The 56,174-nt window shown below is 73.5% G+C and carries 52 protein-coding genes (2 of these 52 only partly in view); 22 read left to right on the top strand and 30 right to left on the bottom strand.

The window, feature by feature from the left end:
- Positions 1-53, top strand: partial view of a VOC family protein gene (locus JQN72_RS13785; protein WP_204135697.1) — the end only. It extends 370 nt beyond the left edge of the window; only the last 53 of its 423 coding nucleotides appear in the window; the start codon falls outside the window, past its left edge; the stop codon is at positions 51-53.
- A gap of 74 nt (positions 54-127) precedes the next feature.
- Here the strand turns inward: JQN72_RS13785 and JQN72_RS13790 are convergent, their stop codons facing one another.
- The 4 genes from JQN72_RS13790 to JQN72_RS13805 form a co-directional block, all read right to left on the bottom strand.
- Positions 128-1,528, bottom strand: a complete 1,401-nt coding sequence (locus JQN72_RS13790; RefSeq protein WP_204135698.1) for a wax ester/triacylglycerol synthase family O-acyltransferase — start codon at positions 1,526-1,528, stop codon at positions 128-130.
- Positions 1,529-1,532: 4 nt separating this feature from the next.
- Complete coding sequence (locus JQN72_RS13795; RefSeq protein ID WP_204135699.1) at positions 1,533-2,333, bottom strand: triacylglycerol lipase; 801 nt, start codon at positions 2,331-2,333, stop codon at positions 1,533-1,535.
- 123 nt (positions 2,334-2,456) lie between these two features.
- Positions 2,457-2,861, bottom strand: coding sequence for a universal stress protein (locus JQN72_RS13800; RefSeq protein ID WP_204135700.1), 405 nt, complete (start codon positions 2,859-2,861; stop codon positions 2,457-2,459).
- 45 nt (positions 2,862-2,906) lie between these two features.
- Complete coding sequence (locus JQN72_RS13805; protein WP_204135701.1) at positions 2,907-4,562, bottom strand: BCCT family transporter; 1,656 nt, start codon at positions 4,560-4,562, stop codon at positions 2,907-2,909.
- A 270-nt stretch (positions 4,563-4,832) separates the two neighbouring features.
- Here JQN72_RS13805 and fumC point away from each other — a divergent pair, with 270 nt between their 5' ends.
- Together fumC and JQN72_RS13815 are read left to right on the top strand one after the other, a co-directional pair.
- On the top strand, positions 4,833-6,251 hold the full coding sequence (gene fumC / locus JQN72_RS13810) for a class II fumarate hydratase (protein WP_204135702.1): 1,419 nt from the start codon (positions 4,833-4,835) through the stop codon (positions 6,249-6,251).
- Positions 6,252-6,303: 52 nt separating this feature from the next.
- Complete coding sequence (locus JQN72_RS13815) at positions 6,304-7,047, top strand: MBL fold metallo-hydrolase (protein WP_239100663.1); 744 nt, start codon at positions 6,304-6,306, stop codon at positions 7,045-7,047.
- 50 nt (positions 7,048-7,097) lie between these two features.
- Here the strand turns inward: JQN72_RS13815 and JQN72_RS13820 are convergent, their stop codons facing one another.
- The 5 genes from JQN72_RS13820 to JQN72_RS13840 all read right to left on the bottom strand — a co-directional run bounded on the left by JQN72_RS13820 (position 7,098) and on the right by JQN72_RS13840 (position 13,368).
- Complete coding sequence (locus JQN72_RS13820) at positions 7,098-7,415, bottom strand: type II toxin-antitoxin system PemK/MazF family toxin (protein ID WP_204135704.1); 318 nt, start codon at positions 7,413-7,415, stop codon at positions 7,098-7,100.
- A gap of 1 nt (position 7,416) precedes the next feature.
- Positions 7,417-7,650 (bottom strand): ribbon-helix-helix domain-containing protein, encoded by a 234-nt coding sequence (locus tag JQN72_RS13825; protein ID WP_204135705.1) that lies wholly within the window; start codon positions 7,648-7,650, stop codon positions 7,417-7,419.
- Between the two features lie 48 nt (positions 7,651-7,698).
- Positions 7,699-10,992, bottom strand: coding sequence for a DEAD/DEAH box helicase (locus tag JQN72_RS13830; protein ID WP_204135706.1), 3,294 nt, complete (start codon positions 10,990-10,992; stop codon positions 7,699-7,701).
- A 313-nt stretch (positions 10,993-11,305) separates the two neighbouring features.
- Positions 11,306-12,670 (bottom strand): cell wall metabolism sensor histidine kinase WalK, encoded by a 1,365-nt coding sequence (locus tag JQN72_RS13835; protein WP_204135707.1) that lies wholly within the window; start codon positions 12,668-12,670, stop codon positions 11,306-11,308.
- Positions 12,670-13,368 carry a response regulator transcription factor gene (locus JQN72_RS13840; protein ID WP_307812688.1) on the bottom strand — a complete coding sequence of 233 codons (699 nt, stop codon included), beginning with the start codon at positions 13,366-13,368 and terminating at the stop codon, positions 12,670-12,672. The genes JQN72_RS13835 and JQN72_RS13840 overlap by 1 nt, the downstream gene beginning before the upstream one ends.
- A 194-nt stretch (positions 13,369-13,562) precedes the next feature.
- Between JQN72_RS13840 and JQN72_RS13845 the strand changes: the two genes are divergently transcribed.
- Positions 13,563-14,276 carry a hypothetical protein gene (locus JQN72_RS13845; protein WP_204135709.1) on the top strand — a complete coding sequence of 238 codons (714 nt, stop codon included), beginning with the start codon at positions 13,563-13,565 and terminating at the stop codon, positions 14,274-14,276.
- Positions 14,277-14,340: 64 nt separating this feature from the next.
- Here JQN72_RS13845 and JQN72_RS13850 read toward each other — a convergent pair whose 3' ends face one another.
- From JQN72_RS13850 to JQN72_RS13885, 8 genes are all read right to left on the bottom strand, one after another.
- Positions 14,341-15,549, bottom strand: a complete 1,209-nt coding sequence (locus JQN72_RS13850; protein ID WP_204135710.1) for an MFS transporter — start codon at positions 15,547-15,549, stop codon at positions 14,341-14,343.
- Positions 15,546-16,814, bottom strand: coding sequence for a CDP-glycerol glycerophosphotransferase family protein (locus JQN72_RS13855; RefSeq protein ID WP_204135711.1), 1,269 nt, complete (start codon positions 16,812-16,814; stop codon positions 15,546-15,548). Before JQN72_RS13855 ends, JQN72_RS13850 begins: the two co-directional genes overlap by 4 nt.
- Positions 16,811-18,187 (bottom strand): aspartate aminotransferase family protein, encoded by a 1,377-nt coding sequence (locus tag JQN72_RS13860; protein ID WP_204135712.1) that lies wholly within the window; start codon positions 18,185-18,187, stop codon positions 16,811-16,813. Before JQN72_RS13860 ends, JQN72_RS13855 begins: the two co-directional genes overlap by 4 nt.
- Before the next feature lie 80 nt (positions 18,188-18,267).
- Positions 18,268-19,746, bottom strand: coding sequence for a gamma-aminobutyraldehyde dehydrogenase (locus tag JQN72_RS13865; protein WP_204135713.1), 1,479 nt, complete (start codon positions 19,744-19,746; stop codon positions 18,268-18,270).
- 41 nt (positions 19,747-19,787) lie between these two features.
- Positions 19,788-20,309: a YbhB/YbcL family Raf kinase inhibitor-like protein gene (locus JQN72_RS13870; protein ID WP_204135714.1), complete on the bottom strand. Its 522-nt coding sequence runs from the start codon at positions 20,307-20,309 to the stop codon at positions 19,788-19,790.
- A 151-nt stretch (positions 20,310-20,460) separates the two neighbouring features.
- Positions 20,461-20,736 (bottom strand): HU family DNA-binding protein, encoded by a 276-nt coding sequence (locus tag JQN72_RS13875; RefSeq protein WP_204135715.1) that lies wholly within the window; start codon positions 20,734-20,736, stop codon positions 20,461-20,463.
- 330 nt (positions 20,737-21,066) lie between these two features.
- Positions 21,067-22,065 carry a small ribosomal subunit Rsm22 family protein gene (locus tag JQN72_RS13880; protein ID WP_307812689.1) on the bottom strand — a complete coding sequence of 333 codons (999 nt, stop codon included), beginning with the start codon at positions 22,063-22,065 and terminating at the stop codon, positions 21,067-21,069.
- Positions 22,066-22,125: 60 nt separating this feature from the next.
- On the bottom strand, positions 22,126-23,469 hold the full coding sequence (locus tag JQN72_RS13885) for an MBL fold metallo-hydrolase (RefSeq protein ID WP_204135716.1): 1,344 nt from the start codon (positions 23,467-23,469) through the stop codon (positions 22,126-22,128).
- A 93-nt stretch (positions 23,470-23,562) separates the two neighbouring features.
- Between JQN72_RS13885 and trxA the strand changes: the two genes are divergently transcribed.
- From trxA to JQN72_RS18960, 5 genes are all read left to right on the top strand, one after another.
- Positions 23,563-23,928 carry a thioredoxin gene (gene trxA, locus JQN72_RS13890; protein WP_204135717.1) on the top strand — a complete coding sequence of 122 codons (366 nt, stop codon included), beginning with the start codon at positions 23,563-23,565 and terminating at the stop codon, positions 23,926-23,928.
- Positions 23,929-24,119: 191 nt separating this feature from the next.
- Positions 24,120-24,380 (top strand): metal-sensitive transcriptional regulator, encoded by a 261-nt coding sequence (locus JQN72_RS13895; RefSeq protein WP_204135718.1) that lies wholly within the window; start codon positions 24,120-24,122, stop codon positions 24,378-24,380.
- A complete protein-coding gene (locus JQN72_RS13900; RefSeq protein ID WP_204135719.1) occupies positions 24,380-24,997 on the top strand; it encodes a bifunctional 2-polyprenyl-6-hydroxyphenol methylase/3-demethylubiquinol 3-O-methyltransferase UbiG in 618 nt (205 codons plus the stop codon). Before JQN72_RS13895 ends, JQN72_RS13900 begins: the two co-directional genes overlap by 1 nt.
- A gap of 71 nt (positions 24,998-25,068) precedes the next feature.
- Positions 25,069-25,230 carry a hypothetical protein gene (locus JQN72_RS13905; protein WP_204135720.1) on the top strand — a complete coding sequence of 54 codons (162 nt, stop codon included), beginning with the start codon at positions 25,069-25,071 and terminating at the stop codon, positions 25,228-25,230.
- A gap of 34 nt (positions 25,231-25,264) precedes the next feature.
- Positions 25,265-26,575 carry a TrkA family potassium uptake protein gene (locus tag JQN72_RS18960; protein ID WP_204135721.1) on the top strand — a complete coding sequence of 437 codons (1,311 nt, stop codon included), beginning with the start codon at positions 25,265-25,267 and terminating at the stop codon, positions 26,573-26,575.
- A 61-nt stretch (positions 26,576-26,636) separates the two neighbouring features.
- On the opposite strand, the gene JQN72_RS13915 is transcribed toward JQN72_RS18960, so the two are convergent.
- Positions 26,637-27,692 carry an alcohol dehydrogenase catalytic domain-containing protein gene (locus JQN72_RS13915; protein ID WP_204135722.1) on the bottom strand — a complete coding sequence of 352 codons (1,056 nt, stop codon included), beginning with the start codon at positions 27,690-27,692 and terminating at the stop codon, positions 26,637-26,639.
- A gap of 216 nt (positions 27,693-27,908) precedes the next feature.
- Between JQN72_RS13915 and JQN72_RS13920 the strand changes: the two genes are divergently transcribed.
- Together JQN72_RS13920 and JQN72_RS13925 are read left to right on the top strand one after the other, a co-directional pair.
- Positions 27,909-28,355: a rhodanese-like domain-containing protein gene (locus tag JQN72_RS13920; protein WP_204135723.1), complete on the top strand. Its 447-nt coding sequence runs from the start codon at positions 27,909-27,911 to the stop codon at positions 28,353-28,355.
- Positions 28,356-28,436: 81 nt separating this feature from the next.
- Entirely contained in the window at positions 28,437-29,462 is a 1,026-nt protein-coding gene (locus tag JQN72_RS13925; protein WP_204135724.1) for a LacI family DNA-binding transcriptional regulator, read from the top strand.
- Here the strand turns inward: JQN72_RS13925 and JQN72_RS13930 are convergent.
- Complete coding sequence (locus tag JQN72_RS13930; protein ID WP_307812691.1) at positions 29,459-30,682, bottom strand: JmjC domain-containing protein; 1,224 nt, start codon at positions 30,680-30,682, stop codon at positions 29,459-29,461. The two genes, JQN72_RS13925 and JQN72_RS13930, sit on opposite strands and share 4 nt — an antisense overlap.
- On the bottom strand, positions 30,679-30,942 hold the full coding sequence (locus tag JQN72_RS13935) for a BatC protein (protein WP_204135725.1): 264 nt from the start codon (positions 30,940-30,942) through the stop codon (positions 30,679-30,681). Before JQN72_RS13935 ends, JQN72_RS13930 begins: the two co-directional genes overlap by 4 nt.
- 105 nt (positions 30,943-31,047) lie before the next feature.
- Between JQN72_RS13935 and JQN72_RS13940 the strand changes: the two genes are divergently transcribed.
- Positions 31,048-32,919, top strand: a complete 1,872-nt coding sequence (locus JQN72_RS13940) for a putative nucleotidyltransferase substrate binding domain-containing protein (protein ID WP_204135726.1) — start codon at positions 31,048-31,050, stop codon at positions 32,917-32,919.
- Positions 32,916-33,593 (top strand): exonuclease domain-containing protein, encoded by a 678-nt coding sequence (locus JQN72_RS13945; protein WP_307812693.1) that lies wholly within the window; start codon positions 32,916-32,918, stop codon positions 33,591-33,593. The genes JQN72_RS13940 and JQN72_RS13945 overlap by 4 nt, the downstream gene beginning before the upstream one ends.
- Before the next feature lie 21 nt (positions 33,594-33,614).
- On the opposite strand, the gene JQN72_RS13950 is transcribed toward JQN72_RS13945, so the two are convergent.
- Complete coding sequence (locus JQN72_RS13950; RefSeq protein WP_204135727.1) at positions 33,615-33,773, bottom strand: hypothetical protein; 159 nt, start codon at positions 33,771-33,773, stop codon at positions 33,615-33,617.
- An 81-nt stretch (positions 33,774-33,854) separates the two neighbouring features.
- On the opposite strand from JQN72_RS13950, the gene JQN72_RS13955 reads away from it, so the two are divergent.
- Positions 33,855-34,784 (top strand): LysR family transcriptional regulator, encoded by a 930-nt coding sequence (locus JQN72_RS13955; protein WP_204135728.1) that lies wholly within the window; start codon positions 33,855-33,857, stop codon positions 34,782-34,784.
- A 39-nt stretch (positions 34,785-34,823) separates the two neighbouring features.
- On the opposite strand, the gene JQN72_RS13960 is transcribed toward JQN72_RS13955, so the two are convergent.
- Positions 34,824-35,729 carry an endonuclease/exonuclease/phosphatase family protein gene (locus tag JQN72_RS13960; protein ID WP_204135729.1) on the bottom strand — a complete coding sequence of 302 codons (906 nt, stop codon included), beginning with the start codon at positions 35,727-35,729 and terminating at the stop codon, positions 34,824-34,826.
- A 166-nt stretch (positions 35,730-35,895) separates the two neighbouring features.
- On the opposite strand from JQN72_RS13960, the gene JQN72_RS13965 reads away from it, so the two are divergent.
- Together JQN72_RS13965 and JQN72_RS18795 are read left to right on the top strand one after the other, a co-directional pair.
- The gene (locus tag JQN72_RS13965; RefSeq protein ID WP_204135730.1) at positions 35,896-36,906 is read left to right on the top strand and encodes a peptidoglycan DD-metalloendopeptidase family protein; all 1,011 of its coding nucleotides are present in this window, start codon (positions 35,896-35,898) and stop codon (positions 36,904-36,906) included.
- 10 nt (positions 36,907-36,916) lie between these two features.
- A complete protein-coding gene (locus tag JQN72_RS18795; RefSeq protein ID WP_204135731.1) occupies positions 36,917-37,879 on the top strand; it encodes a glycoside hydrolase family 19 protein in 963 nt (320 codons plus the stop codon).
- Here the strand turns inward: JQN72_RS18795 and JQN72_RS13975 are convergent.
- Both JQN72_RS13975 and JQN72_RS13980 read right to left on the bottom strand, forming a co-directional pair.
- A complete protein-coding gene (locus JQN72_RS13975; protein WP_204135732.1) occupies positions 37,860-40,469 on the bottom strand; it encodes an MMPL family transporter in 2,610 nt (869 codons plus the stop codon). The two genes, JQN72_RS18795 and JQN72_RS13975, sit on opposite strands and share 20 nt — an antisense overlap.
- Before the next feature lie 69 nt (positions 40,470-40,538).
- The gene (locus JQN72_RS13980) at positions 40,539-41,186 is read right to left on the bottom strand and encodes a TetR/AcrR family transcriptional regulator (RefSeq protein ID WP_204135733.1); all 648 of its coding nucleotides are present in this window, start codon (positions 41,184-41,186) and stop codon (positions 40,539-40,541) included.
- Between the two features lie 169 nt (positions 41,187-41,355).
- On the opposite strand from JQN72_RS13980, the gene JQN72_RS13985 reads away from it, so the two are divergent.
- Complete coding sequence (locus tag JQN72_RS13985; protein WP_204135734.1) at positions 41,356-43,074, top strand: aminotransferase class V-fold PLP-dependent enzyme; 1,719 nt, start codon at positions 41,356-41,358, stop codon at positions 43,072-43,074.
- Between the two features lie 9 nt (positions 43,075-43,083).
- Here JQN72_RS13985 and JQN72_RS13990 read toward each other — a convergent pair whose 3' ends face one another.
- Entirely contained in the window at positions 43,084-43,470 is a 387-nt protein-coding gene (locus JQN72_RS13990; protein WP_204135735.1) for a DUF952 domain-containing protein, read from the bottom strand.
- A gap of 36 nt (positions 43,471-43,506) precedes the next feature.
- On the opposite strand from JQN72_RS13990, the gene JQN72_RS13995 reads away from it, so the two are divergent.
- Together JQN72_RS13995 and JQN72_RS14000 are read left to right on the top strand one after the other, a co-directional pair.
- Positions 43,507-44,010, top strand: a complete 504-nt coding sequence (locus JQN72_RS13995; RefSeq protein WP_204135736.1) for a GNAT family N-acetyltransferase — start codon at positions 43,507-43,509, stop codon at positions 44,008-44,010.
- A 92-nt stretch (positions 44,011-44,102) separates the two neighbouring features.
- Positions 44,103-44,615, top strand: coding sequence for a hypothetical protein (locus JQN72_RS14000; protein ID WP_204135737.1), 513 nt, complete (start codon positions 44,103-44,105; stop codon positions 44,613-44,615).
- 38 nt (positions 44,616-44,653) lie between these two features.
- Here the strand turns inward: JQN72_RS14000 and JQN72_RS14005 are convergent, their stop codons facing one another.
- From JQN72_RS14005 to JQN72_RS14015, 3 genes are read right to left on the bottom strand one after another with little or no spacing between them, the layout of a single operon-like run.
- Positions 44,654-46,165 carry a fused MFS/spermidine synthase gene (locus JQN72_RS14005; protein ID WP_204135738.1) on the bottom strand — a complete coding sequence of 504 codons (1,512 nt, stop codon included), beginning with the start codon at positions 46,163-46,165 and terminating at the stop codon, positions 44,654-44,656.
- A complete protein-coding gene (locus JQN72_RS14010) occupies positions 46,162-48,246 on the bottom strand; it encodes an NAD(+) synthase (RefSeq protein WP_204135739.1) in 2,085 nt (694 codons plus the stop codon). Before JQN72_RS14010 ends, JQN72_RS14005 begins: the two co-directional genes overlap by 4 nt.
- Before the next feature lie 34 nt (positions 48,247-48,280).
- A complete protein-coding gene (locus JQN72_RS14015) occupies positions 48,281-48,751 on the bottom strand; it encodes a DUF2231 domain-containing protein (protein ID WP_204135740.1) in 471 nt (156 codons plus the stop codon).
- A gap of 166 nt (positions 48,752-48,917) precedes the next feature.
- Here JQN72_RS14015 and JQN72_RS14020 point away from each other — a divergent pair, with 166 nt between their 5' ends.
- Positions 48,918-50,120 (top strand): MFS transporter, encoded by a 1,203-nt coding sequence (locus tag JQN72_RS14020; RefSeq protein ID WP_204135741.1) that lies wholly within the window; start codon positions 48,918-48,920, stop codon positions 50,118-50,120.
- A 58-nt stretch (positions 50,121-50,178) separates the two neighbouring features.
- On the opposite strand, the gene JQN72_RS14025 is transcribed toward JQN72_RS14020, so the two are convergent.
- Positions 50,179-51,261: an alkene reductase gene (locus JQN72_RS14025; RefSeq protein ID WP_204135742.1), complete on the bottom strand. Its 1,083-nt coding sequence runs from the start codon at positions 51,259-51,261 to the stop codon at positions 50,179-50,181.
- Between the two features lie 174 nt (positions 51,262-51,435).
- The gene (locus tag JQN72_RS14030; protein ID WP_204135743.1) at positions 51,436-53,301 is read right to left on the bottom strand and encodes an HNH endonuclease signature motif containing protein; all 1,866 of its coding nucleotides are present in this window, start codon (positions 53,299-53,301) and stop codon (positions 51,436-51,438) included.
- 220 nt (positions 53,302-53,521) lie between these two features.
- On the opposite strand from JQN72_RS14030, the gene JQN72_RS14035 reads away from it, so the two are divergent.
- Positions 53,522-54,298 (top strand): crotonase/enoyl-CoA hydratase family protein, encoded by a 777-nt coding sequence (locus JQN72_RS14035; protein ID WP_307812695.1) that lies wholly within the window; start codon positions 53,522-53,524, stop codon positions 54,296-54,298.
- Positions 54,295-56,174 carry the 5' portion of a molybdopterin-dependent oxidoreductase gene (locus JQN72_RS14040; RefSeq protein WP_204135745.1) on the top strand. Its footprint extends 265 nt past the window's final position, so only the first 1,880 of its 2,145 coding nucleotides appear in the window; the start codon lies at positions 54,295-54,297; the stop codon falls past the right edge of the window. Before JQN72_RS14035 ends, JQN72_RS14040 begins: the two co-directional genes overlap by 4 nt.

Raw genomic sequence — 56,174 nt, forward strand, 5'->3', positions numbered from 1 at the left:
TCGGCGTCTCGTGGATGGTCAACATCGGCAAGGCGGAGCCGGCGCTCAGCTGACCTCGGATGCCGGGACCGCTCACCCGGCGACCCGGGTCGTCCGGCCGGACAGACCCGCTCGGCACCGGGGCCGCTCATCCGGTGCCCACCGCCGCCTCGAGCTCGGTGAGGGCCTCGCCGGAGTACACCGCGAGCCGCTGCAGGTGCGGCAACGCGTCCCGGTCCCCGATGAAGCCGATGTTCAGCGTTCCGGCGTACGACTGCGCCGTGATGTTGAGGACCATCGAGTGCGTGGGGATGGACACCGGGTACGTGGCCTCGAGGCGGGCACCCCGCCAGTACAGCGGCTTCGTCGGCCCGGGCACGTTCGAGATGCACACGTTGAGGGTCAGCGGGAGCGGCAGCGGCAGCCCGACGAGCGCCCGTGCCGCCTGGACGGCAGCCGGGGCGAGCAGGCCTGCGCTGTAGGCGATGACCGCGTCACCCGTCATCCCCCGCATCCGGGCCTTGGCGGCCCGCGAGGACGCCGTGACAGCCGTGAGCCGCGCGACCGGGTCCTCGATGTCCGTCGCGAGCGACACCAGCGTCGCCCCCACGTAGTTGCCGCCACCGTCACTGTCCCTGGCCCGGACGTTCACCGGGACGAACGCGACGAGCGGCCGGTCCGGAAGCTCGTCCAGCCCGGAGAGGAAGCGGCGCAGCCCACCGGAACACACCGCCATGAGCACGTCGTTGAGCGTCGCGTGCCGAGCCCGCGCGACGGCGCGCAGCCGCTCGATGTCGTACTGCTGGGTCGCGAAGCGCCGGGCCCGGCCGGTGCGGCCGTTGAGGACCGACATCGGTGCCTGGTACGAGGTGACGGCCCGGCCGGATGACTGCCCGCGCCTCAGCTCGGTGTCGACGAGCGTGCTGACGACGCTCGGCACCGAGGACACCGCGGACGAGAGGCTGCGCAGCACCGACACGGCGTCACCCACCGGCTCACGCGGTGGCGAGTCCTCCCGGTGTGGACGCGTCAGGGCCAGGAAGTGGGCGTGGGTGCGGTCATCGGGGTCCTCGGTCAGACCGCGCTGGAGGATGCGGTTGCCGGTGAAACCGTCGACGAGGCTGTGGTGGATCTTCATGTAGACGGCGAACCTGCGTGGCGCGACGCCCTCGATGACGTGCAGCTCCCACGGCGGGCGGCGGAAGTCGACCTGGTTCGAGTGCAGCCGGCTCACCAGGACACCGAGCTCTCGCTCGCCCCCTGACGCCGGCAGCGCCGAGTGCCGCACGTGGTAGTCGATGTCGAAGCCGTCGTCCTCGACCCACCGGTGCACCGGCTGGCGCAGCAGCCGCCGGGTCTGGAGGCGCAGGTTCCAGGGCGCCTCGACCGGTGAGGCGCGCAGGTCGGCGACGAAATGCCGCAGCCAGGTGTCGTCCTCGCCCTCGGGGTACCGGAGGTGGAGGAGCGAGCCGACGTGCATCAGCGTCTCCGGGGTCTCCCCCATGAGGAAGATCGCGTCGAGAGGGGTGGCCCAGCGGGACGGCGCCACCGCCTCACCCGGCCTCGACGGCGACGGCGGTCGCCACGTCGGGCGTTCCGGCGGCCGCCGGGTCGTACGGAGCCCAGGTGCCCTCGGGCTGCGCCAGCCGGTCGGCGACGACCCGCAGTGTCTCGAGGTGGTGCCCGTAGCCGAGGTGCGTCGCCCCGACCTCGACGTTCTCGGTACGCGGCGCCGGGTCCGCGACGCAGCACCGCCACGAGACGATGCCGTCCCCCCGCGAGTAGATGCTCGTCGTCGGCACCTCGAGCGGTGCGGCCCGGGCGGCCAGGGCCTCCGGGTGGAAGAGGTCGTCGGTGAACGTGCCGCGGTTGAGGAGCCGGTACATCGTCCAGGCCCGGGTGGCGGCGGGATGGCCGGTGAACGGGCTGCCGAGCGTGATGACCTGACGGGTGTAGTGCGGCAGGGCCCGGGCCATCTCGCGGGCGTAGATACCGCCGGCGCTCCAGCCGACGAGGCTCACCGGACGGCCGTAGCGGTCGTAGAGCTCGAGCAGCAGCTCCTCGAGCTCGTCGGCCAGCGTCGAGGACATCCCGAGGTTGCGGCCGTGCCGCCAGTCGTGGGTCCGGTGGCCGAGCCGGCGCAGGTGCCCGCGGAGGAACACCGTGGACTCCGGCCCGGCGAGGAAGCCGGGGATGACGAGGACCGGATGCCCGTCGCCCCGCGGCCACGCGTCGAGGTCGCGGGTGGCGAGGGCGGATGCCGCGAGGTCGAGCGCGGTGCGCCACTCACGCCGGGTGGCCCAGAGGGTCGGCGCGCTGCCGTGCGCGTCCGGAAGGCCTGCGTCCGGGCTCATCGTCGCTCCTCTCCGTGCTCGCGGCGCGACGTCCTCCCGGTCGCAGCGCTGCGAGGGCAGGGTCGATTGTCGCAGAGCGCGGCTCGCTAGGGGAGTCCCCGGGGCCGGCGTGCCGGGCCCGGCTCAGTCGACCTGCCGCACGACCAGGAGGTCGCACTGGGCGTGCATGACGATGTGGCTGGCGACGGAGCCCATGAGGTACTCGTGGATGCGGGGGTTCCTGGAGTTGAGCGCGATGAGGTCGCAACCGAGCTCGCGCGCGGCCTCCGGGATGGCCCGGTGCGGCGCACCGGCCCGGACGAGGCACCGCGACGTGGCCGGGTCGAACCCGAGGCCCGCGACGAAGCTCTCGAGCTTCGGCAGGCTGTCCTCGGGCACCTCGTTCAGGTTGTCGGAGATCTTCGGGACGATCGTCACGAACAGCAGCTCGGCGTCGCTCGTCGTGCTCACCGCCTGCGCCTTGTGCACGAGCTCGGCCGAGGCGCCGGCGTGGTCGAGCTTGACCGCGACGAGGACGCGTGTGTACATCCGTCTTCCTCCTGCTGGGTGGGCGTGGTCGGGGCGGGCCGCCGGTCAGTCGCCGGCGCGGTCCGACACGGTGACCCGCTCGGGCTCCTCGGCACGGGCACCGTCCGGCTCCCCCGAGGGGTGTCCGGGGTCGTCGCGTGGCGTGGCGCCCGGTTCGCCCGTGGCCTCGTGGGTCGGCGCCACGGACGGTCCGGCGGGGCCCGGCGGTGCTGCCACGGCCCGTTCGGCGGCCAGCGCCTTCATCAACCCCCACATCATGATGAACATGATGATCGAGAACGGGAGTCCGGCTGCCAGAGAGGCGGTCTGCAAGGCCGCGAGGCCTCCCGAGGCCAGCAGCACCGCCGCCACGGCGCCCTCACCCAGCCCCCAGAAGACCCGGTAGCCCGCCGGTGGCTCCTCCTTGCCCATCGAGATGAGCGTCGTGACGACCAGCGTCCCGCTGTCCGAGGACGTCACGAAGTACGTGATGATCAGGACGAGGGCGATGAAGGCCAGCACGCTGCCCAGCACGCCGAGGCCGAAGTTGTCGATGACGAGGAAGAGCGGCCGCGCGATGTCCTCGTTGACCGCGTCGATGATCCCGCCGTTCTCCTCGAACTCCTGCCAGAGCGCGGTGCCCCCGAAGATCGCCATCCAGAAGAACGTGATGAGCGTCGGCACGACGAGCACGCCGACGGCGAACTCGCGGATGGTGCGGCCCCGGCTGACCCGCGCGATGAACATCCCGACGAACGGGGCCCAGGCGATCCACCAGCCCCAGTAGAAGATCGTCCAGGTGCCCTGCCAGCCGCTCTCCGGGTTGGGGTCGACCCACAGGCCCATCGGGATGACGTTGGTGACGTAGTCGCCGACGTTCGTGATGAAGAACCCGAGCAGGAACACCGTGGGCCCGACGACGACGAACACCGTGATGAGGAGGATCGAGAGCCACATGTTGAGCTCGGACAGCATCTTGATGCCACGCCCGACCCCGGAGACCGCCGACAGGGTCGCGACGCACGAGATCACCATGATGAGCACGTACTTGACCCACGCGTCCATCGGGACGCCGAACAGGTGGTTCAGCCCCGCCTGGATCTGGCCCGCGCCGAGCCCGAGGGTCGTCGCGACGCCGAAGACCGTGCCGAACACGGCGAGCAGGTCGGCGACGTGGCCCCACGTGCCGTAGATGCGCTTCCCCAGGATCGGGTAGAGCGCCGCCCGGATGGTCAGCGGCAGGCCCTTGCGGTAGCTGAAGTAGGCGAGCGCCATCCCGACGATCACGTAGACCGCCCAGCCGTGCAGGCCCCAGTGCAGGAAGGTCACCTGCATCGCGGTGCCGGCGCCCTCCATCGAGTTCGCCGTACCCTCCTCGAGGAACGGGGCGTTCTGCACGTGGTACAGCGGTTCGGAGACCGACCAGAACAGCAGCCCGATGCCCATGCCCGCACCGAAGAGCATCGAGAACCAGGAGAAGTTGGAGAACTCCGGGCGGTCGGTGTCCTTGCCCAGCCGGATGGAGCCGTAGGGCGAGAAGATGAGGAAGACCACGAAGAAGATGAAGATCGCGATCGACAGGATGTAGTACCAGGCGAGGTTGTCGTTGATCCACGTCTGGACCCAGCCGAAGATCTCGCCCACCGTCTCGGGTGCCACGACGCCGGCCAGCACGAACGCCAGGATGATCACCTTCGAGGCGGTGGCCATCACCGGGTTCACGTCGCGGAAGATCCCGCGCGTTCCGACATTGAGACGAGACTGGTCGATTCCGGTCATCACGCTTGCCTTTCGCTGCTGACCATCCGGTCGTCGAAAGCCACCCGCAGGCACTGGTCGGTCTCCGCCCGCGACTCACCCGTAGTTGTCCGTGGTCGGGGATGCTACTGCTCCTGCACGTCCCGCGTAAGGGCGGCGACCTGCGGCGCGACCTCGGCCGGCCGTCCGGGAGCCGGTCTCGTCCAGGCCGACGACGCGGCCTACGGTGGGGTGATGGCGGCGCACGACGAGGCGGGAACGGCGACGAGGACCGAGCGCGACACGATGGGGGAGGTGCAGGTCCCGGCCGACCGCTACTGGGGCGCGCAGACGCAGCGCAGCCTCGAGCACTTCGACATCGGTCGCGACACCTTCGTGTGGGGAAGGCCGGTCATCCGCGGGCTCGGCCTGCTCAAGAAGGCTGCGGCACAGGCGAACCTCGAGCTCGGGCTGCTGGACGCCTCCGTCGCCGACGCCGTCGTGCAGGCGGCCGACGAGGTGGCGCGCGGTGAGCTCGACGACCACTTCCCGCTCGTCGTCTTCCAGACCGGCTCCGGGACGCAGAGCAACATGAACACCAACGAGGTCGTCGCGAACCGCGCCGTCGAGATGCTCGGGGGCGCGCTCGGCTCGAAGGACCCGGTGCATCCGAACGACCACGTCAACCGCAGCCAGTCGAGCAACGACACCTTCCCCACGGCGGTGCACGTGGCGGTGGCGCTCGAGCTGACCGAACGGCTGCAGCCGGCGGTCGACGGGCTCGTCGCGGCGCTCGACGCCAAGGCGGAGGAGCTCGGCGGCGTGGTCAAGGTCGGCCGGACCCATCTCCAGGACGCGACGCCGGTGACCCTCGGCCAGGAGATCGGGGCGTGGAGCGGGCAGCTGTGGGAGGCGTGGGCGGACGTCCGGCACGCGGGGGACCGGGTGCTGCAGCTGTCCATCGGCGGGACGGCCGTCGGGACCGGGCTCAACGCGCCGGAGGCGTTCGGGCCCGCGGTCGCGCGGCACCTCGAGACCGAGACCGGGCTGGGGTTCCGGCAGGCCGATAACCTCTTCGTCCAGCTCGCCGCGCACGACGCGCTGGTGGCGGTCTCGTCCTCGTTGCGCACGTTGGCCGGAGGGCTGATGAAGCTCGCGAACGACGTGCGGTGGCTCGCGTCCGGGCCGCGCACCGGGATCGGCGAGCTGCGCATCCCGGAGAACGAGCCCGGCTCCTCGATCATGCCGGGCAAGGTGAACCCGACCCAGTCGGAGGCCATGACGATGGTCGTCACGCGGGTGTTCGGCAACGACGCCACGGTCGGGTTCGCCGGGACCCAGGGCAACTTCCAGCTCAACGTGTTCACGCCGGTCATGGCGCACGGGGTGCTCGAGTCGGTGCGGCTGCTCGCGGACGCCTGCCGGTCGTTCACCGAGCACTGCGTCGTCGGGCTCGAGGCCGACCGGGAGCGCATCGCCGAGCACCTCGAGGACGACCTCATGCTGGTCACCGCTCTGGCACCGCACATCGGCTACGACGCGGCGGCCGCCATCGCGAAGCAGGCCCACCGCGACGGCTCGACGCTGCGCGAGGCCGCTCTCGCGTCCGGCGAGGTCACCGGCGACGACTACGACCGATGGGTGGACCCGGAGGCGATGACCCGCCCCGACTGACGTGCCGTCCCGGGTGCACGCTCGGCGTGAACGCCCTACTGTGCCAACCGTGATGGTCGATGTCCGTGAAGTGGCGCCCGGTGTCTGGCACGCCCGGGCGAAGCACGTGGCCTGGGTGCTCCTCGTCGAGGGCGGGGAGGTGACCTTGGTCGACACGGGCTACCCGGGCGACCGGGACCGGGTGGTCGCGTCGCTGGAGCAGGTGGGGCGCGCTCCCGCCGATGTCGCGGCGGTCGTGCTGACCCACGCCCACCCGGACCACCTGGGCAGCGCGGAGTACTTCCGCACGCAGGTGGGTGCTCCCGTCCTGGTCCACGAACGGGAGGTCCCGAACGCCACGGGCGAACGGGTCGAGCAGGTCTCGGTCGCCACGCTCTTGGCGAGGGTCTGGCGACCGGATGTGGCGGTGTGGATGCGAGACATCGTGGGTCTGAAGGCGGCCCGGGCAGAGCGGCTGGGCGCGGTCGACACCTTCACCTCGGACCCTCTGGACGTCCCGGGGCGTCCCGTCCCGGCGCCGACCCCCGGTCACACGTCCGGGCACAGCGCGTTCCACCTGCCCGAACAGGGTGCGTTGCTGGCGGGGGACGCCCTGATGACCGGCCATGCGCTGGTGCGCACGCCCGGCCCCCAGCTGCTTCCGTCGTTCTTCAACCACGACGACGACCGGGCGCTGGACTCGCTGGGGATGCTGGCCCCGCTGGCGGCGGACGTCGTCGTGCCCGGGCACGGCCCGGCATTCACCGGCGCCCCCGCCGACGCGGTCGCCGCCGCCGTCGCAGCTCGCGTCGGGTAGCCAGGGCCGAGCTCACCCCGACCGGTGGCGGTGCGCGCCGGACGCGCGGATCAGGGGCCGAGCAGCGGGACGTCGAGGTCGTAGGCGAGAACGACGGCCCGCGCCAACCTCGCCTCCTGTTCCGGGAGGAGGTACCCGATGGTGCGGCCAACCTGGTCCTTCGAGACGGTGGTGACGTTGTCGATCGAGACGGCGGCGTCGTGGTCGAGGCCGTTCATCGGTCCGACCGGTACCTCGCTGCTCAGGCCCTTGACCGTCGAGGTGATCGGCGCGACGGTCACCTTGGCCATGGTGTCGCGGGCCGCCGGACGGGTCAGCACCACGGCGGGCCGGGTCTTGTCCAGGCGAACCAAGCAGATCTCGCGCACGTCAGTCCACGGGCGGGACGTTCCGAGAGGTCCACTCGACCACGGCGTCGAGGTCGTCGGCGGGTCCGACGCGACGCAGGATCTCGGCGTCGTGCTCGGCAGCGAGACGGCGCATCTCGCGCTCCAGTGCGCTGCTCACGAGAGCTGCGCGACTCGAGGCCCGACCACTGCGCACCGCCTCGTCGAGGAACTCGACCATGTCGTCCGGGAGGCGGACCGCGATCTGCGTGCTCATCGCTCCAGACTACAGTGTGAATCCCAGAACGGGATGCGGTGGGTTGGCTCAGGTGGCGAGGAGGTCGCGGAGGTCGTCGGCGGTCAGGGCCTTGCTCATCGCGGCGCCGTCGTCGACGACCTTGGCGAAGAGGTCGCGCTTGCGCTCCTGCAGCGCCACCACCTTCTCCTCCACCGTGTCCCGCGCCACGAGCCGGTAGACGTTGACCGGTTTGGTCTGGCCGATCCGGTGTGCGCGGTCGATGGCCTGCGCCTCGGCGGCCGGGTTCCACCACGGGTCGAGGACGAAGACGTAGTCGGCCTCGGTGAGGGTGAGTCCGAAGCCGCCCGCCTTGAGCGAGATGAGGAAGACCGGCGCGTCGCCCTCGCGGAAGGAGGCGATCCGGTCGGCACGGTCACGGGTGCGGCCGTCGAGGTACTCGTAGGCGATGCCCTCGGCCGTCAGCCGCTCACGGACGATTGCGAGGAAGCCGGTGAACTGGGAGAACACCAGCGCCCGGTGGCCCTCCTCGGCGAGCTCGGTCACGTACTCGACGAGGGTGTCGACCTTCGCCGAGGAGGCCAGGCCGGCGTACTCGGGGTCGACGAGCGAGGGGTCGAGCGCCATCTGTCGCAGCGCGGTGAGGGCCCGCAGCACCGCGAGCCGGTTGCCGTCGAGGTCGTCGATGAGCCCGAGCAGCCGCTGCCGTTCGCGCTGCAGGTGCCGGTCGTAGACGGCCCGGTGCCGCGGATGGAGGTCGACCGTCAGCACCTGCTCCTGCTTCGGCGGGAGCTCGGTGGCGACAGACTCCTTCGTGCGGCGCAGCATCAGCGGGCGGACGCGCCGCCGCAGCATCGCGAGGCGGTCGGTGTCGCCGTCCCGCTCGATCGGGTTGGCCCACTGGTCCTTGAACGCCGCCGGCCGCGGATGCAGCCCCGGCGCGACGATGGACAGCAGCGACCAGAGGTCCATCAGCGAGTTCTCGAGCGGCGTCCCGGTGATCGCGAACTTCGCCCGTGCCGAGAGCCGCCGCACGGCCTGGTACGTCTTCGCCTGGTGGTTCTTGACGAACTGGGCCTCGTCGAGGACGACCGCCGACCACGGCCGCGACCGCCACGCGACCTCGTCGATGCGCGCCACCGTGTAGGAGGTGATGACGAGGTCGGCGTCCCCGACCGCGTCATCGAGCGACCGTCGCTCCTTGCCCCGCGTCCGCTCGACCACGGCCGTCCGCAGCGACGGCGCGAACCGTGCGGCCTCCCCGGCCCAGGTGGAGAGCACGGAGGTGGGCGCGACGACGAGCACCGGGTGCTCGAGCTCGCCGCGCTCGCGGGCCCGGAGCACCATCGCGAGCGTCTGCACGGTCTTGCCGAGGCCCATGTCGTCGGCGAGCACGCCACCGAGCCCGCAGTCCCAGAGCAGCGAGAGCCACCGGAAGCCCTCGACCTGGTACGGGCGCAGCGTGGCGTCGAGGGTCGCCGGGACCTCGGCGGGCTCGACCCCCGTGCCGTCGACGAGCCGTCCGACGGTGGCCTGCCAGCGCTCGCTCTGCTCGTCGACCACGCCGAGGTTCGTCAGCTCCTCCCACAGCCCGACGTGGACGGCCGAGATGCGCAGCGGGTCGGACGGCTTGTCCTGCAGCGAACGCGCCTCCTCCACGAGCCGACGGAGCGTCTCGAGCTCGGGCCGGTCGAGCGAGAACCACGTGCCGGAGTCGAGGATGAGGTGCTCGTGCCCCCGCGCCACTGCCTCGATGAGCGGCGCGAGGGGGACGTCCTCGCCGGCGACGGTGACCGAGATGCCGAGGTCGAACCAGTCGGTGGCGCCGTTCGGGCCGCCGGAGTCCGTGGCGGATACCTGGATGAGCGGCGCCTCGTCGGCCTCGCTGTACTCGGCGATCTCGCCGACGACGGTGACGTCGAGGTCGGGGACGTCCTCGAGCACCGGGAGGACGTCGGTGAACGCGATGGTCCGCAGGCCGTGGAGGCGGACCTCGGGCACGAGCCGCTGCTGCTGGGCGACGACCTGCCAGAGCGCCTCGAACCCGGAGACCTCGGGCATCCCCCGGAGAGTGTCGACGAGCCGGCGCTCCGCGGCGCGGTCGCGCATCGGGTCGGGCTCCTCGGCCGTCAACGGCACGGCGACGCCGTCCGGCCCGCCGTACCGGAAGCCCCACTCCAGGTGGGTGCGGTGCCCGGGCTCGAACGTGACCGTGAGGGCGAGCCGGGGCGGGACGGCATCCGGCAGCTCGAGGGCGGGGTCGAGGCTGCGCACCCGGGCCTTGCGGCGCAGCCCCGGCAGGTGGGTGACCGTGAACCTGGCCCAGTCGCTCTCGGGCACCTCGATCGTCCCGAGGTCGAGCAGCCGCTGGCGGCTGGCGTCGAGCGGCTCGGCGAGGGAACCGAGGACGAGGGTGTCGTCATCGCGCAGCCAGAACCCGGTGGCGGGCGACCCGACGAGGTGGGTGTCGGTGCCGGGCTCGACGGGGAGGTCGAGGCGCGGGCGGAGCTCCGCGCCGTCCTCGGTGCGCTCGATGTCGACGACGAGCTCGGCGGGGTCGGGCGCGAACGCCACCGCGCGGTCGCCCCCAAGGTCGGCCAGCAGGCGGATGCCCGCGCGGTCGGCCGCGCGCAGCAGCGAGACCCATCCGGCCCCGAGGTGGTCGAGCTCGATGGCGTCCGGCATCCGGCCGTACCCGAAGGCCCGGACCGAGCGGCGGTGGGCGTCGGCGATGGCGGTGAGCGCGTCGCGGTGGTCGTCGGAGAACGTCACGGCCCCGAAGCCGTAGTACCCGCCGCCGAAGCTCTCCCAGGAGACGCCCGAGCGGATCCACTGCCCCCGCACGCCGGGGACGACCGGACGGAGCCGGAGCCGGGAGCGCCCGGTGTCGGTGGTGACCCGGGCCCGGCCGCCGGCCGGCGCGGCGGACTCGAAGTACAGGCCGACGGGGGTGTGGTCGAGAGGGGCCTCGTCGTCGAGGACGCCGCCGAGCGCCTGCTCCCAGGTGGGGCGGGATGCGTCCACGTCGCCGGGGGTGACCGGCTCACGGTCACGCAGCGTCGCGGCGACGGCCACCGCGTGCTTGCAGTCGCCGGCGACCGGGCAGGAGCACCGGCTGTGCCACCAGCGCCGCGCCGAGGACCCCTCGCCCCGGCGTAGCGCCACGTGCGTCGTGTACGTCTGCCCGGTGCTGCCGCCCACCCAGCCCGTGGCATCGGCACCGTCGGGCGAGACCTCGACGTCGACGACGCGACCCTCGCGGGCGTAGGCGAGCCCGCGGGCGACGGTCACGGTGCCGCAGAGCTCGCCGAGCTCGCGGTTGGTCAGGGCCGCGAGGCGCTGCGCGGTGACGACGCGGGCCATCGACGACCTCCTCCCAGGGCCCCGGGCCGCCACCCTGCGTCGGCGGCCCTCGAACACCCCACCGTACGACGCCTCGGCGACATCCGCGCAGCCGCATCCACAGGGTTCTAGGGCGCGGTCGGCGCCCCACGGGTGGCGCTGCAGCACACCGCGCGCCCGGAGCACCCGGCGCCGTACGGTGTCGCGCCCGTCCTCGCCGCCGGGGGTGGGGACCGTTCACCGGCGGGAACCTCCGGTCGGACACCCCGAAGTTCCGGGTGCGTGACCCAAGGTTCCGGCACCAGGCGAGAAAGAGGAGGTCGGCGGTGGGGTGCTACGACGCGGGCGTGACCGGCAGGTCGAGCGAGAACGTCGACCCGCGGCCCGGCTCCGACGACACCGAGAGCCCTCCGCCGTGGGCGCGGGCGATGGCGTCGACGACGGCCAGCCCGAGGCCGGACCCGCCACTGCCGGAGGAGCGTGACCGGTCGACCCGGTAGAAGCGTTCGGTGAGGTGCGGGAGGTGCTCGGCGGGGACGCCCGGGCCCGAGTCGGCCACCTGGACACGGACCCAGCCGGGCCGCGTCAGCACCCGGACCGAGACCGGCGTGCCGGCCGGGGTGTGGCGAACCGCGTTGGACGTCAGCCCGACGACCGCCTGGGTCACCCGGTCGCGGTCCGCGGTGACGACGAAGGAGTCCGGCGCGTCGAGCGACACCTCGCGGTCGGGGGCGACGACGCGCAGGTCGGACGCGACGTCGTGCAGCAGCGGTCCGAGGTCGACCGGTCCGAGGTCCAGACCGTCCGCGCCCTCGAGACCGGTGAGGTCGAGCAGGCCGTCGACGAGCCGACGCATCCGGCCGGCCTCGTCCCCGATCCGGCGCATCGCGTCGTCCACGTCGGCGCGGCCCTCGTCGTCGAGCGGTCCGGGCGGACGGGACCGGTGCAGGGCGGCGTATCCGCCCAGGGTGGTCAACGGGGTGCGCAGCTCGTGCGAGGCGTCGGCGACGAAGCGGCGCATCCGCTCGTTCGTCGCGGTCGAGGCGGCGATCATCGTGTTGAGCGCCTCGCCGAGCCGGGCCGCCTCGGTGCCCGGCCGGCCGGGCGGGACGCGGCGCGTGGTGTCCCCGGCGGTGATGGCGTCCGCGGCCTCGGTCATCTGGGCGATGGGCCGCAGCCCGAGCCGGTCGACCCACCAGAGGAGCAGCCCGACGATGGCGGCCACGACGAGCCCGACGACCGTCAGCGTCGCGGCCAGCCGGCGGGTGGCGATGTCGGCGGAGGTCGTGGGGACCGCGATGACGGCCTCGGCGCGCCCGTTCGCGAGTGACACGGTGAGGACTCGCACCTGCGCCGTGGTGCCGGAGACCGTGCCGCGCCCCGTGGGGGTCGGGATCGACTCGCCGCGGGCGACGTCCGGGACGAGGTCGGGGTCGGTGTCCGGGGCGAGGACGGTCGTGAGGCGGCCGGCCGAGCCCATCCGGCCCACGTAGACGTCGCTCAGCGAGCCGGCCCCCGCGGCCGGTGCGCGCTGGGACGCGAGGAGGAGCGCGCGCGGGTTGGCCGCGAGACCGGCGAGCTGCGCGTCGAGCCGGCCCATGAGGAAGGCGCGCTGGACGAGGAGGATCGAGACCCCGGCGACGAGCAGGACGACGGCGAGGGCGGCGACCGCGACGACGAGCCGCCGGCGGAGCGTCATCACGGCTCCCGGACCGTGTAGCCCACGCCGCGCACGGTGTGGATGAGCTTCGGGGTGCCCGCGTCGACCTTCTTGCGCAGTGTCGAGACGAACGACTCGATGATCGCGGTCTCCCCGGCGAAGTCGTACTGCCACACGTGGTCGAGGATCTGCGCCCGGGTGACGACGCGTCCGGCGTTCGCGAGGAGGATGCGCAGGAGGCTGAACTCGGTGGCCGTGAGGTGGACCTCGGTGTCGCCCCGCCACACCCGGTGCTGGTCCTCGTCGAGGACGAGGTCGTGCACCTGGTGGCGCGCGCTCGGTGCCGCCGAGGTGCCGCTGCGGCGCAGGGCGACGTGCACGCGGGCGACGAGCTCCTCGAGTGCGAAAGGCTTGATGATGTAGTCGTCCCCGCCGCTCGTGAGGCCGCGGACGCGGTCGGCGGTGTCGCTGCGCGCGGTGAGGAAGAGAACCGGGGCGGTGTGCCCGGTGGCGCGCAGCCGGCGCAGGACCTCGAAGCCGTCGAGGTCGGGGAGCATGACGTCGAGCACGACGACGTCGGGATGGGTGCGGGCCGCACTGTCCAGCGCCTCCTGGCCGGTGGCGGCGGTGTCGACGGACATCCCGGCCAGGCGGAGTGCGGACGAGACGAGGTAGCTGATGTTCTCCTCGTCGTCGACGACGAGGACGGACGCGGAGTCGGTTGCGCGGTCGGCCACGCCGCAGACGCTGCCACGCCGCTCGGACATCCGTCTGGAGAAAACCTCGAGAGATCCTGGGGATGCCGGGACCACCGTTGCGGCCCGGATGCACCCCGATCTGCAGGAAGTCGCGAGGTTGGGCCGGGCCCGTTCCGAGGGTGGGAGGGCACGGTCTGTGGTGTCATCGTGTAGACCGACCGAAGGAGCATCCGATGCCCCGCCTCCGCACCGTCCTCGTCAGCGTCGCCGCCGGCAGTGCCCTCGTCACGGGAGTCGCGGCCACCGGCGCCCTGGCCTCGAGCGCGCCCACCGCGTCGGTGCCTCTGGCCACCGTCGGGGCCCTCGGGGCCGACACCGTGGCCGGCTCCTCCGACGCGGCCCCTGACGCCACGCCTGATGCCACGCCCGACGCGACGCCTGATGCGTCCCCCGACGCGTCGCGCCGCCAGGGGAAGCACCGTGGCCACCGGTGGCTCGAGCACCTCACCGACGAGCAGCGGCAGTGCCTCGAGGACGCGGACATCCGCCGTCCCGTCGGGCCGCTCGACGCCGACGAGCGCAAGAAGCTGATGGAGAAGGTGACCGGGACCGCCGAGTCGTGCGGCATCGAGCTTCCCGCGGGGAAGGCCCGCGGCTTCTGGAAGGACCTCACCGACGAGCAGCGGCAGTGCCTGAAGGACGCCGCGCTCGAGCGTCCGTGGGGCCCGATGACCAAGGAGGAGCGTCAGCAGCTGCGCGACGATCTCCGCGAGGCCGCCTCGGCGTGCGGCGTCGAGCTGCCCGAGCGGTCGAAGTCCTCGAAGGGCTCGGACGGCACGAAGCCGTCGGACGACACGAAGGGTTCGGAGGGGACCGAGGGTTCGGACGACACGAAGGGCTCGGACGCGAACACCTCCGACACCGCACAGCCCACCGCCCGCGTCTAGCCCTCAGCCCTTCCCCCTCCCTCTCGGGAACGTGTGTGAACACGCCGCACCTTCTGCGGCGTGTTCACACACGTTCGCCGGAAGGGAGACTGGGGCGGAGGAACGCGTCGAGGCGCGCCATCGCGACCGCCCCGGCGAGCGGGCCCACCGCGAGCGCCGCCACGGCCGCCCGCCAGCCGACGAGGTCGACGACCACCGGCACCGCGTTGATGGTCAGCGCCGAGAGCAGGAAGCCGACGGCGGTCTGGGTGGTGAGCGCCGTCCCCACGTACCGCGGGTCCACGACGTCGGCGACGCAGCTCGAGAACAGCCCCGAGTCCGCGATGACGGTCACGCCCCACGCCAGCAGCACCGGGACGACGAGCCACAGCGGCGCCCCGAACACCAGCGCCGCCAGGACGCAGCACGTCGCCGACCCCCGCATCGCCCACCCGGCGACCCGGGCCCGGCCCAGCCGGTCGCCCAGCCGGCCCGCGACGAGACACCCGGCGGCCCCGGCGACCCCGATGACCGTGAACGCGGTGAGCCCCACGGTCGTCCGGCCCGGCTCCACCCCGGACCGGGCCGCGACGGACGCCGTGAGGAAGGCCGGGACCCACGTCCACATCGCGTAGAGCTCCCACATGTGCCCGAAGTAGCCGAGGTTGGCGAGCAGCGGGCCGCGGTCGCGGAACAGCGTGAGGACGAAGCCCGGCGCGAGCGGCGGCGCCGGGCGGGCGTGCGGGCCCGCCCGGACGAGTGTGAACGCCACGACCGCCCCGGCGGTGGCCGACACCGCGGAGACCGTGAGCACGCCGCGCCACGGGAGGCTCGCGACGCTCGTCACGAGCTGGGGTAGCGCGCTGCCGAGGGTCAGTGCCCCGACGAGCACGCCCAGCGCGAAGCCGCGCCCGCGGTCGAACCAGGACGTCATGAGCTTCATCCCGACGGGGTAGACCCCGGCCAGGGCGACGCCGGTGAGGAAGCGCAGCGCGACGGCCGGGCCGAGGCCGTCGACGAACGCCGCGATGGCTCCCGTGGACGCCGCCGCGAGCAGCGCCGAGACTCCCACGACACGGTGCGCGGGAAAGCGGTCGGCGAGGTTGAGCGCCGCCGACGACACGGCACCGGTGACGAAGCCCAGCTGGACGGCGACCGTCAGCAGCGCCGAGGCCAGGGTCGAGACCGACCACTCCTCGCGCAGCGCCGGAGCGACGGCGGACGCCGCGAACCAGCACGCGAGGACCAGCACCTGGACCGCGGCGACGAGGCCCAGCTGGCGGCGCGGGGTCACGGTGTGTCCCCGGCCTCCGTCCCGGGGCCCGGGCGGGGCCCACCGCGGGCCGCGCGGTCCGCGAGCCCCTCGGTGCGCTGCCGGATGGCCGTCTCGCAGCCGTCGAGGAAGCGCTGCATGCTCGCACCCGGCGTGACGTCACCGAAGTAGTGCTCGACGAGCCCGGCGTGCTGCTCGGAGCCGGCCGCCACGGCGGCGTCGACGAGCTCGGCGCCGCGCTCGGCACCGGTGAGGTCGAGCAGCTCCATCTCGGTGACGAGCCCGACCCGGGGAAGCTCGGCGCGCGGCTCGGCGGGCCGGGTCAGGAGAAGCGGCTTGCCCGTGGCGAGCCAGTCGTAGGCGACGGCGGAGACGTCCGTGACGCAGACGTCGCAGGCGTCGACCTGCCATCCGAAGGGTCCGTCGGTGTCGGCGAGGTGCCGGGCCGCGGGGTCGGCACGGTTCGCCTCGCGCACCATCTCGAGGATCTCCGTGTTCGCCTCGCGGAACGCCGGCACGGTCAGCCCCAGCCGGGGGTGCGGCCGGTAGACCACGCGGTGCCGCCCCGTGGCGAGCAGCGAGCGGACGAGGGCCACGCCGATGCCCGCCGCCGACGAGTACCGCATGCTCGGGACGTCGCCCTCGGTCGTCGGGGCGTAGAGGACGGTCGTGCGGCCGTCGTCCGGGAGCGTCGGCCCGCTGCGGTGGACGTCGACCTGCGGACGGCCGACCTCGACGAGGCGCGTGGCGTCGAAGCCGAGCAGCTTGCGGGTGATCCGCTCCCTGGCGGCCCGACCGGCGATGAAGACGTGGTCGTACGCCTTGAGCTGGTTGCTCGACATGTAGTGCTTGTCGGACTCGCCGTGGCAGAGGAAGACGTGCGCGGGGTCGGCCCATCGCATCACGGGGAAGTTCTGCTGGTTCTGGTTGACGTAGAAGACGACCGTCACGCGCTGGCGGTCGAGGAACTTCTCGACCTCCTCGATGGACCCGGCGTGGTGCACCGGTACCGGACAGTCCTGCAGGAGCCGCTCCGTGGTCTCCCACTGGCGGGTCACGACCGCCACCGGGTGCCGCTCGGCGAGCCGGCGCATCGGCTCGTACCACTGGTCGACCTGGTAGAGGTTCTCGAGCCGGTCCGGGAAGTAGAGCACGGCCTCGACCGTGTCGTCCGGGACCGGTCCGCGCTCGGCCAGCACCGCCCGGGAGGCGCGGCGGGACCGGATGGCGGAGAACGCGCGACGAGCGAGCGCCTGGGCGGTCGCGAAGTCCTCGGCCAGGGTCATCGGACGACGTACTCGTCGACGACGGAGAGGGCCTTGTCCAGGACGTCGAGCCCGGTGGCGAGGTCGTCCGCCGTGGTCGTGAGCGGCGGGACGACATGGATGCGGTTGAAGTGCGTCATCGGCCACACGCCGCCTTCCTTGCAGGCGGCGGCGAGTTCGGTCATCGGCTCCGCGTCGGCACCGCTCGCGTTGTAGGGGACGAGGGCCTCCCGCGTCGTGGCGTCCCTGACGAGGTCGAGCGCCCAGAACATGCCGAGCCCGCGGGCCTCCCCGACACTCGGGTGCGTGGCCGCGATCTCGTCGAGCCGCGGACGGACGACGGTCTCGGCCATCGTCCGGACGTGCTCGAGGACGCCCTCCTCCTCGAAGATCCGCATCGAGGCGACGGCCGAGGCGCACGCGAGCGGGTGTCCGGAGTAGGTCAGCCCGCCGGGGTAGGGGCGGTCGTCGAAGGTCGCGGCCACGGCCGGGGACATGACGACGCCGCCGAGCGGGACGTACCCCGAGTTGACGCCCTTGGCGAAGCAGACGAGGTCGGGCGTCTGGCCCCAGACGTCGACGGCGAACCACTCGCCGCAGCGGCCGAACCCGGCCATGACCTCGTCGGCGATCCACAGGATGCCGTGCTCGTCGCAGATCTCGCGCACCCCGGCGAGGTAGCCGTCCGGCGGGACGAGGACGCCGTTGGTGCCGACGACGGTCTCGAGCATCACCGCCGCGATGGTCTGCGGCCCCTCGACCATGACCGTGTCGCGCAGGTGCTGCAGGGCGCGCTCGCACTCCTCCTCGGGGGACGAGGAGTGGAACGGGCTGCGGAACGGGTAGGGGCCCCAGAAGTGGACGAATCCGGCCCCGCCGGGCTCGGACCCCCAGCGGCGCGGGTCGCCGGTGGCGAGGATCGAGCCGGAGGTGGCGCCGTGGTAGCTGCGGTAGGTCGTGAGGACCTTGTGACGGCCGGTGTGCAGGCGGGCCATCCGCATGGCGTTCTCGGTGGCCTCGGCGCCGCCGTTGGTGAAGAACACGCGGTCGAGGTCGCCGGGCGCGCGCTCGGCGATCATCCGGGCGGCCTCGGAGCGCGCCTCGTCGGCGAAGGGCGGTGCCAGGGTGCACTGGCGGGCCGCGGCCTCCTGGACGGCGGCGACGAGCTTCGGGTGCTGGTAGCCGAGGTTGGCGTGCACGAGCCCGGAGGAGAAGTCGAGGTACCGGGTGCCGTCGTAGTCCCAGAAGTGGCTGCCCGACGCGCGCGCCACCGGCAGCGCGGAGATCCTGGCCTGGGCCGACCACGAATGGAAGACGTGCGCGCGGTCGTCGGCCGCGACCTGCCTCCCCTTCTCGGGGTCGGGCCGGACGTCCGGGGTCACGGGCTCGGTCAACGCTGGTCCTCCTCGACCGGTCGGTGATGTCCGGATGAGCCTAGTCGCGCCGGGGGGCGGCCCGGCACGTCCCCACGGGCTCAGCCGGGCAGCGTGAAGACCGTCCGGTGCCAGCCCTTGCGGGCGATGCCGGTGATGTCGTGCATGACGTGCTTGACCTGGGTGTACTCGTCGAAGGAGTACGCCGACATGTCCTTGCCGAACCCCGAGTGCTTGTACCCGCCGTGCGGCATCTCGCTGATGATCGGGATGTGGTCGTTGACCCACACGCAGCCGGCCCGGATCTCACGGGACGCCCGGCCGGCGCGGTAGGTGTCCCTCGTCCACGCCGACGCCGCGAGACCGTACTCGGTGTCGTTGGCGAGGCGGATGGCCTCGTCGTCGTCGTCGAACGGGACGACGGCGAGCACCGGCCCGAAGACCTCGTCGGTCCACAGCTCGGAGCCGAGGGCGACATCGCTCACGACGGTCGGCTCGTAGTAGCAGCCGCGGGCGAGGTCGCCGCCGGGGGAGCGGCCGCCGCACACGACGGTCGCGTCGGCGCGGGCGCGCTCGACCATCCCTGCGACCTTGTCGAGATGGGTCCGCGAGGACAGCGGCCCGAGGTCCGTGGCCTCGTCGTCGGTCGGGCCCGTCCGCACCTGGCGGTAGAGGTCGGCGACGCCGGCGACGAAGTCGTCGTACAGCGACCGGTGGACGATGGCGCGGGCCGCCGCGGTGCAGTCCTGCCCGGCGTTGATGAGGTTGGCGGCGACGGCACCGTGGACGGCCGCCTCGAGGTCGGCGTCGTCGAACACGACGAACGGCGCCTTGCCGCCGAGCTCGAGGTGCACCCGCTTGCCGGTGGCCGCGGCCGTGGCCATGACCTGCCGGCCGACGGCCGTGGACCCGGTGAACGAGGTCATCGCGACATCGGGGTGGCCGACGAGGTGCTGTCCCGCGACCGGGCCCGACCCGGTGACGACGTTGACGACCCCGGGCGCTGCACCCGCCTCGGTGAGGACCTCGGCGAGCATGAGCGAGGTGAGCGGGGTGATCTCGGCCGGCTTGAGGACGATCGTGTTGCCCGCTGCCACGGCCGGCAGCACCTTCCAGGCCGCCATCTGCAGGGGGTAGTTCCACGGCGAGACGGATCCGACGACGCCGATGGGCTCCCGCCGGATGGACGAGGTGTGGTCGCCGGAGTACTCGGCGCTCGCCATCCCGTCGAGCCGCCGGGCCGCGGCACCGAAGAACGCGGTGTTGTCGACGGTGCCGGGGACGTCGAACTCGCGCGCCAGGCGGATCGGCTTGCCCGCGTGCCGGGACTCGACCCGGGCGAGCTCCTCGGCGCGCTCCTCGAGGAGGGTCGCGGCCCGAGCGAGCACCGTGGCGCGTTCGACGGGGGTCGCCCGGGACCACTCACCGAAGGCCGCCCGGGCGGCTCCGACCGCGGCGTCGACGTCCTCGGGGCCTGCGAGCAGGACCTCCTCGACGACGTCACCGGTGCTCGGGTCGAGGACCTCGAACGGTGTCCCGGACGTGCCGCTGCGGTGCTCGCCACCGATGAACTGGTGCATGGCCGGAGCATACGACCGGCGGACCGGGCCCGGCGCCGGCGTCAGTGCTGGTACGTCCCGTGGATGACGGCCCGGCCGAGGGTCTTGAACGCGAGGTTGAACGAGACGACGGCGGGTGAGGCGTCGGCATCCACCCCCAGCGTCGGCTCGGACACGGCGTGCACGACGAGGTAGTACCGGTGCGGCATGTCGCCCTCCGGCGGTGCGGCGCCCATGAAGCCCTGCTCCCCGCCGTCGTTGCGGACGTGGAAGGCGCCGCCCGGGAGGTCACCCGACGCGGCCCCGGTGGCGAGCGACGTCACGTCCGCGGGGACGTCGACGAGCACCCAGTGCCAGAAGCCGGACGGCGTGGGGGCGTCCGGGTCGAACACGGTGACGACGTAGCTCTCCGTGCCCTCGGGGGCACCGTTCCAGGCCAGCTGCGGTGAGGTGTTCCCCTCCGCGGCGACCTGGTCGTCCTTGAGGGGCGCGCCGTCCGTGACGTCCTCACTGGTCACGGTGAACGAGGGGACGGCGGGCAGCAGCTCGTACGGGTTCGGGGCGACCGGGCGGTCCAGGCTCATCGGGGGGTCTCTCCTCCGTCGTCGGGGGCGGTCGCCGGGTACAACCGCGACCACCGGCAGATCCTTCCGCCCGGGGCCCTGGGGCGCGACGGGAACGCGGACGGGGCGCCGACCGTGGTGGTCGGCGCCCCGTCTCGGCGTGGGTGCGGCGTCAGCCGTTGACGGCCCGCTTGAGCTGCGCGGCGGCCTTGAAGCCGACCGAGGTGGACGCGGCGATCTGGATCTCCTCGCCGGTCTGGGGGTTGCGGCCCGTGCGAGCCGCGCGCTCGCGCGTCTCGAAGTTGCCGAAGCCCGCGAGCTTGACGTCCTCACCCTTCTTGAGCTGCTCGCCGATGATGTCGAAGGCGGCGTTGAGCACGTCCTCGGCAGCGCTGGCGGACAGGTCGGTACGGCCGCTCAGGGCCTGGGCGAGTTCCTTCTTGGTCATGGAGTGCGTCCTTCTGTGATGGGATCCTTCCACGTCAACGTAACAACATGGAGCCCCTGACGTGCACTCGGGCGGCTGCGACGCGCCGGGGGCGGTGCCGGACGCGGGGCCCTGGACGCCGCGCGAATGTCCGTTCGACCTGTCCGCGTCGGACGAGCAGGGTGCCCTGGAGGTGCGACGTGCTCCTCCGACGGGCGCCGCCGCCCCCGGTCACCTAGGGTCCTGCCCATGGCGGCGTAGCCCGGGTGCGGATCCCGACCGACCGGCGTCACGCTCTTCGCGGTCAGTGGCCCGGGTCGGCTGACGGCGGGGCAGGGGCGGCGCCCGGCCTCAGGTCGCGGCGCCGTCCCCGGGGGGCCTCCACGGGTCGCCCCACCGGACGTCGCGAGCGGCCCGGTAGCGCTCCCGGTCACGTCTGGTCACGGTGTCGGGTGCGGCGGTGCCGTCGGCCTGGCACACCTGCAGCCGCACCAGCCCTTTGCGGGTCAGCGGATGCCGAAGCACTCGTCCGGGTGCCGGGGGAACGGGGTCGCGGACCGCGAGGACGTAGGAGTGCTTCTCGTCCTCGTGCCCGAGCGCGGCACCCTTGAGCCTGCGGTGCAACGCGGTGCGGTCCAGGCGGGCCGAGAAGTGGCACCAGTCGCCGTCCCGGGTCGCGACGGGGCAGCCGAGACCGTGTGGGCACGGCGCGACGACGTGCCAACCCGCCGCGAGGAGCCGCTCGCGGGCGGCGAGCACGGCGGCGAAGCCCCGCGGCGTCCCGGGCTCGACGACGAGGACACGCGGGGCGGCGTCGCGGAGGGCGTCGACCACCGGTGCGCGGAGGTCCGCCGGGAGCTCGCCGAGGACGTACGAGAGCGTCGCGAGGTCGCCGGAGGGGAGCCGGGCCCCCGAGGCGACGCGGGCGAGGTCGGCAAGGGTCCAGGTCGCGGTGGACAGCGCCTCGGGACCGTTCCGCGCGATGCGCCGTCCGAGGGCGAGCGCATCGGCCGAGCCGTCGAGCACCGTCACGGACCCGAGCCCCGGGACGGCGTCGGCGACGGCCCAGGCGGCCGCTCCCGTCCCGCCGCCGACGTCCACGAGCCGTCGCACACCGCCCAGCACCCCCTGGCGGTCCGCCTCGCGCAGCACCCGGGACACGGCGGCGTGGGTCGCCGGCATCCGGTAGGCGGCGTAGGCGGCGGCGGTGACGGGGTCGCCCAGCACCTGGGCGGACGGCGGGGCGCCGGAGCGGTAGACCTCGACGAGCCGTGCCGTCGCCCGCTGCAGTGCCACGGTGTCGGTGCCGTCGAGGACCGCGTCCAGGGCGCGGGTCAGCGGAACGGGCACGAGGTCATCCTCCTACGCCAGGGCGGCGGAGCGGTCGGGGCCGGGCCCGGTGCCGGCGGCTCAGGTCAGCCCGATCTCCGCGGTCCGCTCGAAGGAGTCGTCGACCGCGACGGCGTGCCGCCCGTGGGCGGCGAGGATGCTGGCCGCCACCGACGCGCGGTACCCGCCGGCGCAGTGGACCCACACCTCGCCCCGGGGCACGTCGTCGAGGCGGGTGAGGATCTCGTGGATCGGCACGTTGACGGCGCCGTCGATGTGGCCGGCCTCGTACTCCTGGGCCCGCCGGACGTCGAGGACCGCGACCTCCCGGTGGTGGCGGACCTCCGCGAGCTCGGCGAAGGTGGCGCGGGGGAGCGTCGCGAGGGGCTCGTCGGACCAGTCGCCCGGCCCTCCGGTGGCGCTGCCCGCGACCTCGTCCACGCCGATCCGGACGAGCTCGCGCCGGGCCTCGGCGACCTGTTCCGGGGACTCGCCGAGGAGGGTGATGTCGCTCCCCCACGGCATGAGCCAGCCGACGTAGGTGGAGAACTGGCCGTCGAGGCCGATGTTGAACGTGCCGGGGACGTGCCCGGCGGCGAACACGGTGCGGGTGCGGAGGTCGACGACCCACTCGCCGTCCTCGAGGCGCCGCCGGATCTCGCTCTTGTCGGCCGGCGCGGGGGCGTCGAGGTCCGGGGCGTCCGGTCCGGCGAGGTTGGCCGGGCCCATGTGGGCGTAGTAGGCGGGGTAGGCGTCGAGCCCGGCGAGGAGGTCGCGGGCCCACTCCTCCTCGCCCTGGGTCAGGGCCGGGTTGACGCGCATCTCCTCGGAGATCGTCGAGGACGTGGCGTCGGACCGGGTCGCGGAGCAGAAGCTGCCGAAGCCGTGGGTCGGGAACACCCCGGCGTCTCCGGCCACCTCGTCCGCGAGCCGGTGCGCCGAGGCGTACTGGTGGCGCACGAGGGCGTCGGTGTGGTCGGGGCCGAGGAGGTCCGGGCGGCCGGTGGAGCCGTAGAGCAGGGAGCCGCCGGTGAACACCCCGACGTCCTCGCCGTCGGCCGACAGCGCGTAGGACAGGTGGGTGAAGGTGTGCCCGGGGGTGGCGATGGCGCGGAGGGTCATCGAGGGCGACACCTCGATGACGTCGCCGTCCCGGACGGGGACCCGGTCGTAGGACACGGGATCCTCGGCGTTCACGTGGTAGGCCGCGCCCACCTGCTCGGCGAGGGCCAGGCCACCGGTCAGGTAGTCGTTGTGGATGTGGGTCTCGAGGACGTGGGTGATCCGCACGCCCTCCCGACCGGCCAGCTCGAGGACGCGGTCGTGGTCGCGCTGCGGGTCGACCACGAGGGCGACGTCGCCGTCGTGTGCGAGGTAGCTGCGGTCCCCGAGGGACGGGGTGTCGATGGGGATGATCTCGACCATCTCGGGCGTTCTCCTCCTGTCGGGCTGGTGGTGACACCATACCCCTAGGGGTATTATCCCGCCATCTCGAGCACCCCAGACGAAGGAGTTCCCATGGCCACCGTGAACCTCACGACCGACGAGTTCGAGAAGACCGTCACCCAGGACGGCATCGTGCTCGTCGACTTCTGGGCGTCCTGGTGCGGCCCGTGCCGCCAGTTCGCCCCGACGTTCGAGGCGTCCAGCGAGCAGCACGAGGACGTGGTGCACGCCAAGGTCGACACCGAGGCCGAGCAGCAGCTCGCGACGATGCTGCAGATCACGTCCATCCCCACGCTCATGGGCTTCCGTGACGGCATCCTCGTCTTCCAGCAGGCCGGGGCGCTGCCGCCGGCGGCGCTGGCCCAGGTCGTCGAGGGCATCCAGGGCCTCGACATGGACGAGGTGCGCGCGAAGGCCACGACCCACACGCCGGGCTGAGGGTCGAGTGCGCAAATACCCCTTGGGGTATTATCCCTCCCATCGCGCGAACGGTCCACGTCCCGAGTCCCGCCGCGCGCCAGGCCGCATGAGAAGGAGACGCTTTGTCCATGAGGAGCCGTGTGGCTCAGGGCACTCGGCCCGGTAGCATCGAGTCCTCCCCAGTCCCCGCCGCCGTAGGAGGCCACGACATGGAGCTCGACCCCGCGCAGATGCAAGCCGTCGTGAAGCGGCTGCGCCGCGCGCAGGGGCAGATCGGCGGCATCCTCAAGATGATCGAGGACGGCCGCGACTGCCAGGACATCGTCACCCAGCTCGCGGCGGTGTCCAAGGCTCTCGACCGCGCCGGCTTCGCGGTCATCGCGCTCGGGCTCAAGCAGTGCATCACGGACCCCGAGGCCGGCTCGATGGACGTCGAGTCGATGGAGAAGCTCTTCCTCTCCCTCGCCTGATGGACGCCACGGCGTGGGACGCCCGGTACTCCGGCGCCGAGCCCGTGTGGTCGAGCACGCCCAACGTGTTCGTCGCCGAGCTGGCCGGGGCGCTTCCGCCAGGGCGGGCGCTGGACGTCGCGGCGGGTGAGGGTCGCAACGCGGTGTGGCTCGCCGAGCGCGGGTGGGATGTCACGATGACGGACTTCTCCGCGGTGGGTGTCGAGCGGGCGCGCACGGTCGCGCGCGGTCGGCTGGGCGAGGGCGCGGAGGGTTTCCGGGCGTTCGTCGGGGACGCCCTCGAGTCCGCACCGGCCCCGGTCGACGGCGGTGGCTACGACCTCGTCGTCCTCGCCTACCTGCAGCTCCCGGAGCAGCGCTGGCGCACGGCGCTGGCCCGCGCGGTCGATGCTGCCGTGCCCGGCGGCACGGTGGTCGTCGTCTGCCACGCCGAGCGCAACCTCACCGAGGGCGTGGGCGGCCCCCAGGACGCCGCTGTCCTGCACGACCCCGAGGCCGTCGTCGCGTCCGCCCACGGTCTGCCGGTCGACGTCGTGTCCGCCGACCTGCGGGAGCGGGTCGTCGAGGCGGCGGACCGTCCGGCCCTCGACACGGTCGTGGTCCTGGAGCGCCACTGACTGATACCCTAGGGGGTATAAGTCAGCCCATGCACCCCCTTCCGACCCCCCCACCCCCCGAGGAGATCATCATGTGCCGAGCCGTGACCTGCCGGACCTGTGGAAAGACGACGTGGGCCGGCTGTGGCCAGCATGTCGACGAGGTGATGCGCGGCGTCCCGGACGCCGACCGTTGCGCCGGCCACGAGGGGGAGCCGAGCACCGGCTTCCTCTCGAAGCTCCTCGGCCGCTGAGCGGGCCGATGGCGACGCGGTCGCGCAGGTGGCCGTGACCCCGCAGCGGGTCCTCGTCGTCGGAGACCTCGAGGCCACACGGCTGGTCTGCACGCTCCTCTCCGAGGAGGGCGCGGAGGTCGTGCACCTCCTCGGCCCTGAGGAGAGTGGCCTGCGGGCAGCGCTCGCGACCCCGGTCGACGGCGTGGCGGTCGTCGTGCGCGGGGACCTCCTCGCGCTGCGCTTCGCGCTCCTCGTCGAGCACCTGCAGCCGGGGGTGCGGCTCGTCGTCACGATCTTCGACCGCACGCTCGGGACGCACCTGGCCGAGGTCGTCCCGCACTGCACGGTCACCTCACCGGCCGATGTCGCGGCTCCGGCGGTCGTCGCCGCGTGTGTCCGGCCGGAGGCGCTCGCCGTGCTCGCGAGCCCTGGCGGCGTCCAGGAGCTCGTCGAGGGCCCGGACGGGGTCGTGCTGCGCGACGCCCGCCGGGAGCCGGAGGGGTGGGGGCGCCGGCTGCGCCGATGGGTGCCGCGTCGCTACGGGGGCGCCGAGGGCATCCTCCTGCTCGGCCTCTCCGGCCTGCTCGCCACCATCGCCCTCGAGTGGGTGCTCGCCGCGGCGGTGCTCCACGAAGGGCTCGTCGAAGGCTTTTACACCTCGGCGCGGCTCGTCGCGACGGTCGGCCCCGCCGAGGCCGAGCTGCACGAGGCGCCGTCGTGGTACCTGGGGGTCTCCGGGGCCCTGATGCTCGTCGGGATCGCCTTCACCGGGGCCCTCGTCGCCGGTCTCGTCGAGTGGATCGTCGGCGCACGTACCGCGGCGCTCGTCGGGCCGCGGCGGGTGCCCACCGCGGACCACGTCGTCGTCGCGGGGCTCGGGCAGGTGGGGCTGCGGGTCGCGCAGCTCCTCCGTGAGCTGCGCGTCCCCGTCGTGGTCGTCGAGCGGCAGGAACACTCGCCCAACCTCGGCGTCGCCCGGCAGAGCCGCATCCCCGTCGTCGTCGGCGACGCGAGCTCCCGGGCCCTCCTCACCCGGGTGGGGGTGCACCGTGCGCGAGCCGTTGCGGCGATGGGGTCGGACGACCTCGACAACGTCGCCGTGGCGATCAACGCCCTCGCGGTCGCGCCGGAGGTCCGTACCGTGCTGCGTGCGGGAGAGGGGGCCGCCGTCACGGAGACGACGTCCCTCTTCCGGATCGGCCAGGTCAGCGACGTGGGCATGATGACGGCCGCCTGGGTCTGTGCCTCCGTCCTGGGTCGCGCGCCCCGGGTCGTCTGGGCCCAGGCCCAGCAGGTCAGCGTGCTCGACGATGACGACGGGGATGACCATCGCCCCGTCGCGAGCAGGTGTGCGTGCCTCTGACCCCACCGGCCGCCGGTGGGGCACCGCTACGGGTTGCAGGGCGCCCCTCGTGTGACCCTGCTCAGCGGGCCGGGTCGAGCGTCACGAGGCCCCGCGAGGGCGTCGTCCCCATCGTCGTGAGGAGCCGTCCGGCCTCGACGAGCCCGACCGGCTCGCCCGGGGCGGCGAGCGCCGCGAGGTCGAGGTGGCCGGCCGCGAGGTCCGCGAACAGGCCGGCGTAGTCGTGTGCGGCCATGCCGTGGCTGCCGAGGACGTCGAGCTCCCACGCGACGACACGCTCCATCGGGATGTCCGCGCGGCTCGCGGCCGGCGGCAGCAGGCCCACCTGGACGTGCCGCCCGCGACGCCTGAGGGCGAGCGCCCCCGCGCGACAGGCGTCGACGGAGCCCACCGCCTCGATGGTCACGTGGACCCCACCGCCGGTCAGCTCGGCCACGGCGGCCGCGAGGTCGTCCGGTGGGACCGACGCGTCCAGGGTGCCCTCGGCGCCGAGCCCCTCGGCCCGCGCGCGGGACCCGGGGTCGGGGTCGGCGGCGAGCACGTGGGCGCCTCTCGACGCGGCGATGCGCACGGCTGCCAGACCGACACCTCCGCAGCCGAGGACGAGGACACGCTCGCCGGACGTGACCCGGGCCCGGCCGACGACCGCACGGTGGGCGGTTGCCACCCGGCATCCGAGGCCCGCCGCGGTGACCGGGGGAACGCCGTCCGGCAGGGCGACGAGGTTGGTGCCGGCGGCGTGGACGACGACCCGCTCGGCGAAGCATCCGGGGTCGGTGAAGCCGGGCTGGCGCTGGTGTGGGCACACCTGGCCGTCACCGGCGGCGCAGGTCGCGCAGGTGCCACAGGCGAGCACGAACGGTGCGGTGACCGGGCGCCCGACCCATCCGGGGTCGACCCCTTCACCGACCGACTCGACGATCCCGGCGAGCTCGTGGCCGGGGACGTGCGGGAAAGTCGAGATGTCGGGGTCGTGCCCCATCCAGCCGTGCCAGTCGCTGCGGCAGAGCCCGGCCGCGACGACGTGCACGACCGCGCCGCCGGGTGGGGCCGCCGGGTCGGGCAGCTCGGTGACGACCGGCGTCGCGCGGGGCGCGTCGTAGACGAGGGCTCGCACCCGCCCAGCCTGCCAGCCGTGCCTCCGGGGCGCGGCGGACCCGGGCGGCCTGCGCAAGGCGGATCTCCGAGTCGGGGCAGGTGGTCCAGATGGGGTCGGCCGAAGAGCGTCGCGGTGCTCCTGGTCGTCAGAGTGGTGAACCCGCGGCGCAACAGATACCCTATGGGGTATACATCTCGGCGACTCGGCCGTCGCCCCGAGCCATCGAGGAGACCGATGTTCCGTCACCGCGTCGCCGCCGCAGTCCTCGCCGCCGCCCTCACGGCGGGCGTCGCGGGCTGCGGCTCCGGCGACCCCGCGGTCAGTGTCAGCGAGGGCCCGGTCGCCGAGAGGCCCCCGGCGTCGGGCGCCCAGCTCGGCGTCGCGGAGTTCGCCGCCGCGCTCAAGCGACCCGGCACGACCCTGCTCGACGTCCGCACCCCCGAGGAGTTCGCGCAGGGCCACCTGCCCGGTGCGGTGAACATCGACCTGCAGTCGCCCACGTTCGGGGCCGAGGTCTCGCAGCTGCCCGCCGACGGCGTCTACGCCGTGTACTGCCGGTCCGGAAACCGCTCGGCAGTGGCGGTGGCGCAGATGACCGCTGCCGGCTACCCGAACGCGTACGACCTGGCGGGCGGGTTCGTCGACTGGAGGCAGGCCGGCGGTGAGGTCGCCACCGGCTGACGGCGACGCCGGGAGGGTCACGGTTCGGACACATCGTCCGCCGCGCCGTAGGCCTCGGCGCGGATCGGACATACTGGTGACGTGAGGGATGGGAGCGCTCCCACGTCACGGCCCACGCTCGACCAGGTCGCGCGTGCGGCCGGGGTCGGTCGCGGCACCGCCTCCCGGGTCCTCAACGACTCGCCCCACGTGAGCAGCCAGGCGCGGGCACGCGTCCTGCGCGCCGTCGCCGACCTCGGGTACGTGCCCAACCAGGCGGCCCGCTCGCTCGTCACACGCCGGACGGACACCGTCGCGCTCGTGGTCTCCGAGCCCGAGGAGCGTGTGTTCGGGGAGCCGTACTTCGCGGCGATCGTCCGCGGGATCGGGCAGCGTCTCGGCGAGGCCGGCCTGCAGATGCTCCTCGCGATGCCCTCGGGGGACTCGGAGCGCACCCGGGCGGCGGCCTACCTCGCGGACCGGCACGTCGACGGCGTGCTCCTCCTGTCCCTGCACGCGGAGGACCCTCTGCCCGCGCTCCTCGAGGAGCGCGACGTGCCGACGGTGACGGGCGGTCGGCCGTCTGCCGTCCGGCCACGCTGCGTGGTCGACGTCGACAACCTCGCGGGCGGCCGGACCGCGGTCCAGCACCTCGTCGGCACGGGACGGCGACGGCTCGCCGTCCTCGCCGGCCCCCAGGACATGTCCTCCGGTCGCGACCGGCTCGTCGGGGCGCTGGACGCCGCGGACGACGCCGGCATCCCGCCGGACGGGGTCTCCGTCGCGTACGGCGACTACTCCGAGGAGAGCGGCCGCCGGGCCATGACCGAGCTGCTCGGGGCCGGGCCGGCGCCCGGTGCGGTCTTCGCGGCCTCCGACCTCATGGCGGTCGGCGCGCTGCGGGCGCTGCGCTCGGCCGGTCTCTCCGTGCCGGACGACGTCTCCCTCGTCGGGTACGACGACGCTCCGGTCGCCCGGCTCACCGACCCCGAGCTCACGACCGTGCACCAGCCGGTGACCCGGATGGGGCAGGTGATGGTCGACCTCCTCGTCGACCGCCTGTCGGGGGTCGAGGTCCCGCGCGAGACGGTGCTCCAGACCCGGCTCGTCGTCCGCGGCAGCGCCTAGCCCACCGGCACGAGGAGCCCTGCGAGGGCGAGGCGTCGGCGGAGGTCGGAGGGCAGCTGCTCGGGGTCGGTGCCCGCGAGGAGGCGCTTCACGGCGCCACGCTCCTCCGGGGTGACCGCGAGCCGGCCGACGCGGGTGACGAGCACGTCCCCCTCCCACCGTGCGGCCAGGTGCTCGCGCAGCCGCCACCGCGGGCCGACCTCGGCCGACGCCGCGGCGTGCTGGGCGAGCACGTCCAGTGGCTCGGGCCGTTGTGCCGCCCGGGCGCGCCGGGCCAGGGCGGCGGCGAGGTCGTCGTCGCCCACGGCGTCGAGGGCGGCGTCCACCGCGGCCCGCACGCGGTCTCGCAGGCCGCCGGCGGTCGCCGGGTCGAGGGCGTCCGTGCCGAGCGGAAGCGCCTCGCGCACCGCCGGGTCGGTGTCCAGGACCCGGCCGACCGCGGCCAGCAGGTCCTCGGCGACGTGCCGCACGGTCCACACGTGGACGCCGAAGGTCAGATGGGTGCTCGTGCCACCCAGTGCCGTCGCCGAGTGCAGCCAGCCCCGGGGGAGGTAGAGGCAGTCCCCGGGGCGCAGGACGGTGTCGACGACCGGCCGGGCCCGCGCCGCCGCGGCGACGTCCGCGCGCCGGTCGGTCCACGGTTGGTTGCGCAGGGGGAGGTCGAGGACGGGCGGGCGCACCCGCCAGTGCTTCTCGCCCTCGACCTGGACGACGAAGACGTCGTGGACGTCGTAGTGGTCGTCGAACCCCCGGTTCTGCGGTGGGGTGACGTACGCGTTGACCTGGACCGGGTGACCGAGGTCGGCGGCGAGGTCGCGAGCCGTGGCCGCGACCGGCGCCCACGTCCGGTGCAGGCCCTGGAGGACGATCGTCGCGCCCTCGGCGAAGAGCCGGAGCACCTTGTCCTCGCTCACCTGGTCCCCGACCGCCGCCCCCACGCCGCCGCCGAGGGTGAGCTCACGGGGGTCGAGCGTCGCGCCGTCCCGCGCCATCCGGAGGAAGGGGGTGCGCAGGCCGCGCCGGGACAGCAGCTCGTCGACCGCGGCGGCGCCGAAGCCGTGGGTCGGTGCGGGCAGGTCGTCGGCGCGGCTGAGCAGCGGCGCCCGGCCCCAGTGCTCGGTGGCGAACCGGCTCCGGTCGAGCGCGGTGAGGGTGCCGAGCCCCCGGCCGGGACCGCGGGGGTCCACTGCCGGGGGCTCGGGTGTCACGGGGTCGCTCACTGCGAGGCGTCCGCCCCGCCGTCCGCGCCGCCGTCGCTCTCACCGGGGACACCCGGCTCGCCGGCGCCGCTGTCGGCCGGCCCCTCGGCGCCGCCGTCGGCGCCACCGTCGTGCTGGCCGGGCACGGTCTCCTCGCCGGCGCCGCTGTCGGCCGGGCCCTCGGTGCCGGCGCCGCCGTCCGCGCCGCCGTCGCTCTCACCGGGCATGCCGGGCTCGCCGGCGCCGCTGTCGGCCGGTCCCTCGCTGGGGAACTCACTCATCCGAACCACCTTCCGTCGGGTGGCGCCTTGCCGCGCCACCTCGCCATTCCAGCAGGTCATCACGGGTGGTGGGGGTTTGCGGACCCAGCCTGGGAGGATGACGTCATGGCACTCGACGTCGAGCTGCAGGAGATCCGCGACTTCCTCGCCGGACACGAGCCCTTCGCCGGGCTGCCCGCCCCGGTCCTGGACACCCTGCCCGGTGCCCTCGCGGTCGAGTACTTCCGCCGTGGCACCGAGATCATCGCGCGCGGCCAGGACAACCACCACCTCTACGTGCTGCGCTCCGGCGCGGCCGACGTCCGCGACGCCCAGGACACCCTCGTCGACCGCGGCGAGGCCGGGACGTCCTTCGGGTCCATCACGCTGACCCAGGGCAACCCGTCGACGTTCTCGGTCACCGCGATCGAGGACTCCCTGGCCCTGCTCGTGCCCGAGGACGTCTTCCACGGCCTGTGTCGCGACCATCCCGACGTCGACGCCTTCTACGACGAGCAGCGGCGCAGCCGGATGCGCGGTGCGGTCGCCGAGCTGCAGACCTCCTCCTCCGGCTCGGCCATCCTCAAGACACGGGTGCGCGACATCGTCGGGCGCGACCTCGTCCACGTTCCCGGCACGTCGACCGTGCGCGAGGCCGCGACCCGGATGGCGGACGAGGGAGTGTCGTCGCTGCTCGTCATGGACGACGGCCGGCTCGTCGGCGTCGTCACCGACCGCGACCTGCGCACCCGCGTCCTCGCCGCCGGCGTCTCCCCGGACGTCCCGGTCGCCGAGGTCATGACGAGCGACCCCGTCACCGGCTCGGTCGACGCCCTCGCCTTCGAGGCGCTGCTGCAGATGACCGCGCGGCACATCCACCACCTGCCCCTCGTCGACCGCGACGGCCGGCCGGTCGGCATCGTCACGACGACGGACCTGCTGCGGCTCGAGGAGGCCAACCCGGTCTATCTCGCGGGGGACATCGCCAAGCAGCCGGACGTCGCGGGCGTCGCCGCGGTCTCCGCGCGGCTGCCGGGGGTCGTCCGGGCGCTCGTCGACCAGGACGCGTCGGCGGACGACATCGGCCGGGTCGTCACGGCGGTGGGGGACGCGGTCGAGCGGCGGGTCATCGCGCTCGCCGAGGCCGAGCTCGGGCCGGCGCCCGCGCCGTACTGCTGGGTGGCCCTGGGGTCGCGGGCGCGGCTCGAGCAGGCACTGGCCGCCGACCAGGACACCGCACTGCTGCTCTCCGACGACGTCGACGAGGCCGATCTCCCGTGGTTCGAGCGGTTCGCCGAACGCGTCGTCGCCGGGCTCGAGCGGTGCGGCTACCCGCGCTGCACGGGCGACGTCATGGCGACGAACCCACGGTGGCGCAAGCCGGTCCGCGAGTGGGAGGCCGAGTTCACGTCCTGGCTCAGCACGCCCAGCCCGAAGGCCGTGCTGCACTCGTCGATCTTCTTCGACATGCGTCCCGTCCACGGCGACGTCGGCCTGCACACCCGCCTCCAGCAGCATGTGCTGCGCACGACCCCGGGGGCCAAGACCTTCCTCGCCCATCTCGCGAAGCAGGCGGGCGCGCACGAGCCGCCGCTCGGGTTCTTCCGCGGCTTCGTGCTCGAGAAGGCCGGCGAGCACAAGGACACCCTCGACATCAAGAAGGGCGGGATCCTCGGCATCGTCGAGCTCGCGCGGGTGCACGCCCTGGCCGTCGGCTCGCCGGCGGTCAACACGCGGGCGAGGCTCGAGGCCGCCCGCGCGGCGGGTGCGCTGAGCGCCGAGCTCGCCGACGACCTGCGCGACGCGTTCGAGTTCATCGGCTACGTGCGGCTGCGCCACCAGTCGGCCCAGGTGCGGGCCGGCGAGCCCACCGACAACTTCGTCGCACCCGACACGCTCTCGAGCTTCGAGAAGAGGCATCTGCGCCAGGCGTTCTCGATCATCCGGTTCGCGCAGCAGGCACTGGGCCGCCGCTACCTGACCTCGCTCGTCTCGTGACCCTGCTGCGCTGGGGGCTTGCCGAGCGGCGGGCACGGGCGGCGCGTCGGGCGGCGCCCGGGCCGCTCGCCGACGTCCTGGCGGTCGACCCGCCGGCCCCCACGACACCGCTCACCGAGCTGCCGCTGCTCGCCCTGGACCTCGAGACGACCGGGCTCGACCCCGAGGAGCACCGCGTGCTGTCCGCCGGGTGGGTCCCCGTGGACGGGCGGCGGGTCGTCCTCGGTGGCGCGCGGCGGTTCGTCGTGAGCGACGCGGGGGATGTCGGACGCAGTGCGACGATCCACGGGATCACCGACGACGCCCTGGCGTCGGGCGTCCCCTTGGCGGACGTCCTCGCCGAGCTCCTGGAGGCGCTCCGCGGCCGGGCCCTCCTCGCGCACTTCGCGCGGGTCGAGACGGGCTTCGTCGACGCCGCGTGCACGCGGCTGTGGGGCGCCGGGCTCCCGGTGCCGGTCGTCGACACCCTCGAGCTCGAGCGCCGGGCGGTCGTCGGGCCGTGGGGTCGCGAGGTGGGGCCCGGCGCCCTGCGGCTGTGGGGTGCGCGGGAGCGCTACGGGCTGCCCGTCTACTCGGCGCACGAGGCGCTCACCGACGCGCTCGCATGTGCCGAGCTGTACCTCGCCCAGACCGCCGGCAGGCAGGGCGCGACCCTTCGTGACGTGCAGACCTGACCGCCGGCCGGTGCGTCCGGCTCAGATGACGCGCGGCGAGGAGGCCTGGGTCAGGTAGGTGATCTCGTGGGAGACCCGGATGAGGTCACGGTCGGTGCGGCCGTCCCAGCCCCGGCCCGCGGTACGGGAGGTGCGCAGGGAGGTGGCGAGGGAGCGAGCGGTGCGAGAGAAGGTGTTCACGGGGCTCATCGTCGCGTGACCGACTGTCAAGCACAACGCGGGATCACTTCGGGAACATGAAGCATCGCTTAACATCTGGGGATGCTCGACCCGCACCGGCTCGCCGTCTTCCGCTCGGTCGTCGCGAGCGGCTCCGTCCAGGCCGCCGCGGACGGTCTCGGGATGAGCTCGTCGGCCGTGAGCCAGCACCTCGCGGCCCTCCAGCGGGAGACCGGCCTGACCCTCTTCCAGCGGTCCGGCCGCGGCATCCTGCCCACCGACGCGGCGCTGGCCCTGGACGCGGGCAGTGACGAGGCCATGGGCGAGTGGGGGCGCCTGGACCAGGTCGTCGCCGACCTCCGGGACGGCCGCTCGGGGCGCCTGTCGATCGGCTACTTCGCGTCGGCCGGCTCGGCCTGGATGCCCGTCCTCGTCGGGCGCCTCACGAGCGAGTACCCGGACCTCGTCCTCGAGCTCGTGCTCAACGAGAGCGAACGCCGCGGCCCGCGCCCCGACATCGACCTCGTCATCGGCCCGCCCGACGAGCCCGCGCCGAGCGGGTATCGCCGGGTCGAGCTCACCGAGGACGAGTTCGTCCTCGTCGTGCCGCGCGACCACGACCTGGCGACGTCCGGTGAGGTCGCCCTCGGGGACCTGCGGGCCGAGACGTGGGTGAGCAACGACCATCCGCGCTCGGTGGGGCACCGGCTGGTCGTGGCCGCCTGCACCGCGGCCGGGATGCGGCCGCGCTTCACCGTGCAGGCCCAGGACCACCACACGGCGGTGGGGTTCGTCGGAGCCGGGGTCGGCATCTCGGTGATGCCGGGCCTGGCGGCGCGGGTGCTGCCCCCGACCGTCGTGCGGGTCGCACTGGCCCCTCCTGCACCCGTGCGCCACCTCGCCGCGGTCGTCCGTGACCACGGGACGTCCGACCCGGTGGCGGACCGCGCCCTGCGGCTGCTCACCGAGCTCGTCGTGCACCCCAGCCGGGGGCGGCGTCGGCCGCCGCGCACCGCGGCGCCCACCGGGTGAGGGTGGGCGCCGCGGGGTCGGGGTGGGTACGGCCGGGGGTCAGTGCTTCATCCACAGACGGGCGACGACCGCATTGTGGTCGCTGTGCTTGCTGTCGAACACGTAGTGGTGGTCGTCGAAGTCCATGAAGCGGTTGTCGGCCGGGCGGATCCACGCGTACACGTAGTCGACCCGACGCCGACCCAGGGTGGGGAGGCCGGTGACACCGATCCTCGAGTAGCTCGAACGCAGGCTCGGCAGCCCGTTCTGCCGGTTCTCCAGGACGGTGTACGGGAACTTCGCGTACGTCACGCGCTTGTCGTCCTGGTAGTCGACGTTGAAGTCTCCGGTGACGACCACCTGGCCGTTGCTCTTCTTGTCGAGGACGAGGTCCTTGATCATCCGCAGGTGCTTCTCGGCATCCCGGGTCCGCGGCAGGTCGTAGGGGTGCCCGTTGTCGTCGATGTGCGCGTTGAGGTGGTTGTTGACGTGGGTGATCCTGCGACCGCTCGGCTTGTGCACGTACTGGGCCCACGTGATGTAGCGGGGCGGGGGTGGGTTGCCCGAGCCTCCGGTGTCGCAGACGAAGATCGTGCCCTTGTCGATCCGGTCGAACATCGACTTCTTCGCGAGAACGGTGACCTCGCGGCCCCACGTCTTCGCGGGCGTCCAGGCGTAGAAGCCGTGGTTCGAGGCCCACTGGTTGATGATGTCGCCGCGCCCCTGGACCTCCTGGAGGCCCACGAGCTCGGCACGGTCCATGATCGCGACGAAGTCCTCCTTGAACTGCGAGTCCTTCAGGTCCGAGAGGATGTTGAAGCTCGCGACGCGGAACGTCGACGAGTTGGCCGGTGCGGCGCCGGCGGCCTGTGCGGTCGCGGCGCCGGCCGCGCCGGTGAGTGCGGTGGCGCCGGCGAGCCGCCCGAGCGTGCGGCGGCTGAGGCGGACGGTCTGGTCCTGGTCCATGGGTTCCCCCGGAGGTCGTCGTGATGGGCCTCCACCGTCCTGCCGTCCGCTGCGCAGACGCTGCGAACCGGGTGCGCCCACCGCGCAGCGAGTCCGCAGCGGGCTCCACCACGGTGGTCGGTATCGGTGGTCCGGTGGGGACCGCCGCGACCGAAGGAGAACCCCGATGAACGCCTCACTCGCCCGACCCCGTGCCCGGGTCTCGCGTCGCGCCGCCCGGGTCGGTGTCGCTGCCGTCGCCGCCATGGCCCTCGGGACGGGGGTCGCCGTGGCCGCCACGATCGACGGCACGCCCGGCGACGACGAGCTCACCGGCACCGCGTCCGCCGACACGATCCGCGGCTTCGCCGGTGCCGACGTCATCTCCGGGTACGGCGGCAACGACACCCTCAAGGGCAACAACGGCCACGACACGATCTACGGTAACGACGGCGCCGACACGATCGACGGCGGGGCCGGCTCCGACAAGGTCGTCGGCGGCAACGGCCACGACGACGTCAAGGGCGGCGACGGCGCCGACGAGATCTACGGCCTCGACGGCAGCGACGTCCTGCGGGCCCGTGACGACAAGGAGGACAAGGTCTACTGCGGTGCCGGGAACGACACGGCGTACCTCGATCGGCTCGACCTCATGCCGACGTCCGAGCTGAACAAGCCGCAGGGCACCTGCGAGAACATCAAGTGGACCAACCCGTGGGTGCTGCCCATCGCGCTGTCCGACATGCCCGAGGGCAAGGCCGGGCTGGACGACCCGCACCACCCCACGAGCGGGCAGTATGCGGCCGTCGACCTCCAGGCGCCGTCCGGCAGCCCCATCCGGGCGATCCGCGGCGGGTACGTCGAAGCGGCCGGGTACCACCCGCTCGGCCAGACCTGGTGCGGCTACGGCGTCGTCATCCGTGGCGTGGGCGGCGGGCAGTACATGTACTGCCACATGACCGCCGGTTCGGTGGCGGTGTCGCAGGGGCAGGGCATCGGCTCGCTGCGGGTCATCGGCAAGGTCGGCAGCACCGGGGAGAGCACCGGCCCGCACCTGCACCTGCAGATCTGGAAGCGCAGCTTCTCGCAGGACGGCTTCAACAGCTCCGTCTGCCCGCAGCCGATGCTCGTCGCCATCGCCGACGACCGCGCCGTGCCGCGCCCCGCCGACCTGCCGTACAACGGCTGCCAGTCCTGACGGGTCCGTCATGGGGGGAACGGGACGAGGTCTGCGACGCACCGCTGCCGCGCTGGCCGTGGCGACGACCCTGGCCGGGCTGGCCGCGGCTCCCGCGTCCGCGGAGACGTGGACCGGCACGGCCGGGAACGACAAGCACATCGGCACCGACTCCGCCGACGTCCTGCGGGGGGCCGACGGGGCCGACGAGCTGCACGGCCGCAAGGGCAAGGACACGCTGTACGGCGGCAACGGACACGACGAGCTCTACGGGGAGAACGGCGCGGACGTCCTGCGCGGAGGCCGGGGCAACGACGAGCTCTACGGGGGTCCCGGGGCCGACGAGCTGCACGCCGACGACATGCAGAAGGACACCGTCATCTGCGGCGACGGCGGTGGCGACGTGGCCTACGTCGACTACAAGGACTTCGTCGGGGCCACCTGCGAGAGGCGGGTGTACCACGAGGTGACGTACGCCGACCTCACGGCCGTGTTCGGTGCCCGGGTCGGTGACGAGTCGACCGTGAGGGCGGGGTTGGCCGGCCTGAACCGCCAGATGCGGGTCGGGAAGATCGACCGGAACGCCAAGCGCGTCTCGGCGTTCCTCGCGACGCTCGTCAACGAGTCCAACGTCATGTACGACCGCGACCAGATCGGCTCGAGCTCGACCTACCGCGGGCGGGGTTTCATCCAGCTCACGGGGGAGGCGAACTACCGGGCCGCCGGGAACGCGCTCGGGGTGGACCTCGTCGCGTCCCCGAACAAGGCCAAGGAGCTCGCCTGGAGCGCGAAGATCGCCTGTTGGTACTGGTACGACAACCGCCACGTCAACGGTGCGGCGGACCGGATGGACATGGGCGCGGTCTCACGGCTCATCGGCTACGCCGCGAGCCCGTCCGAGGACCGGGAGCGCTGCGAGGACTTCAAGCGGGCCATGAAGTACCTCACCGGCACCCGGCCGGCGGACGGCGAGGTCACCTGCCTGCGGCACTGACGGTCTCCGGCGCGGCCGGGGTGGGCGTTGCGTCCGCCCCGGCCACGCCGCGCCGCGCACGGTCCTCGGCGGCGAGCCGGTCGGCGAGCTCGACGCCCTCGATGTCGAGGTCGGGCAGGACGCGGTCGAGCCAGCGCGGGATCCACCAGGCGCGGTCGCCGAGCAGGTGCATGATCGCCGGGGTGAGGGTCATCCGGACGACGAAGGCGTCGATGAGCACGCCGACGGCGAGGCCGAAGCCGATCGGCCGGACCATGACGAGGTGGCTGAAGGCGAACCCGAGGAACACCGACGTCATGATGATGGCCGCGGCCGTCACGACGCGCGCGCCGTGGACGAAGCCGGAGCGCACCGCGGCCCGGGACTCCTCGCCGTGGGCGCGCGACTCGTGCATCCCCGACACGAGGAACATCTGGTAGTCCATCGCGAGGCCGAACAGCACGCCGATGACGATGATCGGCATGAACGACAGCAGCGGACCGGGCTGGGTGACCCCGAGGTACTGGCCGAGCCAGCCCCACTGGTGGACGGCGACCGTGGCCCCGAAGGCGGCCGCGACCGAGAGCAGGAACCCGCCGGTGGCCACGAGCGGCACGACGAGGGACCGGAACACGAGCATGAGGATGACGAGCGAGAGCCCGACGACGACGACGAGGTAGCGGGGGAGAGCGTCGGCCAGCTTCTGCGAGATCTCGATGTTCGCGACGGTCTGCCCGGTGAGCCCGACGGCGGTGCCGTCGTGGCGCTCGACGAGGTCGGCGGCGCTGTGCAGTCGGGCGACGGTGCCGGTCGTCTCCTCGGCCGCCGGGCCGGTGGAGGGGACGATCTGGAAGGCGAGGGTGTCGGTGTCGTCGCTGACGCCGAACGGGACGACGGACTCCACGCCGTCGACGGCGGCGAGGGTCGTGACGATCCGGGCCTGCTCGTGGAGCACCTCGGCGTCGTCGCGCTGCGCGCCGGCGTCCGGCAGCTCGGCGACGGCGACGATCGGGCCGTTCATGCCGGGGCCGAACTCGTCCGCGACCGTCACGTACGCGGTGTGGGCGCTCGACCCGGTGGGCTCGCTGCCGCCGTCCGGAAGGCCGAGCCGCATGTCCGCGACGGGCACGGCGAGGACGGCGACGAACCCGACGACCCCCGCGACGGTGAGCCACGGGTGCCCGGTGACGGCGCGGACGTACCAGCGCCCGTGCTCCTCGGTGGCGTGCGGCGGGCCGTCGAGGCTCGAGGCGTCGCCCGGGGTCGTGAACCCGGCCTTGCGCCATCCCCGCTTCGAGACGACGCGGGTGCCCATGAGGCGGAGCACCGCGGGGCTGATCGTCACCGCGACGAGCACCGCGACGGCGACGGTGGCGGCCGCGACGAGACCCATCTGCGCGAGGATCGGCAGGCCGGAGAGGACGAGCGCCCCGAGGGCGATGACGACCGTGGTGCCGGCGAAGGTCACGGCACCCCCGGCGGTCGCGTCGGCGCGGGCGATGGACTCGCGCACGTCCATCCCACGCAAGATGTTCGCGCGGTGCCGGTTGACGATGAAGAGCGCGTAGTCGATGCCGACCGCGAGGCCGAGCATGAGGGCCAGGGCCGGGGTCGTCGAGTTGAGCTCGACCACGGCGGTGAAGGCCATCGCGCCGCCGAGCCCGACGCCGACGCCGAGCAGGGCGACGAGCAGCGGCAGGCCGGCGGCGACCAGGCTGCCGAGGACGAGGACGAGGACGAGCAGCGCGACGGCGAGGCCGAGGATCTCGCCGGGGCCGATGAACTCGAGCGCCTGGGTGATCTCGACGCTGTACGCCGGGGTGATGCCGGCGGCCTCGAACGCGGCGTCCCCCCTCTCGGGCACCTGCGCGCGGTCCTCCGGCGCGATGGACTGGGCGTTGTCGTCGAACTGCACCTGGACGACCGCGGTCCGGCCGTCCTCGGAGACGAGCCGGGTGCCGGACGAGGCCTGGGCGACGGTGCGTCCGTCGGAGTACTGCTGCTCCCCGGTCTTCAGCTGAGCCTCGGCGTCCTCCAGCTGTCGGGCAGCGTCCTCCAGCTGGGTGCGGCCCTGCTCGACCTGGCGGCGCAGGTCGGCCGTGCCGGGGGAGTCCGGGTCGGCTCCTTCGGCCTCGGCGAGCAGGGCCTCGCCGGCGCGGAGCTGGTCCTTGCCGGCGGCGAGCTGCGCGCGGCCTTCCTCGAGCTGAGCGCGTCCGTCGTCGAGCTTCGCCCCGGCATCGCGCAGGTCGGCGTCGGAGGAGTCGATCTGCTCCTGGGCCGCGAACGGGTCGACGACGCGTTCGACGTGCGGGACGGTCTCCCACTCGGCGAGGACCTCCTCGACCGCGGCCTTCTGCTCGTCGGTGAACGGACGGTCACCGCTGCTCAGCACGACGCGGCCGAAGCCCCCTGCCGCGCCGGGGATCTCCTCGCTCAGCTGGTCGAGGACGGCCTCGAAGTCGGTGTTCGGGATCTTGACCTGGCTGGTGAGCGGACGTCCGATGGTGCCGGCCAGGGTGCCGGCGACGGCGAGGACGACGAGCCAGGCCGCGATGACGGGCCACGCGTGGGCGGAGCACCAGCGGCCGAGACGGTAGAGAGCGGTGGACATGGAGCCTCCGGATCGGAGCGTCAGGGGGGCAGGGAGTCAGGAGGTGCAGGGGGGTCGGGGGTGCAGGGGTCAGGAGGGCCGGACGGCGGCGTCGGCGTCGGGCAGGAGGGGGTGGCCGAGGATCCGGACGGTCTCGCAGAACGCGGCATGGAACGACGGGACGGGCGCCTCGGACCCGGCGACGGCGTGCCGGGCCCAGACCCGGAGGGCGGCCTCGCCCGCGCCGACGAGGGCGCTCGCCACCGTGGCCACGTAGAGCTCGGAGGCGTCCGGACCGAGGCGGACCCGCAGCCAGCCCTCGAACCAGTCGAGCCAGGCGTGGAGCTCGCCGAGGATGAGCCCCTTGGCGTGCGGGGAGGCCTCGCCGGCGGCCGCGAGGACGCCGACGCGCTCGACGAGGTCGAGGTCGCTGGGGTCGGCGACGACGGCCCGCAGGCTGACCTCGACGGGCTCGTCCTCGGGGCGCTCCCCGAGGCGGTCGCTCAGCGACGCGAAGAACTCGGCGACGCTCGCGGTGATCACGGACTCGACCGACGGGAAGTAGTTGAAGAACGTCCGCCGGCTCACCCCGGCCCGGTCGGCGACGGCCTCCGCGGTGACGTCGCCGACGCCGCCGTCGCGCACGATCGTGTACGCGGCGTGCACGAGGGCGTGGCGGGTCTCCTCCCGCTTGCGGTCCCGCAGCGAGGTGACGACGTAGGTGGGCTTGCGGGTCACGGCACGAGCGTACGCATGGATTGCACGCTCGTGCAAACCTGCACGTCCATGCATGGCGTGGAGTTGGTGACGCTCATCGTGTGCCCGGCCCTGCCGCGCGCGGTGGTGACGGTCATCGCCCGCCCGGTCCTGCTGCGGCGGTCGCCCGGGCGCGTGGGACGCTGGTGCCATGGCCGACGACCGACCCGCCGACGTCCGCTCCGCGGCGCTGCTGCGCCTGATCCGGGAGTCGGTCATCGGGGAGGACCACGTCATGCAGACGCCGTACGGACCGCGACGGGTCACCTACGCCGACTACACGGCGTCCGGGCGGGCGTTGGGGTTCATCGAGGACTTCGTCCGCGACGCCGTGCTGCCGGCGTACGCGAACACGCACACCGAGTCCAGCGGCACCGGGCTGCAGACCACCCGGCTGCGCGAGGACGCCCGGAGGGTCATCCGGGACGCCGTCCACGGCGACGACGACACGGTCGTCGTGTTCGCGGGCTCGGGCAGCACCGGCGCCATCGACAAGCTCATCGGCATCCTCGGGCTGCGCATCCCGTCGGCGCTGGAGGACCGCTGGCAGCTCTCGAGGCACATCCCCACCGACGAGCGGCCCGTCGTCTTCATCGGGCCCTACGAGCACCACAGCAACGAGATCCCCTGGCGGGAGACGATCGCCGACGTCGTGACGATCCGCGAGGACGCCGACGGCCTCATCGACCAGGGCGACCTCGCGGCCCGGCTCGAGGAGTACGCCGTCCGGCCGCTGCGCATCGGCTCGTTCAGCGCGGCGTCCAACGTCACCGGCATCGTCAGCGACACCCACGGGATCTCCGCGCTCCTGCACCGGCACGGCGCGCTGGCGTTCTGGGACTTCGCGGCGGCGGGGCCGTACGTCGACATCGAGATGACCGCGCCGGCCGGCGCGGACCCCCTGTCGTACAAGGACGCGGTGGTCCTCTCGCCGCACAAGTTCATCGGGGGGCCGTCCACCCCGGGGGTGCTCGTCGCGCGCCGCGAGCTGTTCGGCAACCGGGTGCCGGTGACGCCCGGGGGAGGCACGGTCGCGTACGTCAACCCGGAGGACCACGCGTACCTGTCCGACCCGGCGCACCGCGAGGAGGGCGGCACCCCGGCGATCATCGACTCCATCCGCGCGGGGCTCGTCTTCCAGCTCAAGGAGGCCGTCGGGGTCGACACGATCCGCGCCCGCGAGGAGCGCTTCCTCAGGCGTGCGGTCAAGGCCTGGCGGGACGAGCCGGCCATCGAGGTCCTCGGCAACCTCGAGGCGTCCCGGCTCTCGATCGTCTCGTTCGTCGTCCGGTCACCTTCGGGCAGCCACCTGCACCACAACTACGTCGTGGCTCTGCTCAACGACCTCTTCGGCATCCAGTCCCGCGGCGGATGCTCGTGCGCCGGCCCGTACGGCCACCGGCTGCTCGGCATCGACCTCGACCGCAGCCACGCCTTCGAGCGGGAGATCGCCGGCGGCTGCGAGGGCATCAAGCCCGGCTGGGTGCGGGTGAACTTCAACTACTTCCTCTCCGACGTCGTCGCGGACTACGTCGTGGAGGCGGTGCGGATGGTCGCCCAGGACGGATGGCGCCTCCTGCGCGACTACACGTTCGACCCCGCGACCGGCCTCTGGCGACACCGCGAGGGCCTCGTCGAGCCGCCGCTGCGCCTCGGTCACGTGCGGTACGGCGACGACGGTGCCGTGTCGCTGCCCCGGTCGGAGGCACGTGGAGGGGAGGAGATGCTGGCGGAGCACCTCCGGGACGCGGCGCGCATCCTCGCAGAGGCCACGCCGCCCGACCTCGCCGGCCGTGACCCTCGGGTGTCGGACGACTTCGAGCACCTGCGCTGGTTCGACCTCCCGGACGGTGGCGTCGTCACCCGCTGACGACGATCGCTACCGGGCGTCCACGGGACCGACGTCGACGGGGCCGACGGGATCGACGGCGACGACGGCGGACAGCTCGAGCGGCCCGTAGAGGTGCGGGAAGAGCTCGCCGGACACCGGGTCGCCCACCTCCCAGCGTAGGGGTGCCGTGAGCCGCCGCGGATCCACCGTGAGCAGCAGAAGGGGCCCGGGGTGGTCGGAGTAGAAGCGGTCGAGCACCCCGGGCCACTGCTCGGCCGTCGAGAGGTGGACGAAGCCGACGTCCGCCAGGCCGAGGCCGCGCGTGGAGCGCTCGTACCGGCCGGCCTCGACGGCAGCAGCCCACTCGTCGGCGGCGGCGAGGTGGAACAGCGGGGCCGGGGCCGGCCGGTCCGGGGTGTCGTCCGTGGTCGTCACGACGCCATTGTCGGGCTGTGTCGTACGGTCGCGTCCATGACCTCGACCGACCCCCGTATCCGTCCCGCCATCTCGCGGGATGTCCCGGCCCTCCTGCGGTTGATCCGCGACCTCGCCGAGTACGAGCGCGAGCCCGACGCCGTCGAGGCCACGGAGGCGCACCTGCACGCCGCCCTGTTCCCCGTCGAGGGGACGCCGACGACCTTCGCGCACGTCGCCGAGGTGGAGGGCGAGGTCGTCGGGATGGCGCTGTGGTTCCTCACGTTCTCGACGTGGACGGGCACGAACGGCATCTGGCTCGAGGACCTCTACGTCACGCCGGAGCAGCGCGGCTCGGGGCTCGGCACGGCTCTCCTCGCCGCCCTCGCCGAGGTCTGTGTGAAGCGCGGCTACCGGCGGCTCGAGTGGTGGGTGCTGGACTGGAACGCCCCGAGCATCGCGTTCTACGAGTCGCTCGGCGCGCGGTCGCAGAGCGAGTGGACGACCTACCGCATGGACGGCGAGGCGCTGATGCGCCTGGCCGGGCCGCCACCGGGCTGAGCGAAGCGCGACCACAGCGGGAGCGCAGCCCCTCGACCCACCGTGGTGGTCTCCGGTGACCGCCGGTCGCCACGTCCCACGGGGGAACCATCATGCAGCTCGACATCTCACGCCGGTCCGTCCTCACGAGCGGTCTGCTCGGCGCCGGTGGCGCCGTGCTCCTCGCGCCGCCCGCCGAGGCGGCGATCCCGAAGGTCAAGCGGTCCGTGGTCATGGACCGTGCCCGCTTCTGGACGAGTCGCAACGTGCAGTACGACCAGGGCGCCACCTACCCGGGCCCGGCGGGCCAGGCGCGGTACCGGTGCGACTGTTCGGGGTTCGTCTCGATGTGCCTCATGCTGCCGCCGGCCGGCCCGAACACGACCGCGCTCGCCGGGGGCACCTACACGTTCGGCATCGCCAAGGCCAACCTCAAGCGGGGGGACATGCTCGTCCGGTCCGGGGTCCACGTGGTCCTGTTCCACAAGTGGGCCAACGCCGCGCACACCCGGTTCTGGCTCTTCGAGGAGGCCTCTCCTGCACAGGACATGAACCACCGGGTGGCAGACCTGAGCGCCTACGGCGGGTACGCGGCGCGCCGTGCGCGCAACATCGTCAACGGCTGAGACGGCCCCGCGTCCCCGGCCCGCCGGGGGTCGGGAGGTCAGGACGGGTAGGGCGTCAGGAGCTGGTCGACCGGCGCGTAGTCGTCGGTGAGGACGGGGGAGTCGCCCACCCACGCCTCGAGCTCCGCGCCCTCGATGACCCGCCACCCCACGTCGCGCGCGTCGAGTGCCTCCTGCCACGCGGCCGTGTCGACCGGGGTGTCCGACGCGAGCACGACGAGGTTGCCGCCCGCGTCGCCCTCGGTCGTCGCCGGCGTCGCGGCGAGGGCGACGTGGCCGAACACGGCGCGGAGCGTCTCGACCTCTGCCCGCGCGAAACCGAGCGGCGGGTAGTCGATGAGGTTCGCGGCGTACAGGCCGTCGTCGCGCAGGACCCGGCGCACCTCGCCGAGCACCTCCACCGTCGTGAGGTGCCATGGCACGCTCACCCCGCCGAAGGCGTCCCCGACGACGAGGTCGCGGGAGGAGTCGTCGACGGCGTCGAGCCCGACGCGGGCGTCCTCGACCCGTACCTCCAGGTCGGGGCCGGTCTCGAGGCCGAGCCGCCGGACGTCGACCTCGAGGACGCCGGGGTCGATCTCGGAGACCGTGCTCGTCGTCCCCGGCCGGGTCGACGCGAGCCAGCGCGGCAGGGTGAGCCCACCGCCGCCGAGGTGGTGCGCCGTGAGGGGCTCGTCCCCGGGGAAGGTGGTCTCGGTGGCGGCCGCGAGTGCCTTGACGTAGGAGAACTCCAGGTACTCGGGGTCGTCGAGGTCGACGTAGGAGTGCCGCAGGTTGTCGAGGACGAGGGACCGTCCGCCGTCCCGCTCCGGGTCGGCCCGCACGACGGCGCAGTGGTACGTCGTCTCGACGTCGCAGCCGTCCGGCAGGAACAGCGCACCGCCGGCTCCGACGACGAGGACGGCCACGGCGGTCGCGGCGGCGGCCGTCCGCCGGGCCGCGACCTCGGTGACGACGCCGCCGACCGCGAGCAGCACCCCGAGCCCGACCATGATCCACGTGACCGGGACGGTGGAGATGAGGACGAACCCGGTGACGACGGTGCCGGTGATCGCCCCGGCGGTCCCGGTCCCGGAGAGCCGTCCGACGACCGACCCGGTCTCCTCGAGGGTCGCGAGCCGCAGCTTCGTCACCATCGGCGTCACGGCCGACAGCAGCGCACCGGGGACGACGATGCACGCCGTCGTGACCGGGAGGAGCAGTCCGCTTCCCGGCACCTCACCCGCGGCGCGGACGAGGAACGGGGTGGCCGCCACGACGGCCCCGGAGACGTACAGCAGCCGGCCGAGCTGCCCGCGGGCGTCGTGACCGTCCGCCCAGCGGCCGCCGAGCCAGGCGCCCACCGCGATCGCGGCCAGCGCGAGCCCGATGACGAGCGTGCTCGTCTCGAGGGTGAGCCCGAAGTACGGCGCGAGCAGCCGGAGCGCGACGATCTCGACGACGAGCACGGCGCACGACGAGCCGAAGACGAGGACGGACGCGGGCGCGTCGCCGATACCGGCCGCCGGGGTGGGTGTGGCCCGTCCGGCCCGGGCGGGTCCCGGCGTCACGAGGTCGGCACGTGCTCGTCGAGCTCGGCGAGCCAGGCCGCGGCCGTGGCATCCGAGGGCATCCGCCAGTCACCGCGGGGAGAGAGCGAGCCGCCGGCGACGACCTTGGGGCCGTTCGGCAGCGCCGACCGCTTGAACTGGTTCTGGAAGAAGCGGCGGAGGAACACGCCCATCCAGCGGTGGATCGTCGCGAGGTCGTAGGCCACCCGGTCCTTCTCCGGATATCCCGCAGGCCAGGCACCGGCCGTGGCGTCGGCCCACGCGTGCTCGGCGAGGAACGCGATCTTGCTCGGCCGGTACCCGCGGCGCAGCACGTGGAAGAGCGTGAAGTCGTGCAGGGCGTAGGGGCCGATCGTGTCCTGGGTGGACTGGATCGGCTCGCCGTCCTTCGCCGGCACGAGCTCGGGGCTGATCTCGGTGTCGAGGATGCCGAGCAGCGTGTCGTCGACGTCCGCCTCGGCGAACTGTCCGGACGAGACGACCCAGCGGATGAGGTGCTGGATCAGCGTCTTCGGCACCCCGGCGTTGACGCCGTAGTGCGACATCTGGTCGCCGACGCCGTAGGTACACCAGCCGAGCGCGAGCTCGGAGAGGTCGCCGGTACCGAGGACGATCCCGCCGCGCTGGTTGGCGGCGCGAAAGAGGAGGTCGGTGCGCAGCCCTGCCTGGACGTTCTCGAAGGTGACGTCGTAGACCTCCTCGCCCTCGCCCGCGGGGTGGCCGAGGTCGCGGAGCAGCTGCGTCGCGAGCGGGCGGATGTCGACCTTCTCCCACTCGATGCCGAGGGCCTCCATGAGCCGCGCGGCGTTCCCCTTCGTCCCGTCGCTCGTCGCGAACCCGGGCATCGTGAACCCGAGGACGTGGGTGCGGGGCAGACCGAGTCGGTCGCAGGCCTTGGCCGCGACGATGAGCGCGTGGGTGGAGTCGAGGCCGCCGGAGACGCCGATGACGACGCGGGGCATCCGCTCGGTGTCGCCGCCGCCGATGGCCCGCATCCGCTGCTCGAGCCCGCTGACCTGGATGTTGTACGCCTCATAGCAGTCGAGCGCGAGGCGGCTCTCGTCGTCCGGCACGAAGGGGAAGCGGTCGACGGGGCGGCGCAGTCCGAGGTCGCCGGACGGCGGGGAGAGTCGGAACGGGACGATCCGCGTGCCGGCGTCGTCGGCGGAGTAGGCGCGGGCGTTGTCGTCGAACGAGCCCTGGCGCATCCGCTCCTGCCGGAGGCGGTCGAGGTCGACGTCGACGACGGTGCGCCGCGGGCCTGCGGGGAACCGCTCGGACTCGCCGAGGAGGTCGCCCATCTCGTAGGCCATCGTCATGCCGTCCCAGGACAGGTCGGTGCTCGACTCGCCCTCGCTCGCCGCGGCGTAGAGGTAGGCGGCGTTGCACCGCACGCTCGCCGAGCGGGCGAGCAGGTGGCGGTCCTCGGCCCGGCCGACCGTGATGGGGGAAGCCGACAGGTTGAGCAGCACCGTCGCTCCGGCCATCGCCGCCTCGTGGCTGGGCGGCACGGGCACCCAGACGTCCTCGCAGACCTCGGCGTGCACGACGAGGTCTGACAGGTCCTCGGCGGCGAAGACGAGGTCGGGGCCGAACGGCAGCTCACCGTCGGCGTCCGCACCCGGCCACTGCGGACGGACGAGGAACTGGCCCTGCTGGTCGCTGCCCGACGCGAACCAGCGCTTCTCGTAGAACTCGCGGTACGTCGGGAGAAAGGACTTGGGCGCCACCCCGAGCACCTGCCCGCGGTGGACGACCACGGCGCAGTTGAAGACCCGGCTGCCGTGCCGCAGCGGTGCTCCGACGACGACGAGCGGGGTGAGCCCGCTCGTGCCCTCGGCGACGGTGCGGACCGCGGCGTCGACGGTGTCGAGGAGGACGTCCTGGAGGAGGAGGTCGTCGAGGGCGTACCCGGAGAGCGTGAGCTCGGGGAAGAGCGCGACGGCGACGCCGTCGTCGTGGCACGCGCGGACCTGCTCCAGCACGCGGCGGGCGTTCTCGGCCGGGTCGGCGAGCGCCACGGGGAGGGTGCACGCCGCGACCCGGGCGAAGCCCTGCGCGTACACGTTCCGGAAGTCCATGCCGCCAGCCTATGGGGCGGCGGCCCGGGAAGGCTCAGCCTCCGACGCCGCTCCACACGGCCTCGGCACCGGAGTGCCCGACGAGCACCACGAGGACGGTCAGCGCAATCGCGAGCAGGACACTGACACCGCTGAGGACCCGCAGCGGCATCGACGAGCCGGAGCCGTTGCCGGCGACGGCCCGGCGGTGCATCATCCACAGCACCCACGAGAGGGCGGCGGTCGCGGCGAGCGTGATCGGCATGGTCTCGCCGATCTCGGCGTGCTGCTCCACGAGGTCGCCCCCACCGCCGATGCGTTCCCGCAGGGCCTCTCCCGACTGCCCCGCGGCGATGGCCGAGACGAACGTGACGCTCGCGAGGAGGGGCAGGGCGAGGCCGATCCGGCTCCGAAGCCTCTCGGAGACGACGAACAGGACCAGGAGCAGCGCGGTGAGCGGGGTGAGGACGACGACCGCGTGGACGACGAGCGGGTGGACCGGGATGCCGAGGATCGTGTCGAACAACGGAGACCTCCGGGACGGGCGCAGCGGGGTGCCGGGCGCTGCCCCCACTCTGCCGGTTCCGCGGCCCGCTGTGGAGGCCGGAACCTGACAGGACGGGAGTGACATCCGGACAGTGTCCGTCGGTCCGACCGGGAATGCCTCCGACGGCGACCGCCTTGGATCTCTCGTGCCGCGCCCCCGCCACCCGTTCCTCGCCACCCTCGCCCTCATCCTCGGCGGCGTGGCCATCGGGACGACCGAGTTCGTGACCATGGGCCTCCTGCCCCAGATCGCGGACGGCGTGTCGGTCGGGATCCCGGAGGCCGGGCACACGATCTCGGCGTACGCCGCCGGGGTGGTGGTCGGCGCGCCGCTCATCGCAGCGCTGGGAGCAACGCTGCCGCGCAAGGGCCTGCTCCTCGCGCTGATGGTCGCGTTCGTCGTCGGCAACGTGCTGAGCGCCGTCGCGCCGTCGTACGAGACGCTCTTCGGCGCGCGGTTCGTCGCCGGGTTGCCGCACGGGGCGTTCTTCGGTGTGGGGGCGCTCGTCGCGGTCGACCTCGCACCGCCGGGCCGCTCGGGGCGGGCCGTCGGCCGGATGATGCTCGGCCTGCCCATCGCCAACGTGCTGGGCGTGCCGGGTGCGACCTGGCTGGGCCAGCACGCCGGGTGGCGGTCGGCGTACTGGCTGGTCACGGTGCTCGGGCTCGCCACTGTCGCGCTCCTCGCGGCAACCGTCCCGCACCTCCCCGGTGACCGCTCGCGCACGGTGCGTGCCGAGCTCGGGGCGCTGCGGAACCTCCAGGTCGTGCTCACGCTCGCGGTCGGGGCGGTCGGTTTCGGTGGGATGTTCGCGATGTACTCGTACATCGCGCCGACGGTCACCGAGGTCACCGGACTGCCGCAGTCCGCCGTGCCGGTGTTCCTCCTCGTGTTCGGCGCGGCCGGGGTCGTCGGCAACCTCGTCGCGGGGAGGATGGGGGACTGGTCGGTGCTGCGCTCGGTGGTCATCGGGATGGTGGGTGTGGGCGCCTCGCTCGCGGTGTTCGCGCTCGTCGCGCCGTACGCCGTGCCTGCGCTGGTCGTGCTGGCCATGACGTCCTTGTTGACTGCCGTGCTCGTCATCAACCTCCAGCTGCGGCTCATGCAGGTGGCCGGCCCGGCGCAAACCCTCGCCGCAGCCGGCAACCACGCGGCGCTCAACCTCGCGAACGCGCTCGGGGCGTGGCTGGGTGGGGCCGTCATCGCCGCCGGGTTCGGGTACACGGCGCCGTCCTGGGTCGGGGTGGCCCTGGCCGGGCTCGGGCTGGTCGTGCTGGCGGTGTCGGTGCGGGTCCACCAGCGCGACACCGGCCGCACGCTGCACCGCCGAGCGCCCGCCACGCCGTAGCGCGTGCGGAGCGCCCGCCGTGCCGCCCGGGGTGGTGCCCGGACGGCACGGCGAACGGTCAAGCCACCTCGTCCTCGAGGAAGGGGTAGTCGGTGTAGCCCTCGGCGCCGCCGCCGTAGAACGTGGCGGCGTCCGGGTCGTTGAGCGGGGCGCCCTCTCGCCAGCGCCGCGGCAGGTCGGGGTTCGCGAGGAACGGCCGTCCGACGACGACCGCGTCGGCGAGGCCCTCGCGGACCAGGGCCTCGGCGGAGTCCTTCGTCGTCACGGTGCCGAAGCCGTCGTTGAGCAGGAACGGGCCGTCGTGCAGCGCCCGGATGGTGCTCGTGATGTCGGCGTGGGCGTCGGCGAGGACGGAGACGTACGCGATGCCGAGGTCGGCGATCCCGGTCATCAGTGCCGTGTAGGTGGCCGTGGTCTCGGCCGGGTCGTCCTCGATGACGCCCTGGATGTTGTGCGCGGGGGACAGGCGCAGGCCCACCTTGTCGGCGCCGATCTCGGCGGCGACGGCGCGGACGACCTCGACACCGAACCTGGCGCGGGCCTCGGGTGAGCCGCCGTAGCCGTCGGTGCGCCGGTTCGAGGCCGGGGAGAGGAACTGGTGGACGAGGTAGCCGTTGGCACCGTGCACCTCGATGCCGTCGAGGCCCGCGTCCACCGCGTTGCGAGCGGCCGCGACGTGCTCCTGCACGATCGAGGTGATCTCGACCTCGTCGAGCGCGCGGGGCACCGGGTGGGGCTTCGGGCCCTCGGCGGTGAACATGTCGCCGGGGGCCGCTATGGCACTCGGTGCGACGCTCCCGAGGCCGTGCTTGTTGTCGGGGTGCGCGACCCGGCCGACGTGCATGAGCTGGACGACGATGCGGCCGCCGTCGGCGTGGACGGCGTCGGCGACCCGGCGCCAGCCCCGGACCTGCTCGGCGCTGTGGATGCCGGGGGTGTTCAGGTAGCCCTGGCCGACGGCGCTCGGCTGCGTGCCCTCGGTGACGACGAGCGCGGCCGACGCGCGCTGGCGGTAGTACTCGACCTGGAGGTCGGTGGGCACGCCGTTCTCGTCGGCGCGGTTGCGGGTCAGCGGCGCCAGGACGATGCGGTGGGGCAGTTCTCCGAGCGAGGTGGTCAGGGGTGTGAACAGGTCGGTCATGAAAGCCATCCGATCGGTCGGGGTCGAGGGCCGGACGCCGCCGTCCGGGGCCGCGGCAGGGGCACGGCTCGTTGACGCTTCAACAACATTCCTCGCGCAGCATTCCCCAGCGCTCCCGGCCCCCCCGAGCCCCGAAGGGGCCCTCGGACCGGGAGTCGCCGAACGCGGCGGGTGTCAGAACGGAGGCGGGTCGTCGGCGTGAGCGCGGGCGCGGTGCCAGGTGGCGGTGTGGATCGTGACCGGGCTTCCGCGCACCCGACAGGCAGCGAGCCGGTGTTCGAGGTGGTGCTCGAGGGCGCTGTGCTGCGCGTCGGGGAGGGTGGCTCCTGCGGTGACGGACACCGCTCCGCGCGTCACCCCGCGACTCACCTCGTCTGTGCTCACCCCTTCGGCGTTCGGGACATCGGATCTCATTCCCTCGGTGCCGGACCCCGGCAGCACGGCGAGGCTCCGGTGGTCGGGTGGGCGCGTGGTGCGGACCCGACCGGTGGGGTCCGTCCAGGTGAGCGTGGCGTCGAGATGGAGGAGGGCGGACCACCCCTGCAGCTGTTTGACGCGGTGGTGGCGGCGGCACAGGCAGGCGAGGTTGGACGCGGTGGTCGGGCCGGCAGGCCAGGGCCGCACGTGGTCCAGATCGCAGAAGCGTGCGGAGACATGGCAGCCGGGGAAGCGGCAGCGCCCGTCACGGGCCCTGACGAGCGCTGCGAGCCGTCGCCCGGGGCGGTAGGACTCGGTGGCGAGCGCGTCGTCGGTGTCGACGAGCGCTCCGGTGGACGGGTGGTACCGCACGGGGCGCCCGGCCTGTGCGCCGGAGAAGCGGCCGGCCGGGCGTTGCTCGGCGGTGGCCGCCGCCGAAGCCGCCCGGCCGATCCAGGCGCGCGCGACGAGCTGGGGCTCGCTCGACCCCGGAGCGATGACCTCGACGAGGTCGTCGTCCCCGTGGCCTGGGCCGGTGCTGTTCCCGCGAGCCATCTCCACGGCGCCACCCGGATGCGCTTCCCGCGTGCCGGTGCGGCCGGACCGCGTTGCGGTGGTGTCGATGTCGCCGGGCCTTGCAGTGGCATCAGTGGCGACGGGGACGACCTGGGGCTCCGAGCTGTGGTGGGCGGGCGCGAGGCCGGGCTCTGACGAGCTGGTCGCGGGCGTGACCTCGGGGTCCGGGGCGTGGGCTGCGGGCGCGGCGTCGGGCCCCGAGGTGTGGTCGGCGGTGACCACCTGCACCCGGACGTCGACGGTCGCGCTGCCGGTGACGAGGTCGGTGAGCGCCTTGGCCCGAGCACGGTCGATACGCGCACAGGTGCCGTCGGTGGTGTACCGCTGTGCGAGGGCGTCGACGGCGGCCCATGCGGTGCATGCCTCCTCGGCGGGGAAGGTGCCGAACCAGGTGTCGACCCCGGGCTCCTCGACCCACCGTCGCAGCCCCGACTCGGCGCGGGCGCGGACCGCCCGCTGCCGCAGCAGGTCGGGGGAGATGCGGGCGAGCTGCTGCCGGACCCGGCGACGGAGGCGAGGCGCGTCGTCGACCGCGAGATGGCACTCGACGGCACCGACGACGGCGGCGGCGACCGCCGCCGGAACCTCCTCGAGCTCGTGGGCGACCACTCCGGCACGGAAGGCGTCCAGGCGCCCGGCGGCCATCGCGGCGTGCAGGCCGCCCAGCCCGGTCTCGGTGCCGGACCCCTCGGGCCCGTCGGCGGCGAGACGGACCGCCTGACGGACCCTGCGCTCGGCGTGCGCCGCAGTGGCGCCCAGGACCCCGGAGACGATCCCGGGCGCGTCGAGTGCGACGTGTCCGGTGGCGCGGTGGGTCTCGACGACCTCGCCGGTCTCGAGCACCTCGGCCTCGATCGCCGCGAGCCGCACGATGGCGACGTCCTGCGCAGCGGCGACCTCACGACCGAGCGCCTCGAGCTCACCGAGCGCGGCCGCCCACTCCGCACGCGACCCGCGCACGCCACTGACCGGTCCGGCCGACGCGAGTCGCGCACGCGCCTCGCCCGCGGCGTGCAGCACCTCCTGCGGACCGGCCGGTGTCGTCATCGCGTCCCCCTGTCCTCCCACGAGTCTCCCCGAGAATAGAACACGTGTTCGATCATGTCAAGGGCTTGCCCGCTCGGCCACGCCCTCGCGGAGCACGAACAACGGGCGGCGTCACCCTCCGCGGACGGTGAGACACCGCACGACTCCACCCGCCGTTGCGCGACCACCTACCCCGCCGGGTTCTCGTAGGCTGTGGCGCATGGTGCATCCGGTGTCGTGTGTGACCGAAGGCGGGATCGCGCGGGTGCGCCTCGAGCGGCCAGACAAGCTCAACGCGCTCACCCTCGACACGCTGGACGCGCTCGTCGGGACCGCGCGCTCCCTGCGCGCCGACCGCACCCTGCGCGGCGTCGTCCTCAGCGGCGCCGGTGACTCCTTCTGTGCCGGACTCGACTTCGCCACCGTGCTCCGCGACCCGCCACGGGTCGCCCGGGCCTTCGCCCCCCGCCCGTGGCGCGGCACCAACCTCTTCCAGGAGGCCTGCTGGGCCTGGCGCCGGCTGCCCGTCCCCGTCGTCGCCGCGGTCCACGGTCACTGCTACGGCGGTGGACTGCAGATCGCCCTCGCCGCCGACCTGCGGATGACCACGCCGGACGCGCGGTGGTCGGTCCTGGAGGCCAAGTGGGGTCTCGTCCCCGACATGAGCGGTATCCAGGCGCTCTCCCAGCAGGTGCGGATGGACGTCGCCAAGCGGCTGACGATGACCGGTGAGGTCGTCTCCGGCGAGCGTGCCGTCGAGCTCGGTCTCGCGAGCGAGGTGCACGCCGACCCGGCGGCCGCCGCGAGCGCCTTCCTCGACGAGGTCACCACGCGCTCACCGGACTCCGTGGCCGCGACGAAGCGGCTGTTCGAGCGCACGTGGTCCTCCGGTCCACGGCGCACCTTCTCCCGCGAGCGCCTGGAGCAGGCCAGGCTGCTCCGCCGCGGCAACACCCGTACGGCCCGCGAGGCCGCCCTCGAACGACGCGAGCCGAGCTTCGGCCCGAGGGCCCGATGAGCCCCGCGGCCGGGACCACCCGGTACGTCTCGTGCACGCTGTGCGAGGCGATGTGCGGCCTCGAGGCGACGGTCGGCGCGGACGGGAAGGTCCAGACCCTGCGTGGCCACGAGGGCGACCCCCTCTCCCGAGGACACCTCTGTCCCAAGGCGTTCGCGCTGCCGCAGATCCAGGAGGACCCCGACCGGCTCCGCCGTCCGCTCGTCCGCGGCGCCGACGGCGAGCTGCACGAGGCGACCTGGGACGACGCCGTCGCCCGGGCCGTCGACCTCATCGCTGGCGTCCAGGAGGTACACGGCGACGACGCGCTCGCCGTGTACCTCGGCAACCCCAACGTGCACAGCCTCGGTGCACTGACCCACCACCCGACCCTGGTCCGGCTGCTCCGGACCCGGAACCGCTACTCCGCCACGTCGGTCGACCAGCTGCCGCACCATGTCGTCGCCCACGCCCTCTACGGCCACCAGTTCCTCCTGCCGGTGCCGGACGTCGACCGCACCGACCTGCTCGTCCTCGTCGGCCACAACCCGATGGCGTCCAACGGCTCGCTGTGGACCGTGCCGGACTTCCCGCAGCGCCGCCGCGAGCTCGCGGCCCGCGGTGGCCGGCTCGTCGTGCTCGACCCGCGCCGCACCGAGACCGCGGCGGTCGCCGACGAGCACCACTTCGTCCGCCCGGGCACCGACGCGATGGTGCTGCTCGCGCTCGTCCGCGAGGTCGTCGCGCTCGGCCCGCGCCCGGCCGCCTACGTCGACGGCCTGGATGCCGTGCGCGAGGCCGTCGTCCCCTTCACCCCCGAGCTCGCCGAGCGGATGAGCGGGATGTCCGCCACCGCCGTGCGTGCCCTGGCCCGGGCGCTGCTCGAGACACCCTCGGCCGCGGTCCACGGCCGGATGGGCGTCTCGACCCAGGGCTTCGGCGTCGTCTGCCAGTGGGCGGTCCAGACGCTCAACATCCTCACCGGCAACCTCGACGCCCCCGGCGGGACGATGCTCACGACGCCGGCCGTCGACCTCGTCGGCCGGGGCATCCTCGGCCGGGGCGGGTTCTCCCGCCGCCGGACCCGGGTGCGCGGCCTGCCCGGCTTCGGTGGCGAGCTGCCGGTGGCGGCGCTCGCCGAGGAGATGACGACGCCGGGCGACGGGCAGGTGCGCGCGCTGCTGACGATCGCCGGCAACCCGGTCTCCTCGACGCCCGGTGGGGCCCGGCTCGACGCCGCCGTCGCCGGGCTGGACGCCTACGTCGCGGTCGACATGTACCTCAACGAGACCACCCGGCACGCGGACGTCGTCCTGCCGCCCACCGGCCCGCTCGAGCGCGACCACTACGACCTCGTCTTCCACGTGCTGGCGGTCCGGGACACCGCGCGATTCACCCCGGCGCCGTACCCCAAGGACCCGGGCGGCCGGCACGACTGGGAGATCGCCCGCGACCTCGGCCTCGCCTACCTGCGGCGGCGGAGGGCCGGCGGATGGCGCGAACGTGTCACGCGCGCCGGCCTCGAGGTCGAGGCCCGGCTGCGCACCTCGCCGACGACGCAGCTCGACGCCCTCCTGCGCACGGGTGGCGCGGGCCTGTCCGTCAAGAAGCTGCGCGACGCGGGCCCGGGCGGTCTCGAGCTGGGGGCGCTGCGGCCCCGCCTGCCCGGGCGGCTCTTCACCGACGACCGGCGCGTCGACCTCGCCGTGCCGTTCGTCCTCGACGACCTCGAGCGGGTGCTCGCGGCGGCGTCCCGCACCCGGGACCCCGACACCCTCGTGCTCGTCGGCCGCCGGCACCAGCGCGACAACAACTCGTGGCTGCACAACGCCCCCGTCCTGACCACGGGGCGTCCGCGGCACACGTTGCACGCCAACCCCGACGACCTCGCCGTCCG

Origin of the sequence: Phycicoccus sp. CSK15P-2 (genome assembly GCF_016888005.1) — a bacterium.
Taxonomy (GTDB): Bacteria; Actinomycetota; Actinomycetes; order Actinomycetales; family Dermatophilaceae; genus Phycicoccus.

What these genes read in the sequence shown, in the direction of transcription:
- JQN72_RS13895 (WP_204135718.1), top strand. Translation starts at nt 24,120, where the DNA reads ATGGAGCTCGACCCCGCGCAGATGCAAGCCGTCGTGAAGCGGCTGCGC.
- JQN72_RS13975 (WP_204135732.1), bottom strand. Translation starts at nt 40,469, where the DNA reads ATGTCCACCGCTCTCTACCGTCTCGGCCGCTGGTGCTCCGCCCACGCG.
- JQN72_RS13995 (WP_204135736.1), top strand. Translation starts at nt 43,507, where the DNA reads ATGACCTCGACCGACCCCCGTATCCGTCCCGCCATCTCGCGGGATGTC.
- JQN72_RS13865 (WP_204135713.1), bottom strand. Translation starts at nt 19,746, where the DNA reads ATGCACCAGTTCATCGGTGGCGAGCACCGCAGCGGCACGTCCGGGACA.
- JQN72_RS13855 (WP_204135711.1), bottom strand. Translation starts at nt 16,814, where the DNA reads ATGACCCTGGCCGAGGACTTCGCGACCGCCCAGGCGCTCGCTCGTCGC.
- JQN72_RS14025 (WP_204135742.1), bottom strand. Translation starts at nt 51,261, where the DNA reads ATGACCGACCTGTTCACACCCCTGACCACCTCGCTCGGAGAACTGCCC.
- JQN72_RS13875 (WP_204135715.1), bottom strand. Translation starts at nt 20,736, where the DNA reads ATGACCAAGAAGGAACTCGCCCAGGCCCTGAGCGGCCGTACCGACCTG.
- JQN72_RS14030 (WP_204135743.1), bottom strand. Translation starts at nt 53,301, where the DNA reads ATGACGACACCGGCCGGTCCGCAGGAGGTGCTGCACGCCGCGGGCGAG.
- JQN72_RS13905 (WP_204135720.1), top strand. Translation starts at nt 25,069, where the DNA reads ATGTGCCGAGCCGTGACCTGCCGGACCTGTGGAAAGACGACGTGGGCC.
- JQN72_RS13960 (WP_204135729.1), bottom strand. Translation starts at nt 35,729, where the DNA reads ATGGACCAGGACCAGACCGTCCGCCTCAGCCGCCGCACGCTCGGGCGG.
- JQN72_RS18795 (WP_204135731.1), top strand. Translation starts at nt 36,917, where the DNA reads ATGGGGGGAACGGGACGAGGTCTGCGACGCACCGCTGCCGCGCTGGCC.
- fumC (WP_204135702.1), top strand. Translation starts at nt 4,833, where the DNA reads ATGGCGGCGCACGACGAGGCGGGAACGGCGACGAGGACCGAGCGCGAC.
- JQN72_RS13885 (WP_204135716.1), bottom strand. Translation starts at nt 23,469, where the DNA reads ATGGTCGAGATCATCCCCATCGACACCCCGTCCCTCGGGGACCGCAGC.
- JQN72_RS13835 (WP_204135707.1), bottom strand. Translation starts at nt 12,670, where the DNA reads ATGACGCTCCGCCGGCGGCTCGTCGTCGCGGTCGCCGCCCTCGCCGTC.
- JQN72_RS13830 (WP_204135706.1), bottom strand. Translation starts at nt 10,992, where the DNA reads ATGGCCCGCGTCGTCACCGCGCAGCGCCTCGCGGCCCTGACCAACCGC.
- JQN72_RS13965 (WP_204135730.1), top strand. Translation starts at nt 35,896, where the DNA reads ATGAACGCCTCACTCGCCCGACCCCGTGCCCGGGTCTCGCGTCGCGCC.
- JQN72_RS13845 (WP_204135709.1), top strand. Translation starts at nt 13,563, where the DNA reads ATGCCCCGCCTCCGCACCGTCCTCGTCAGCGTCGCCGCCGGCAGTGCC.
- JQN72_RS13795 (WP_204135699.1), bottom strand. Translation starts at nt 2,333, where the DNA reads ATGAGCCCGGACGCAGGCCTTCCGGACGCGCACGGCAGCGCGCCGACC.
- trxA (WP_204135717.1), top strand. Translation starts at nt 23,563, where the DNA reads ATGGCCACCGTGAACCTCACGACCGACGAGTTCGAGAAGACCGTCACC.
- JQN72_RS13815 (WP_239100663.1), top strand. Translation starts at nt 6,304, where the DNA reads ATGGTCGATGTCCGTGAAGTGGCGCCCGGTGTCTGGCACGCCCGGGCG.
- JQN72_RS13800 (WP_204135700.1), bottom strand. Translation starts at nt 2,861, where the DNA reads ATGTACACACGCGTCCTCGTCGCGGTCAAGCTCGACCACGCCGGCGCC.
- JQN72_RS13825 (WP_204135705.1), bottom strand. Translation starts at nt 7,650, where the DNA reads ATGAGCACGCAGATCGCGGTCCGCCTCCCGGACGACATGGTCGAGTTC.
- JQN72_RS13920 (WP_204135723.1), top strand. Translation starts at nt 27,909, where the DNA reads ATGTTCCGTCACCGCGTCGCCGCCGCAGTCCTCGCCGCCGCCCTCACG.
- JQN72_RS13935 (WP_204135725.1), bottom strand. Translation starts at nt 30,942, where the DNA reads ATGAGTGAGTTCCCCAGCGAGGGACCGGCCGACAGCGGCGCCGGCGAG.
- JQN72_RS14000 (WP_204135737.1), top strand. Translation starts at nt 44,103, where the DNA reads ATGCAGCTCGACATCTCACGCCGGTCCGTCCTCACGAGCGGTCTGCTC.
- JQN72_RS13985 (WP_204135734.1), top strand. Translation starts at nt 41,356, where the DNA reads ATGGCCGACGACCGACCCGCCGACGTCCGCTCCGCGGCGCTGCTGCGC.
- JQN72_RS14010 (WP_204135739.1), bottom strand. Translation starts at nt 48,246, where the DNA reads ATGGACTTCCGGAACGTGTACGCGCAGGGCTTCGCCCGGGTCGCGGCG.
- JQN72_RS13870 (WP_204135714.1), bottom strand. Translation starts at nt 20,309, where the DNA reads ATGAGCCTGGACCGCCCGGTCGCCCCGAACCCGTACGAGCTGCTGCCC.
- JQN72_RS13955 (WP_204135728.1), top strand. Translation starts at nt 33,855, where the DNA reads ATGCTCGACCCGCACCGGCTCGCCGTCTTCCGCTCGGTCGTCGCGAGC.
- JQN72_RS13940 (WP_204135726.1), top strand. Translation starts at nt 31,048, where the DNA reads ATGGCACTCGACGTCGAGCTGCAGGAGATCCGCGACTTCCTCGCCGGA.
- JQN72_RS13900 (WP_204135719.1), top strand. Translation starts at nt 24,380, where the DNA reads ATGGACGCCACGGCGTGGGACGCCCGGTACTCCGGCGCCGAGCCCGTG.